At 49.9% G+C, this 55,313-nt stretch carries 63 protein-coding genes and 3 tRNA genes (2 of these 66 cut by a window edge); 16 read left to right on the forward strand and 50 right to left on the reverse strand.

What is annotated here, in order from left to right; all coding sequences use genetic code 11:
- The 9 genes from EDM56_RS02785 to EDM56_RS02825 form a co-directional block, all read right to left on the reverse strand.
- Nucleotides 1–310: the start of an ATP-binding protein gene (locus EDM56_RS02785; protein ID WP_246009235.1), read on the reverse strand. It extends 515 nt beyond the left edge of the window; the window shows 310 of its 825 coding nt (coding positions 1–310); the start codon lies at nucleotides 308–310; its stop codon lies beyond the left edge, outside the window.
- A 433-nt stretch (nucleotides 311–743) separates the two neighbouring features.
- Nucleotides 744–932: a hypothetical protein gene (locus EDM56_RS02790; protein ID WP_122916363.1), complete on the reverse strand. Its 189-nt coding sequence runs from the start codon at nucleotides 930–932 to the stop codon at nucleotides 744–746.
- A gap of 48 nt (nucleotides 933–980) precedes the next feature.
- On the reverse strand, nucleotides 981–1,835 hold the full coding sequence (locus EDM56_RS02795) for an ABC transporter permease (RefSeq protein WP_122916364.1): 855 nt from the start codon (nucleotides 1,833–1,835) through the stop codon (nucleotides 981–983).
- Complete coding sequence (locus EDM56_RS02800) at nucleotides 1,835–2,761, reverse strand: ABC transporter ATP-binding protein (protein ID WP_122916365.1); 927 nt, start codon at nucleotides 2,759–2,761, stop codon at nucleotides 1,835–1,837. The genes EDM56_RS02795 and EDM56_RS02800 overlap by 1 nt, the downstream gene beginning before the upstream one ends.
- Before the next feature lies 1 nt (nucleotide 2,762).
- Nucleotides 2,763–5,015: a hypothetical protein gene (locus tag EDM56_RS02805; protein WP_122916366.1), complete on the reverse strand. Its 2,253-nt coding sequence runs from the start codon at nucleotides 5,013–5,015 to the stop codon at nucleotides 2,763–2,765.
- A 61-nt stretch (nucleotides 5,016–5,076) separates the two neighbouring features.
- Entirely contained in the window at nucleotides 5,077–6,141 is a 1,065-nt protein-coding gene (locus EDM56_RS02810; RefSeq protein ID WP_183192266.1) for a TolB family protein, read from the reverse strand.
- Nucleotides 6,131–6,709, reverse strand: a complete 579-nt coding sequence (locus tag EDM56_RS02815; RefSeq protein WP_122916368.1) for an RNA polymerase sigma factor — start codon at nucleotides 6,707–6,709, stop codon at nucleotides 6,131–6,133. Before EDM56_RS02815 ends, EDM56_RS02810 begins: the two co-directional genes overlap by 11 nt.
- A 152-nt stretch (nucleotides 6,710–6,861) precedes the next feature.
- The gene (locus EDM56_RS02820) at nucleotides 6,862–8,007 is read right to left on the reverse strand and encodes a trans-sulfuration enzyme family protein (protein WP_122916369.1); all 1,146 of its coding nucleotides are present in this window, start codon (nucleotides 8,005–8,007) and stop codon (nucleotides 6,862–6,864) included.
- A 25-nt stretch (nucleotides 8,008–8,032) separates the two neighbouring features.
- Nucleotides 8,033–8,416, reverse strand: a complete 384-nt coding sequence (locus EDM56_RS02825; protein WP_122916370.1) for a RidA family protein — start codon at nucleotides 8,414–8,416, stop codon at nucleotides 8,033–8,035.
- Between the two features lie 254 nt (nucleotides 8,417–8,670).
- On the opposite strand from EDM56_RS02825, the gene EDM56_RS02830 reads away from it, so the two are divergent.
- Together EDM56_RS02830 and EDM56_RS02835 are read left to right on the forward strand one after the other, a co-directional pair.
- Nucleotides 8,671–9,366, forward strand: a complete 696-nt coding sequence (locus EDM56_RS02830) for a peptidylprolyl isomerase (RefSeq protein WP_122916371.1) — start codon at nucleotides 8,671–8,673, stop codon at nucleotides 9,364–9,366.
- A 228-nt stretch (nucleotides 9,367–9,594) separates the two neighbouring features.
- Nucleotides 9,595–10,272: a cell wall hydrolase gene (locus EDM56_RS02835; protein ID WP_122916372.1), complete on the forward strand. Its 678-nt coding sequence runs from the start codon at nucleotides 9,595–9,597 to the stop codon at nucleotides 10,270–10,272.
- A 253-nt stretch (nucleotides 10,273–10,525) separates the two neighbouring features.
- On the opposite strand, the gene EDM56_RS02840 is transcribed toward EDM56_RS02835, so the two are convergent.
- Nucleotides 10,526–11,293 (reverse strand): SDR family NAD(P)-dependent oxidoreductase, encoded by a 768-nt coding sequence (locus tag EDM56_RS02840; protein ID WP_122916373.1) that lies wholly within the window; start codon nucleotides 11,291–11,293, stop codon nucleotides 10,526–10,528.
- A 156-nt stretch (nucleotides 11,294–11,449) separates the two neighbouring features.
- On the opposite strand from EDM56_RS02840, the gene EDM56_RS02845 reads away from it, so the two are divergent.
- From EDM56_RS02845 to EDM56_RS02855, 3 genes are all read left to right on the forward strand, one after another.
- Nucleotides 11,450–11,752, forward strand: coding sequence for a YfhH family protein (locus EDM56_RS02845; protein ID WP_122916374.1), 303 nt, complete (start codon nucleotides 11,450–11,452; stop codon nucleotides 11,750–11,752).
- Between the two features lie 93 nt (nucleotides 11,753–11,845).
- On the forward strand, nucleotides 11,846–12,844 hold the full coding sequence (locus EDM56_RS02850) for a DUF2515 family protein (protein WP_122916375.1): 999 nt from the start codon (nucleotides 11,846–11,848) through the stop codon (nucleotides 12,842–12,844).
- A 22-nt stretch (nucleotides 12,845–12,866) separates the two neighbouring features.
- Complete coding sequence (locus tag EDM56_RS02855; RefSeq protein ID WP_122916376.1) at nucleotides 12,867–13,808, forward strand: prenyltransferase/squalene oxidase repeat-containing protein; 942 nt, start codon at nucleotides 12,867–12,869, stop codon at nucleotides 13,806–13,808.
- Here the strand turns inward: EDM56_RS02855 and EDM56_RS31320 are convergent.
- Genes EDM56_RS31320 through EDM56_RS02865 form a run of 3 tightly spaced genes read right to left on the reverse strand, consistent with a single transcriptional unit; the run spans nucleotide 13,788 to nucleotide 15,703 of the window.
- Nucleotides 13,788–13,949, reverse strand: a complete 162-nt coding sequence (locus EDM56_RS31320) for a hypothetical protein (RefSeq protein WP_183192267.1) — start codon at nucleotides 13,947–13,949, stop codon at nucleotides 13,788–13,790. The two genes, EDM56_RS02855 and EDM56_RS31320, sit on opposite strands and share 21 nt — an antisense overlap.
- 51 nt (nucleotides 13,950–14,000) lie before the next feature.
- Nucleotides 14,001–14,609, reverse strand: a complete 609-nt coding sequence (locus tag EDM56_RS02860) for a DUF1444 family protein (protein ID WP_246009236.1) — start codon at nucleotides 14,607–14,609, stop codon at nucleotides 14,001–14,003.
- 11 nt (nucleotides 14,610–14,620) lie between these two features.
- Nucleotides 14,621–15,703, reverse strand: coding sequence for a DUF3900 domain-containing protein (locus EDM56_RS02865; protein WP_122916377.1), 1,083 nt, complete (start codon nucleotides 15,701–15,703; stop codon nucleotides 14,621–14,623).
- 131 nt (nucleotides 15,704–15,834) lie between these two features.
- Here EDM56_RS02865 and EDM56_RS02870 point away from each other — a divergent pair, with 131 nt between their 5' ends.
- The gene (locus tag EDM56_RS02870; protein ID WP_122916378.1) at nucleotides 15,835–16,665 is read left to right on the forward strand and encodes a serine/threonine protein kinase; all 831 of its coding nucleotides are present in this window, start codon (nucleotides 15,835–15,837) and stop codon (nucleotides 16,663–16,665) included.
- A 21-nt stretch (nucleotides 16,666–16,686) separates the two neighbouring features.
- On the opposite strand, the gene EDM56_RS31325 is transcribed toward EDM56_RS02870, so the two are convergent.
- The 3 genes from EDM56_RS31325 to EDM56_RS31330 form a co-directional block, all read right to left on the reverse strand.
- Complete coding sequence (locus EDM56_RS31325) at nucleotides 16,687–16,842, reverse strand: hypothetical protein (RefSeq protein WP_183192268.1); 156 nt, start codon at nucleotides 16,840–16,842, stop codon at nucleotides 16,687–16,689.
- 55 nt (nucleotides 16,843–16,897) lie between these two features.
- The gene (locus EDM56_RS02875) at nucleotides 16,898–18,082 is read right to left on the reverse strand and encodes a DEAD/DEAH box helicase (RefSeq protein WP_122916379.1); all 1,185 of its coding nucleotides are present in this window, start codon (nucleotides 18,080–18,082) and stop codon (nucleotides 16,898–16,900) included.
- Nucleotides 18,083–18,202: 120 nt separating this feature from the next.
- Complete coding sequence (locus EDM56_RS31330) at nucleotides 18,203–18,343, reverse strand: hypothetical protein (protein ID WP_183192269.1); 141 nt, start codon at nucleotides 18,341–18,343, stop codon at nucleotides 18,203–18,205.
- A 157-nt stretch (nucleotides 18,344–18,500) separates the two neighbouring features.
- Between EDM56_RS31330 and EDM56_RS02880 the strand changes: the two genes are divergently transcribed.
- The gene (locus tag EDM56_RS02880; RefSeq protein ID WP_122916380.1) at nucleotides 18,501–19,580 is read left to right on the forward strand and encodes a phosphodiester glycosidase family protein; all 1,080 of its coding nucleotides are present in this window, start codon (nucleotides 18,501–18,503) and stop codon (nucleotides 19,578–19,580) included.
- Between the two features lie 136 nt (nucleotides 19,581–19,716).
- Here EDM56_RS02880 and EDM56_RS02885 read toward each other — a convergent pair whose 3' ends face one another.
- Complete coding sequence (locus EDM56_RS02885) at nucleotides 19,717–21,288, reverse strand: ABC-F family ATP-binding cassette domain-containing protein (RefSeq protein WP_122916381.1); 1,572 nt, start codon at nucleotides 21,286–21,288, stop codon at nucleotides 19,717–19,719.
- A gap of 89 nt (nucleotides 21,289–21,377) precedes the next feature.
- Nucleotides 21,378–22,061, reverse strand: coding sequence for a hypothetical protein (locus EDM56_RS02890; RefSeq protein ID WP_122916382.1), 684 nt, complete (start codon nucleotides 22,059–22,061; stop codon nucleotides 21,378–21,380).
- A gap of 140 nt (nucleotides 22,062–22,201) precedes the next feature.
- Here EDM56_RS02890 and EDM56_RS02895 point away from each other — a divergent pair, with 140 nt between their 5' ends.
- Nucleotides 22,202–22,351: a small acid-soluble spore protein P gene (locus tag EDM56_RS02895; protein ID WP_122916383.1), complete on the forward strand. Its 150-nt coding sequence runs from the start codon at nucleotides 22,202–22,204 to the stop codon at nucleotides 22,349–22,351.
- 81 nt (nucleotides 22,352–22,432) lie between these two features.
- On the forward strand, nucleotides 22,433–23,188 hold the full coding sequence (locus EDM56_RS02900) for a hypothetical protein (RefSeq protein ID WP_122916384.1): 756 nt from the start codon (nucleotides 22,433–22,435) through the stop codon (nucleotides 23,186–23,188).
- Between the two features lie 84 nt (nucleotides 23,189–23,272).
- Here EDM56_RS02900 and EDM56_RS02905 read toward each other — a convergent pair whose 3' ends face one another.
- The 5 genes from EDM56_RS02905 to pdhA form a co-directional block, all read right to left on the reverse strand.
- A complete protein-coding gene (locus EDM56_RS02905) occupies nucleotides 23,273–23,686 on the reverse strand; it encodes a hypothetical protein (RefSeq protein WP_148040354.1) in 414 nt (137 codons plus the stop codon).
- A gap of 99 nt (nucleotides 23,687–23,785) precedes the next feature.
- Nucleotides 23,786–25,198, reverse strand: coding sequence for a dihydrolipoyl dehydrogenase (gene lpdA, locus EDM56_RS02910; RefSeq protein ID WP_122916386.1), 1,413 nt, complete (start codon nucleotides 25,196–25,198; stop codon nucleotides 23,786–23,788).
- Between the two features lie 6 nt (nucleotides 25,199–25,204).
- Nucleotides 25,205–26,587: a dihydrolipoamide acetyltransferase family protein gene (locus EDM56_RS02915; protein ID WP_122916387.1), complete on the reverse strand. Its 1,383-nt coding sequence runs from the start codon at nucleotides 26,585–26,587 to the stop codon at nucleotides 25,205–25,207.
- Between the two features lie 116 nt (nucleotides 26,588–26,703).
- Nucleotides 26,704–27,684, reverse strand: a complete 981-nt coding sequence (locus tag EDM56_RS02920; protein ID WP_122916388.1) for an alpha-ketoacid dehydrogenase subunit beta — start codon at nucleotides 27,682–27,684, stop codon at nucleotides 26,704–26,706.
- A gap of 3 nt (nucleotides 27,685–27,687) precedes the next feature.
- Nucleotides 27,688–28,773, reverse strand: a complete 1,086-nt coding sequence (gene pdhA, locus EDM56_RS02925; protein ID WP_122916389.1) for a pyruvate dehydrogenase (acetyl-transferring) E1 component subunit alpha — start codon at nucleotides 28,771–28,773, stop codon at nucleotides 27,688–27,690.
- Between the two features lie 221 nt (nucleotides 28,774–28,994).
- On the opposite strand from pdhA, the gene EDM56_RS02930 reads away from it, so the two are divergent.
- Nucleotides 28,995–29,723: an alpha/beta hydrolase gene (locus EDM56_RS02930; RefSeq protein ID WP_122916390.1), complete on the forward strand. Its 729-nt coding sequence runs from the start codon at nucleotides 28,995–28,997 to the stop codon at nucleotides 29,721–29,723.
- Nucleotides 29,724–29,747: 24 nt separating this feature from the next.
- On the opposite strand, the gene EDM56_RS02935 is transcribed toward EDM56_RS02930, so the two are convergent.
- The 14 genes from EDM56_RS02935 to EDM56_RS02995 form a co-directional block, all read right to left on the reverse strand.
- Nucleotides 29,748–29,942 (reverse strand): hypothetical protein, encoded by a 195-nt coding sequence (locus EDM56_RS02935; protein WP_122916391.1) that lies wholly within the window; start codon nucleotides 29,940–29,942, stop codon nucleotides 29,748–29,750.
- 166 nt (nucleotides 29,943–30,108) lie between these two features.
- On the reverse strand, nucleotides 30,109–30,387 hold the full coding sequence (locus tag EDM56_RS02940) for a EutN/CcmL family microcompartment protein (protein WP_122916392.1): 279 nt from the start codon (nucleotides 30,385–30,387) through the stop codon (nucleotides 30,109–30,111).
- A gap of 5 nt (nucleotides 30,388–30,392) precedes the next feature.
- On the reverse strand, nucleotides 30,393–31,199 hold the full coding sequence (locus EDM56_RS02945; protein WP_122916711.1) for a hypothetical protein: 807 nt from the start codon (nucleotides 31,197–31,199) through the stop codon (nucleotides 30,393–30,395).
- Nucleotides 31,200–31,204: 5 nt separating this feature from the next.
- Entirely contained in the window at nucleotides 31,205–31,990 is a 786-nt protein-coding gene (gene pduL / locus EDM56_RS02950; RefSeq protein ID WP_122916393.1) for a phosphate propanoyltransferase, read from the reverse strand.
- 11 nt (nucleotides 31,991–32,001) lie between these two features.
- Nucleotides 32,002–32,289, reverse strand: a complete 288-nt coding sequence (locus EDM56_RS02955) for a BMC domain-containing protein (RefSeq protein WP_122916394.1) — start codon at nucleotides 32,287–32,289, stop codon at nucleotides 32,002–32,004.
- 46 nt (nucleotides 32,290–32,335) lie between these two features.
- Nucleotides 32,336–33,814 (reverse strand): acetaldehyde dehydrogenase (acetylating), encoded by a 1,479-nt coding sequence (locus tag EDM56_RS02960; RefSeq protein ID WP_122916395.1) that lies wholly within the window; start codon nucleotides 33,812–33,814, stop codon nucleotides 32,336–32,338.
- The gene (locus EDM56_RS02965; protein WP_246009237.1) at nucleotides 33,811–34,200 is read right to left on the reverse strand and encodes a BMC domain-containing protein; all 390 of its coding nucleotides are present in this window, start codon (nucleotides 34,198–34,200) and stop codon (nucleotides 33,811–33,813) included. The genes EDM56_RS02960 and EDM56_RS02965 overlap by 4 nt, the downstream gene beginning before the upstream one ends.
- A 41-nt stretch (nucleotides 34,201–34,241) precedes the next feature.
- Nucleotides 34,242–35,027: a DeoR/GlpR family DNA-binding transcription regulator gene (locus EDM56_RS02970; RefSeq protein WP_122916396.1), complete on the reverse strand. Its 786-nt coding sequence runs from the start codon at nucleotides 35,025–35,027 to the stop codon at nucleotides 34,242–34,244.
- 25 nt (nucleotides 35,028–35,052) lie between these two features.
- Nucleotides 35,053–36,219, reverse strand: coding sequence for a saccharopine dehydrogenase family protein (locus tag EDM56_RS02975; RefSeq protein WP_122916397.1), 1,167 nt, complete (start codon nucleotides 36,217–36,219; stop codon nucleotides 35,053–35,055).
- 115 nt (nucleotides 36,220–36,334) lie between these two features.
- A complete protein-coding gene (gene phnW, locus EDM56_RS02980) occupies nucleotides 36,335–37,456 on the reverse strand; it encodes a 2-aminoethylphosphonate--pyruvate transaminase (RefSeq protein WP_122916398.1) in 1,122 nt (373 codons plus the stop codon).
- A gap of 2 nt (nucleotides 37,457–37,458) precedes the next feature.
- On the reverse strand, nucleotides 37,459–38,253 hold the full coding sequence (phnX, locus tag EDM56_RS02985; protein ID WP_122916399.1) for a phosphonoacetaldehyde hydrolase: 795 nt from the start codon (nucleotides 38,251–38,253) through the stop codon (nucleotides 37,459–37,461).
- Nucleotides 38,254–38,269: 16 nt separating this feature from the next.
- Nucleotides 38,270–39,976, reverse strand: a complete 1,707-nt coding sequence (locus EDM56_RS31335) for a putative 2-aminoethylphosphonate ABC transporter permease subunit (RefSeq protein WP_183192271.1) — start codon at nucleotides 39,974–39,976, stop codon at nucleotides 38,270–38,272.
- 15 nt (nucleotides 39,977–39,991) lie between these two features.
- A complete protein-coding gene (locus EDM56_RS31340) occupies nucleotides 39,992–41,044 on the reverse strand; it encodes a putative 2-aminoethylphosphonate ABC transporter ATP-binding protein (RefSeq protein WP_183192272.1) in 1,053 nt (350 codons plus the stop codon).
- Nucleotides 41,045–41,091: 47 nt separating this feature from the next.
- On the reverse strand, nucleotides 41,092–42,165 hold the full coding sequence (locus tag EDM56_RS02995; RefSeq protein WP_122916400.1) for a putative 2-aminoethylphosphonate ABC transporter substrate-binding protein: 1,074 nt from the start codon (nucleotides 42,163–42,165) through the stop codon (nucleotides 41,092–41,094).
- A gap of 274 nt (nucleotides 42,166–42,439) precedes the next feature.
- On the opposite strand from EDM56_RS02995, the gene EDM56_RS03000 reads away from it, so the two are divergent.
- On the forward strand, nucleotides 42,440–42,985 hold the full coding sequence (locus EDM56_RS03000) for an MgtC/SapB family protein (protein ID WP_122916401.1): 546 nt from the start codon (nucleotides 42,440–42,442) through the stop codon (nucleotides 42,983–42,985).
- A gap of 77 nt (nucleotides 42,986–43,062) precedes the next feature.
- On the opposite strand, the gene EDM56_RS03005 is transcribed toward EDM56_RS03000, so the two are convergent.
- The 4 genes from EDM56_RS03005 to EDM56_RS03020 all read right to left on the reverse strand — a co-directional run bounded on the left by EDM56_RS03005 (nucleotide 43,063) and on the right by EDM56_RS03020 (nucleotide 44,607).
- Nucleotides 43,063–44,175 (reverse strand): aminopeptidase, encoded by a 1,113-nt coding sequence (locus tag EDM56_RS03005; RefSeq protein WP_122916402.1) that lies wholly within the window; start codon nucleotides 44,173–44,175, stop codon nucleotides 43,063–43,065.
- Between the two features lie 162 nt (nucleotides 44,176–44,337).
- Nucleotides 44,338–44,424: transfer RNA gene (locus tag EDM56_RS03010), tRNA-Leu, on the reverse strand.
- 5 nt (nucleotides 44,425–44,429) lie between these two features.
- Nucleotides 44,430–44,505 (reverse strand) — tRNA-Thr (locus tag EDM56_RS03015).
- Between the two features lie 9 nt (nucleotides 44,506–44,514).
- A tRNA-Ser gene (locus tag EDM56_RS03020) sits at nucleotides 44,515–44,607 on the reverse strand.
- Between the two features lie 141 nt (nucleotides 44,608–44,748).
- Here EDM56_RS03020 and EDM56_RS31345 point away from each other — a divergent pair.
- Nucleotides 44,749–44,886, forward strand: coding sequence for a hypothetical protein (locus tag EDM56_RS31345; RefSeq protein WP_183192273.1), 138 nt, complete (start codon nucleotides 44,749–44,751; stop codon nucleotides 44,884–44,886).
- Here EDM56_RS31345 and EDM56_RS03025 read toward each other — a convergent pair.
- Nucleotides 44,877–45,647: a class I SAM-dependent methyltransferase gene (locus tag EDM56_RS03025; protein WP_183192274.1), complete on the reverse strand. Its 771-nt coding sequence runs from the start codon at nucleotides 45,645–45,647 to the stop codon at nucleotides 44,877–44,879. The genes EDM56_RS31345 and EDM56_RS03025 overlap by 10 nt on opposite strands.
- A gap of 119 nt (nucleotides 45,648–45,766) precedes the next feature.
- On the opposite strand from EDM56_RS03025, the gene EDM56_RS03030 reads away from it, so the two are divergent.
- Nucleotides 45,767–46,069, forward strand: a complete 303-nt coding sequence (locus EDM56_RS03030) for a HesB/IscA family protein (RefSeq protein ID WP_122916404.1) — start codon at nucleotides 45,767–45,769, stop codon at nucleotides 46,067–46,069.
- Nucleotides 46,070–46,113: 44 nt separating this feature from the next.
- On the opposite strand, the gene EDM56_RS03035 is transcribed toward EDM56_RS03030, so the two are convergent.
- From EDM56_RS03035 to yneA, 3 genes are all read right to left on the reverse strand, one after another.
- A complete protein-coding gene (locus EDM56_RS03035; RefSeq protein ID WP_122916405.1) occupies nucleotides 46,114–48,378 on the reverse strand; it encodes a HelD family protein in 2,265 nt (754 codons plus the stop codon).
- A 104-nt stretch (nucleotides 48,379–48,482) separates the two neighbouring features.
- Nucleotides 48,483–48,680: a DUF896 domain-containing protein gene (locus tag EDM56_RS03040; protein WP_122916406.1), complete on the reverse strand. Its 198-nt coding sequence runs from the start codon at nucleotides 48,678–48,680 to the stop codon at nucleotides 48,483–48,485.
- 95 nt (nucleotides 48,681–48,775) lie between these two features.
- On the reverse strand, nucleotides 48,776–49,129 hold the full coding sequence (yneA, locus tag EDM56_RS03045) for a cell division suppressor protein YneA (RefSeq protein ID WP_122916407.1): 354 nt from the start codon (nucleotides 49,127–49,129) through the stop codon (nucleotides 48,776–48,778).
- Nucleotides 49,130–49,281: 152 nt separating this feature from the next.
- Between yneA and lexA the strand changes: the two genes are divergently transcribed.
- Nucleotides 49,282–49,905 carry a transcriptional repressor LexA gene (lexA, locus tag EDM56_RS03050; RefSeq protein ID WP_122916408.1) on the forward strand — a complete coding sequence of 208 codons (624 nt, stop codon included), beginning with the start codon at nucleotides 49,282–49,284 and terminating at the stop codon, nucleotides 49,903–49,905.
- Between the two features lie 79 nt (nucleotides 49,906–49,984).
- Here lexA and EDM56_RS03055 read toward each other — a convergent pair whose 3' ends face one another.
- Entirely contained in the window at nucleotides 49,985–50,470 is a 486-nt protein-coding gene (locus tag EDM56_RS03055) for a DUF456 domain-containing protein (RefSeq protein ID WP_122916409.1), read from the reverse strand.
- Between the two features lie 298 nt (nucleotides 50,471–50,768).
- On the opposite strand from EDM56_RS03055, the gene EDM56_RS03060 reads away from it, so the two are divergent.
- Nucleotides 50,769–51,164: a MerR family transcriptional regulator gene (locus EDM56_RS03060; RefSeq protein ID WP_122916410.1), complete on the forward strand. Its 396-nt coding sequence runs from the start codon at nucleotides 50,769–50,771 to the stop codon at nucleotides 51,162–51,164.
- On the forward strand, nucleotides 51,161–51,922 hold the full coding sequence (locus EDM56_RS03065; protein WP_122916411.1) for an SDR family oxidoreductase: 762 nt from the start codon (nucleotides 51,161–51,163) through the stop codon (nucleotides 51,920–51,922). Before EDM56_RS03060 ends, EDM56_RS03065 begins: the two co-directional genes overlap by 4 nt.
- A gap of 63 nt (nucleotides 51,923–51,985) precedes the next feature.
- Here EDM56_RS03065 and EDM56_RS03070 read toward each other — a convergent pair whose 3' ends face one another.
- The 4 genes from EDM56_RS03070 to EDM56_RS03085 all read right to left on the reverse strand — a co-directional run.
- A complete protein-coding gene (locus tag EDM56_RS03070) occupies nucleotides 51,986–53,194 on the reverse strand; it encodes a macrolide family glycosyltransferase (RefSeq protein ID WP_122916412.1) in 1,209 nt (402 codons plus the stop codon).
- A 127-nt stretch (nucleotides 53,195–53,321) separates the two neighbouring features.
- Nucleotides 53,322–54,656, reverse strand: a complete 1,335-nt coding sequence (gene glnA / locus EDM56_RS03075) for a type I glutamate--ammonia ligase (RefSeq protein WP_122916413.1) — start codon at nucleotides 54,654–54,656, stop codon at nucleotides 53,322–53,324.
- 32 nt (nucleotides 54,657–54,688) lie between these two features.
- Nucleotides 54,689–55,093, reverse strand: coding sequence for a MerR family transcriptional regulator (locus tag EDM56_RS03080; RefSeq protein ID WP_122916414.1), 405 nt, complete (start codon nucleotides 55,091–55,093; stop codon nucleotides 54,689–54,691).
- Between the two features lie 191 nt (nucleotides 55,094–55,284).
- Nucleotides 55,285–55,313: the 3' portion of a methionine gamma-lyase family protein gene (locus EDM56_RS03085; RefSeq protein WP_122916415.1), read on the reverse strand. Its footprint extends 1,243 nt past the window's final position; the window shows 29 of its 1,272 coding nt (coding positions 1,244–1,272); its start codon lies beyond the right edge, outside the window; it ends in the stop codon at nucleotides 55,285–55,287.

A 55,313-nucleotide genomic window follows, 5' to 3' on the forward strand; every position in this document is an offset into this window, starting at 1 on the left:
ACATGATCGTAAAATAGTCTTCATTTTTCGTTGCATTGGCTTGCATGAGCTGTAAAAATCCCTTAATGGAGGTGAGGGGATTGCGAATCTCATGAGCAACGCCTGCCGCGAGCTGTCCGATCATCGAAAGCATTTCAGACTTACGGACCATTTCTTCCGTTTTTTTGCGCTGTTTTGCGGTCGTCGTCTGCTCGATAAGCTCGCAATGCGTTTCGAGATCAAACACACGCTGTCGTAAAAATCGTACTTCTTCTTCCAAAGCCATCACGCTTTGGCTTGCCGGGTTTTCTGTAAGAATGACGTTACTCACAAGTTCGTTCCTCCACCTTTCTGGTACTTGCCGCCCTCAGCGTAAAAGCGCCGAATAATCGATTCAATCGACTTTTTCACCGAAAGAACGACAATTTACGCATAAAAAATAGCATCACGTAGATGCTTTGCGAAAGGGATATGCACTCTTGCTGACCGATGTCGAATTCGAACAGGTAGCGTAACGATTCCAATCATTATTTATTCCGGACATGCTGGCCATCTCTATCCCTCCTGAAATAGGACTCCTACGCAAATGGATAATAATCAGAAAAAAAGCTTGTTTCTCATTAAAATAGTATATCCAATAAAATTTGTCAATATTTTACTTTTGATTGCGTTCCATTTTGTAAGAAAAAGGAAATCATTGACAATAATCGTTTGCCCATGTAAAAAGGCAACCGCAAGTTGCTCCTTGCCGTTGCCTTAATTTTTTACATTTCGTCAATTTCTTCCAGTACTCCTTTTTCCATCAAAAAATCATCCTGCGCTTGCAAAATGAGCATGATTTCTTCACGACCCACTTTTTTACCCGCTGCCTCCAATTTGTTCTCGATGAAACGCAGCAGCTCCTCGAAATCGAGAATCTGCACTTCTTGGTTTCCGTATTCTTTGTTGGACACAATAAGCTCCCCCTAAATGTTTTACGATTCCCTTATTTTACACAATCGCTAGGCTTTCTTCCAACCCCATCTTTGCTTACGATTCGGCCGCAGCAAATAGCCGCTAACCAAGATCAAACCGATTGACAAAGCCACGTACACGATCGAAAACGCGGCCCAAGGCGGCATCGGAAAATCGGTCATAGGTCCGATCGTTTCGCCAAACAGCTCGCCCATGACGACAACAGGATTCAGCATCGCCAACACTTTCAAGACAGGGAGCTGCCATACCTCCTCAAACGGATATTGCGACGGCATTATCTCCCTCAGCAAGTTTCCGATGAAGAGCAGCAGCAAGCCGGTTCCGACGACGAAAAAGAATGCGATCCCGTATGAAGTAATGGTACTGACCCCAGTACGCTTGATACAAGTCGAGCAAAACAGACCCAGCGAACCGAAAAACAAAATATTGACGCCGAAAAATAGCACGAGCGTCGCTAACTGCTGCGGTGACATGCCGCCGTATAAAAACACGAAGCTGTAAAGCGGCAAGGACGACAAAACCAACACGGAAATAAAGGCAAGCGAGGTGACCAGCTTGCTCCAAATGATGGATAGTGGCGACAGCTGGGTGGTCAGCAGGACATGGAGCGTCTGCCGCTCACGCTCCCCACTGATCGTCCCTGCCGACAACGCGGGCGCAATGAAGCAAATCATGCCGTACTGCAGCCCTGCGATCAAAATGAACCATTCCCGATTTTCGCCAGGCACCAAGCTTTTGTCTAGTTGTTCCACGTACATGAAGCCGAGCAGAATCGCGCCCATCACGAACAAATAGATGCCGAGAATCCAAAAGCTTTTTTTCGATCGGAACCGTTCGCGCATCTCTTTGACGATCAACGGATTGCTGAAAAAGCCTTTCATCAGCTCCCCACTCCTTCCGTGATGGCCAGAAAGACATCCTCCAAGTTTTCTTTCGATTCGCCAAAAAACGTGACCTGGATGCCAGCCTGCACCAATGCGGTGAGCAGCTGCGCCTTATCCAGCTCCGTTCCCGTGAATTGAAAACGAAAATGATCGTTCTTGTTGTCCAGCCGCTTAACATAGTTCGAATCCGCCAATATGCGCTGTGTCTGCGCCGTATCACCGATTACCTTGACCATCATGACCGCGATGCCCCGCTGTGTCAGACTAACCTCGTCCACAGAACCACACGCGATGAGCCGCCCTTTCTCGATAACCCCAATTTCGTCGCACAGCTCCGCGAGTTCTGGGAGAATGTGCGAGCTGATCAGGATCGTTTTGCCCATCTGGCGCAGCTGCTTCAAGATTTCTCGCATCTCAATGCGGGCGCGCGGGTCGAGGCCGGACGCCGGCTCATCCAAAATCAGCACATCAGGGCTGTGCACCAGGCAGCGCGCAAGTCCGAGCCGCTGTTTCATCCCCCGCGACAGCGAGTCAACATATGCATCCGCTTTGTTCGACAAATTCACCAATTCAAGCAGGTCGCCGATCAGACGCTTCCGCTGCCCGATTGGGATATGGTACGCGCCGGCGTAAAAATCAAGATACTCGGTCGCTTTCAAATTGTCATACACCCCAAAAAAGTCAGGCATATAACCAAGAGACTGCCGAACTCTGCGCGGCTCCTTCGCAACGTCATAGCCAGCCACATACGCCTTGCCTTCCGTCGGCGTAAGCAAGGTGGAAAGGATCATCATCGTGGTTGATTTTCCTGCACCATTCGGGCCGATGAAGCCGAACACCTTTCCTTTGTCGATCGTTAGATTCAAATCGCGCAAGGCTTCCAGCTTCCCGTATCGTTTCGTCAAATGTTCGGTGCGAATCATGTCAGTTTTCAACCCCTTCCACTTGGAAAAATGGCTCTGGCATCGAGAGCGGCGAATTGGTGTCATTGCTGAAGCGGATCAACAACTTGCCCTCAATCGTCAAATAATCGCTCAGCTGCTGTTCAAGCGAGAGCGGCTTTTCTTTGTTGAGCTCTTCCCATTTCCCGGCTTTCGCTCGGTAAATTTCTTTTTTGAACGGGTGATATACGCTTTGATCAAACGGAATTTGCACTTTTTTCGGTGTAAACGGCGCACGGTTTACCGCCAATGTAAATGTCACACTGCCTTTTTCCATCACCCACAATCCGTCGCGATAGTTTACATTGCCCGTAACTTTTGTGTCGTCGATTGGCAGGGTTCCATATGGATAGATGATTCGCCCGGAGCTTGCCGGCAGCAACGTCACTTTTTCTTGGAAAACGTTCCAGTAATGCGCGCGGTGCGGCTTCTCCATTTCCATCACTGGGATCGCCGCCTGATTGATGCCGATCAGGCGGATTCCAATCTGCCCACTGTTAGCAATCGCATCTTTCAATTCGTTAATCCGCTCTTCGTCCGTTCGTTTCCGCTGATCCCGTTCCGCTGAAAAATCTTGCTTTGACAAATAGTTGTTCGAAAGTAATGCATCGACCTGCTTCGTTTCGCCCGGCTTCGCGGCGCCAAGGTCGATACGCTGCCGGCCAAGTTCAATATACAGTTCATCCATCGGATAGGTTGTATGATTGGAAACCGTACCTTTGATGCGATTCTGCTCGATGGTCAGCTTGCTCGCAAATGAGCCGATACCTGTTTTGACACCCATTGCCGTTGCTTGGCGAATGGACAGGTACGGGACGTTATCATACCGGAGTACCTTGTTATCACTGTGATCTGCCTCCATGCTGCCACTTGCGGCCATGCCCCCATTGCGATGATTGCTGACCGGAACCGTTTGGAAGCTCGGCAAGGAACGTACCTCAAACGTTCCCCCTGACACAGCTAAAAAGGAAGAGGCCGTCTGGACTTCCGCCAATTCGTCATCCGCGATGTTGATCGTATTGACATGAAAAGCTGTATCTGCAGAAACGATAAACGGGCGTCCCACCACATAGACCCCCACCGTAAGCAATACAGCCGAAATTGGAATAATTCCCCATGCCCACTCGCGGCGATCCAGTTTTTTCAACCCCCAATACAGGCAAGGGGCCAGAACGATCAAATAGATTGACCAGATCAAAATGATCGTGCCAACCCACGGGGTTTTTACATCTGGTATATTTTGACTCAAGCGCAGCAACGTACTATCGACCGCAAACTGGGAATTGGATCGGTCGAATCTTTCCACGACCTTGTACTTGCTAAAAATGGCACGCCATAAGTCCCTGTTGTATTGCCAAGAGGCAAAAGGCTCAGCCCCGATATCATAGTTGGCGAACAAAAGCAGCCCAGCGCCCGATTCACGGCTGATGAACAACGGCTTGCGTGGATCATAGACCGGAAGCGAGTCTACCGAAAGAGCCGACTTGCCGCTGAGTGCACGGATTTCATCCAACTGGGTCTGTTTCGCTGGTGCACCAGTGCCGACGCCAAGCTCGGAAGCAAAAGCGGGAAGAACACCGCTGCCATTCTCTCCCGCATACAAGATCAGCACGCCTCCGCGCTTCACCCATTCTTTCAGAACGACGATCTGGTTTGCGGACAATGTCGCATTCGGCAAATTACCGACAGCCAGCACATCGATATTTTTATACAGCCATGACTCATCCGGCAGCAATTCCGGCTTCAACCGTTCGACCGCATAACGGCGCTGGTTTTCTTCGATATTCGAACCAGCCAAAAAGTGAAACGTGTTGGAACCGCCATCCAAGACGGCCACCACGTTGCCGTCCGCGTAACGGACTTGCGGCAATTCTTTTTTTCCTACCTCTTTCCCCTCTTTTTTTACCCGCAAGAAGCCGGGATTCATCTGCTGCAGCGATTCGCCTGGAACCGTGAATGCCAATTGCTTCGTTTCGCCCGCGCCGATTTGCATGGACTGGGACAGGACAGCCGTACCGTGACGCGCACCTTCTTTTTCTCCTAATTCGATCTGTCCCGCGAACGCCTCCCCATGATTGGTCATCGTCACGATGATTTGCGTCCATTGGGAATACTTCACGATGCCGCCAAGCGCAAGATCTACGGACAGTTCGACCTGATTCTCCGCTTTTGCGGTTGAAACAGGCAGCACTGTGATGATAATGAGCGCGACCAGCATCCATTTCCAAATCCTCAACCCTCTCTCCCCCTTCGCGTCTGTAGACGCGGCCTTAAGCCTAGCTCGTGCGGTCGAGCCCTTATTTTTTTACTAAAAGTGCGGTTTGCGCCTGCTGACCACCGTGTTTTTGAACGATGCCGTACTCTCCGTTTTGGGTCCACGTGGTGCTAACGAGTCCGTTTCGGTAAGCATCCGGCAGGTAGATGTGGCTTTTCGATTCTTTCAGCGTACCCGCCTCCAGTTTATATTCCGCAAGCGTTCCTTCGTTCGTTGTGAAGGTCAATCGATCAGCCGATTGCCAGGACGGGAAACGTCCTTTTGCCAATCGCTGGATCGAGCCTGACATCATGTCCATCACCGAGACGCTGTCGCCATATACAAAGCTGATCCGCCTGCCGTCCGGTGACCAGGAGGGCTGGCTCCCTTCCGTCAGCTTTTTGACATCCGACGCGATCGTGCTGGCCAGCCAAATTTCGTCCAGACCTCGCTCCATCCGGGTGAACGCTACCATCAAATTGTCGGGGGACCAGCTGAGACCTGCTAGTCCTCTATTTTTAATCTCGAACAGCAGTCTGCTGCTCGCTTGCGCCGTATCTTTTTTTATCGTTACCAGCCATATGCGGGAGGCGTCGCTCGCCAGCTCGATGGCTGCCATTTGCTCATCATTATTGGCATACGTAAGAGATTGATAAGTTCCAGAAGTAGATGGCAGCTTCAGCGTCACGATATTTTGATCCTGGTCTGCCTGTTTGCCAGGCAAAACCGAAAGTGCTCCAGACTGTGTTACCCATGCGATTTGCTCTCCTGAAGCTGAGACGGAAACCCCGCGGACGTCAGCAGGCAAAACCAGCTCTTCCGCCAAATAACGGGCGGTATCGTTTGTCCCAAACCAGAGGACGCAAGCGAGCGCGAGCGCAAATAAACCGCCAGTGATCCACCAGACTCGCCGTTTGCGCCGCGGCATCACTGCTCCAGCCGTTTGCATCTCCATTTGCTGCATCCGCTCCAAAAGCTTTCGCCGCAAATCTTCCTTCAGCTCGTAATTGACCGGAACCGTTTTGCGCAGTCTTTTCAAATGGGTGAGGAGCTGGGAAATCGTAGGGTCGAGCTGCTCATCTGCCTGTACATGATCATCAAATCTCATGACGTTTCCCCCTCCCATACAGTTTTTGCAACTGCAGCAGCCCGCGGTGTGAAATCATTTTGACGCTGGATTCCGTGCGCCCCAGCACTTCTGCGACCTGACTGATTTTAAGATCGCCAAAGTAACGGAGCGTTAGCACGTCCCGCTGGTCTTGATTAAGCTTTTCCATCCGTTCCTTCAGCAGCTGAATTTCTTCATTGGTCAAAGCTTGAACTTCCGGCTGCCAGGTCATATCAATCTCGCCGAATAACAAATCGTCTTGTTCCGTAGGAATTTCCTTTTTCTTGCGCACAAAATCGACGTACGTATTATGTGCAATTCGAAAAATCCACGAAGCGAACGGACTTGTTCGGCTGTATTGGTCAAATTTCTCCAACGCTTTTAAAAATACGGTCGTCGTCAAATCGTCAGCGTCCCACGAATGATTGACTCTGCACCGTAAATATCGGTTCACTCGGTCAAAAAACTCATCATAAAGTTCCGTAAAGTCACGCGACTCATAATAGACCGTCTTATTATCAGTAGGGGATACGACCTCGTCTTCGCCCTGCTTGATCGCCATGCCCATCCCTCTTCCTCCACCCTCGCCGTTTTTCTACCTTCTTTGACGTGCCGTCATTGGAAAAAGTCACATCTTGACGAAGAATTTGGCGAAAATGGTTCACTACATGTTGTTTGCCCCGTTCCGTCAGCAGCTGCCGGAGAACGGGGCCAGATTTGCTACACGAGCGCTTGGTTCAACTCGTTAATGATGTCCTCGCTTGCTTCGATTCCTACCGATAGGCGGACCAAGCCTTGCGTGATCCCGGTCGACAAACGCTGCTCTTCGGTCAGTGCACGATGGGACGTCGTCACCGGATGGGAGACTGTCGTTTCCACCCCTGCAAGGGAAGGAGACAAGGTAATCCAGCGCAAGCGGCGATAAAAATCGTATACCTTTTCCTCATCACTCACACAAAACGAGACCATGGCACCGCGCTTATGCCTGTGAAAAAACTGCACGTCTTCCTCACGAGGATAAAAAACGCGGCTCACTGACGGATGACTTTCTAAAAAATGTGCGACAGCTGCCGCATTCTCACATTGCCGTTCCATCCGCAGCGCCAACGTTTTGATCCCGCGGGCACCCAACCATGCTTCAAAGGGACTTAAGGAGGCTCCGTACGTGCTGATGATTTCACGCGCCCGTTCCACATATTCTACTTTTCCCGTGAGGACGCCCGCCGTCACATCGCTATGGCCTCCGATATATTTGGTGGCGCTATGGACGACAAGGTCAGCGCCCAATCGTGCGGGCTGGACCAAATAAGGCGTCGCAAATGTGTTATCAATCATCGTAATCAAACCAAACCGCATGGCTTCCTTGATCCAGTGTGGCATGTCCGCCACGGTCAGCAGCGGATTGGTGATCGACTCCATGTAAAATAAACGAGTATTCGGCGTGATCGCGTCATCCAGCGACTTGCTCTTCGTCAAGTCGATCAAAGCGAGTTCGATTCCAAGGCGCGCCAGCTCGTTATGTAACAGTGCGTACGTGCCGCCGTAAATCTCATGTGAGGCGAGAATCCGTTCGCCAGGCTTCACGACGGCGAGCACGCCCGCCATGATCGCTCCCATACCTGAAGCTGCAGCCACTCCCCGTTCCGCTTGCTCAAGCGAAGCGACCGCTTCTGCGAGCTCTACCTGATTTGGATTGCCGTTGCGTGTGTACAAATAATTTCGTCCACCTGCATAAAAGTCTTCCACTTCTTCAAGCCCCGGAAAGGAAAAGACGGATGTTTGGTAAATCGGTGTCGCTTTCGCTTTTTCGTGTTCCAGATGCGAATGATGAAAATGAACGGTTTTTGTCTCGAAACGCTCTGCCATCTTACCAACTCCCTTACGTCGTTCTTTATTCAACCTGCGCTTCACATTCGATTTCAACCAAAAGCTGCGGATCAATCAGCGCCTTCACTTCCACCATCGTCGCTACCGGCTGTATCTCGCGGAAAAATTCGCCATGCGCCTTTCCGATCTCTTCCCATTGGGAAATGTCTGTAACGAACATTCTCGTACGAATGACATGTGACAAATCCGCTCCGAGTTCGTGCAGCGCTTTTTCAATGGTTTGCAGAATGAATTTGGTTTGCTCATACGGGTCACCGACGCCGACTACCTGTCCATCTTTCATCGCGGTCGTCCCTGCGACCTCAATGCGATTGCCGACCCGAATCGCCCGGCAATAGCCGACGACCGGCTCCCAAGGAGAACCGGTAAACACTTGCTTTTTCTCCATAAAACGCCACACCTCTTATTGTGCAATTTTTCCCTTCCCCCATTATACGGAAAATTCATAGCGATCAGCTAGATGAATGTAAGACCGATTTCAAGAGCAAACTAGCACCATCTTTACCTGTTCTTGTACGATCTTCGACAGCATTCGCTCAATCTCTCATAAATTCCACCGTTCTCCCACAATTTGACCACAATTATCGTTTTATTATATTGTTAGTGATTGAGTAGCAAAAAAGATTGAAAGGAATGAACTTGATGAAACGCTTTATACTTACACTTGGCACGATGGTTCTCTCCCTCGCGCTGTTGGCTGGATGCAGCTCGACCGCTGCCCCTGATGCAAATGACCCAGCGAATACGGCGGGTGGTCAACAACAGCAGCAGCCAACACCTCCACTCAAGCATGACGTACCGAAAGGGAAATATACAAAATATCCGGATATGGTCATCAACAAGGATAAAAAGTATACCGCTACGGTCACGACTTCTCTCGGCGATTTCCAAATTGAACTGTTCGCCAAAGATGCACCGAAAACGGTTAACAACTTCGTCTTCTTGGCAAAAGACCATTTCTTTGACGGCATCACTTTCCATCGCGTGATTAAAGACTTCATGGTGCAAACAGGTGACCCGCAAGGAACCGGGATGGGTGGTCCTGGCTACCAATTCGAAGATGAGTTGAACAACGGCCATGCCTATGAAGAAGGCGTCGTGGCGATGGCCAACGCTGGCCCTAACACGAACGGCAGCCAGTTTTTCATCGGCTCTGGTCCTGACGTGAAAAACTTGAAGCACGATCCGGCTTACACCATTTTCGGCAAAGTGATTAAAGGACAAGATATCATCACCAAAATCGCTTCCGTCCCAGTAAAAGCGAACCCGATCACAGGTCAAAAAGAAACTCCTGTAACACCACCGGTGATCAAATCGATCAAAATTGAAGAAAAATAATTATCCAAAAGGCGGCTGCATGCAGTCGCCTTTTTTCTTTGATTTCCAGGCAAATTACCGTAATCTTCATACCGAACAAAAGCATATAATCCTTTCCACTATTTCTCTTAGTTATATTTACCGATTGATTTTGGCGCAACTACTCCGGTAAACTGGTCCATGACTCATTCGCTTAGAGCAGCTTAGAGCAGCGATAAAAGCGAGACTAGCGAAAAGGAGTGAAGTCATTTGAATCGATTCACCATTACGAAGCGTCGATACGCGATTTTGGCGACGCTGGTCGTATTGCTCACACTGGTTTGGCTGGTCACACCGACCGAAGCACAGGCACCTTTGGCAGCAGCACCACAAGTGAAAAAAATCACGAATACAGCTGAGCTGCAAAAGGACATAGAAAACATGGGGTTCTTTCAAGGGGAGACGGACATCAAGGGCAAGAGCGCAGCATTGACTCCTGTCAAAACCGTCGCAGCAGTACCACCAAAACAGCAAAATGCGCCGAAGGGCGAGGCTGATAAAGGGAGCGCAAAACAAGGAAAGCGGGAGTCTTTCAACCCGACGGAACTTGATTTGCTATCCCGTTTAATTTATATGGAGAGTCGTGGAGAACCGTATAAAGGAAAAGTAGCAGTTGGGGCTGTCGCATTGAATCGCGTGGAGTCCAAACATTTCCCCAAAACGCTAAAAGGGGTCATTATGGCGCCAGGAGCATTTTCTGTCGTCCATCATGGCAAACTGGCGAACCGGACGAATGAAGAATCAAGACAAGCGGCCATGGATGCGCTGCGTGGCGTGGATCCGACCAATGGCGCGCTGTATTTTTATAATCCACGAATTGCAGAGGACCATTGGATCTTCTCTCGTCCGACCGCAATCAAGATCGGCCATCACGTTTTCGCTTATTGATTTATGTAATTTTATTTTTATTTAACCCCCTTTTTAGAATTGCTTGGTATTATCATATTGCAAGCAACACTCAACGCTTTGAGAAAGCGTCTGAACTTCTACCCGTATCAACGTGGTAAGGATATGCAAGTCAAATCGAGTCATCTTGACTATGTTTACCGCGCTGAACGAGACTCTTTCTCAAAACCCCCAATACTTGGCCTTCTACTGTTTGAGTCACAGTAGAAGGCATTTTTTTTTTGCTTTCGTAGGCTTAGAATCCGTAGATCGACATCCCGCCATCCACTGCCAGCGTTTGTCCGGACACATACGCCGCCGCATCTGAGGACAGGAAGATAGCCGGGCCGATCAAATCTTCCAGCTCCCCTACCCGCTCAGCTGGCGTCCGACTGATGATTTCGTTGTAGTAGGCTGGATCGTTCAGCAGTTTTTCCGTCAATGCCGTGCGGAAATACCATGGCGCAATTGCGTTCACCGTTACATTGAATTTGCTCCATTCGAGCGCCAGCACTTTTGTCATATGGATGACGCCACCTTTGCTCGCCCCGTACGCAACCCCTGTACGCAACGCGACCAGACCACCTACCGAGGCGATGTTGACGATACGTCCATACCGCTGCTCGCACATGACCTTCCCTGCCGCTTGCGCCATAAAAAAAGTTCCCTTCAAATCAAGATCGGTTACGCGATCCCACTCTTCTTCCGTCACCTCCAACGCTTTTGTGCGGATGTTCATCCCTGCGTTGTTAATGAGAATATGCAGCCCACCCAGCTCACGCAGCGTTTCTTCCACAATGTGCTCGCTTGCTCCTTGCTCTGTCAAGTCAGCAGCAATCGGCAGCGCTTTGCCTCCTTTTTGCTCAATCTCGGCGACCAACGTGTCAAGATCGCTCGCAGTTCGCGCGACAACTGCCACCTGCGCCCCTGCCTCGGCCAGTCCGACTGCCAGCGCTCGTCCGATTCCTTTTCCGGCCCCGGTAACAATCGCTGTTTTTCCTGTTAAATTAAAACGATTGTGCATAGTTACAGCTCCTTCCAAAATCGTAATTCATTCTCTCTTACCATATCATGTTTTTCGCATGAATGAGAATGAAGAATTGTCCGGCTTCGCGCGTCATCACCCGATCTATGGTACAATGAGGCAACCGGAACCAACAAGATCAGGAGGCAATGGAACATGCGTTTAATGAGTCAAATGACACTTGCGGAGCTCCAGGAGGAAATGGAGCGACTGCGAACGGAAGCGGAAGCGAAAAAAAAGGCTGGCGATCTGGTCGGCTTTGGCATACTTGAGCAAAAGTACTTTATGGCGAAATCGTACTATATCGGAACCGGGGAGTTCCGCATCGGAAAAGCGTACCGTGTGCACAATCACGATGAACCGTTCACGATCCAGTATTTTAACGGCGTGTTTGCTTGGGGCACATTCCCTGGAGTGACCGAACCGACCGGTTTCCCAATCGGCATGCTGGAAGACTGAAACGATATCTTCACATTTTGCATGAGTAGTGCGCACACTACATACACTAGGCAAAAGTGTGGAACGTTTTTGTCGCAAAGGAGTTGTCTTTTCATGCAACCCACAATATGCACGGGTGCGGATATTCTCGCCGACATCCGTCACGCTATTGCTCTTGCCAACCGCAACAATATAACACGTACAGAAGCGTACTTGCGCTTTTATCTCGACCACCCGGAGATCGAATGGGCCTTGCTGGCTCACCTCGTCTCGCGCAACGGCGGATGGAATATGACCGATCTCAAAGGCGATTGGCTGCCCCTTTTATTGGACGAACAAGAAAGGGGCGCTTTTTTTCATTTTATGGAGCGTTGTAACTGGCTGATTTTCCACGATGCGTACGCCCAACTACTTCTTTATGCCACGATGAAGCAGCAAGGTGACGATTTGACCGAACTTCTGGTCCCTCTCGGCATCTCGCACTTTATGACCGACATTTGGCGCGAGTTTTTGCATACTCGTGATTCGGTCCGCTTGACACATGGCTTGATCATCAATGAACAGCAATACATCGAGCAGCGCGTCGTACAAAAACCGTTTTACCGCAAGGAGGTGCTCGACACCCTCCCCTTCCATCTGCAATCATGGCTTTCCTTCAATCATCTGCTGTTTCCGTATCACACTTCACAATGGGAAAAAGAGCCGCGTCTCTGCGGCATCACGGTGCACCGTTTCGCTTCGCTGGAACAGCGCATCCGTATTGGAAAAAGCGCTTATCACATGCTGCGCGCAAATGCGAACCGGTTCCGTCAAATCGTCGGATGGGCAAAAGGAACCCCGCATACCGGCTCACGGGCAGATTATTGGCCTGGACGTTTTACCCCTTCGTCGGTTCGTGCGCAAACAAGCTCCTACAGTCCGACATTGGCTGATGCTTGGAAGGACACTTCGCATGCGCCGGCAGACGGTGTCGACTGGTACCGCGATCGTAAATGGCAGGATTTGCTTGGCGATGAAATAGAGCTATTGCCTGAACTCACGGATCAGGAATACGGTCGCTCACTTCAGCTGATGCGTGCAGCGATCGCTTTGCTGCACCCATTTTCCAGCTAACAGGTAAGGAGGACGATGAAGTTTGACGATTGAGAGCCAAATCGACTACATCCTTTCATGCCAGCTTCCTACCGGTACGTTCCGGTTAGGGAGCCTGGACGCTCGAATCAATCCGTACTTTACGAATCTGGCCTTGCTCCCCCTCGTGGAATTGGGCGAATGCGATTGCGCAAAACAGCAGTTGGATTGGTATGTAGGTCATCTCAATGCGGATAGCTATGTCAATGATTACGTGTGGCAGGATGGTACAGAAGTCGATACGGGAAAAGCAGACAGCGAGGACAGCTACCCGGCTACATTTTTTTTTCTGGCACTTGCTTATGTCGATGCGACGGACGATTTCGAGTGGGCATACGAAACCCGTGAAAAGCTGTACCGCATCCTGGATGGTTTGATCGCCTTGCAGCAACAAGATGGGCTTACATGGGCAAAACGTTCGTGGAAAGTCAAATATTTGATGGATAACTGCGAGGTTGTACAAGGACTATATGCTGCGGAAAAGCTGTTTGCGGCAATCGACGAGAATCGCGGCGCGCTACAGGCTCGCCAAGCGGCAGAACGGTGTGCAGACGGGATCAACTCGATGTATAGCGAAAAAAAAGATGCATACGCCGTGTATGACCGTCATTTTCCTAATTGGCGCAAATGGTATCCGGATGCGACAAGTCAAGCGTTTCCGGTGTTATCCGGCATGCTCGATCCGGATTCGGACATTGCACTGTCATTGTATCAGCGGCTGATCGAACATTTTCCTCGCTTTGAATGGTTTGAAACGGGGGATCTGTATCCGTGGATGTCGATGGGCGAATGGGCGTGCGTGATGGGAGATGCCAAACGGGCAGCGGAGATGACCATCGCCGCTGAACGGCTTTATATACATGGCCCGCGCCACCCGTATTGGCTCATCCAAGATGCTGCCGGCTACATCCGCATCAAAACGATGCTAGGGGCGACGCAGATTTAGCTTTTCCACGATGCTAACAAACATTTTGTACGTGGCATTCATCTCTTCGTTCGGCTTCAACGATTTTTTATATCGGTTAAAATCCTCATACAGCTCATCCATACATTCTTCGAGCAATTCTTTTTCCGGTTTGGTCAACATTTGTTATACACTCCTTGCTTTTTTATGTCCGCACATAAACCGTGCGTAGATTCAAACGATCAGGAACATCTCCAATTCGCCCTTCTCATACAAAAACGGGATCGGGCAAATCGGCGTATCCCCTTTTGAGGCGAAATCCATCGTCAGGCGAGCCAACAGCTGTGCACCTTTTTCATCCGCGAGATCCGCGATGATCAGCACATCTTGATGCGGGATGGCAACGCCCAAATGGGGGCCTTTTTTTTGAGCTACGTGGCTTTCCAAAAGATCGTCCAATAATATGCGGCTGGCCGCGTAGCCATCGGGAGGGCTGATAAAGGTGATGTGATTGCCGCCCAACTCTTGGGTACGGCTTTTCATCGGCAAGGCCCGCAGATTGTCCATGGCAAGCTGATTCAACATATCCTCGCTCAAACCCGCCTCTGTCAACATGGCATGGCTGATCAAAAAATACCCTTTTCCCACATCGCATACATACAGGATGATCGTCTCAGCGGTATGAGGACGGGAAACGATCGTTGGCGCCTCTTTCGCCCCGTCCAAAAACGAACGATGGCGAATGATCGGAAACACGCGAGCTTCCTGCCCTGTCAGAGAACGAGACACTTTGTCCCCGCGCTCACCTGTTACGTTCGGCTTCCCTTCCTGTCGGTCAGTCACAGTATTCCCTCCTACCACGGCGGAGTATCATCATGCTGCTGCCGCGGACGTTTTAGCTGTTGCAAAATGTCTTCCATTTCTTTCGGCTTTAAAAATTCGACTGGCGACATGCCCTTCTCAAAGGTGAGCGTCTCGCCTTCCAGCACGACCACATAGCTGCCGTTTACCTTGCCGATATGGACACGCACCCCATAATCGGCCAAAAGCGACCGCACCTGGATATGGTCGAGCTTGAACTTTAGCTCGACTTCCGGCTGTGCGTCCGTAATGATTTGCGCAGCCTCCAGCACGGTCTCATGATCCCACCGCTCAGCCAGCTCGCGCTTGGGGCTCGCCGCCATCAGCTCGATCGCCTCTTCTTCCTGCCTGCGCTCATCCGTCTCCTCCGGGTGATTCATCTCGATATGCTGTCGTGCGAGCGATATCACTTCCTGTGAGACAATCTCCATCACGGTCTGCGGATAATCGATGTATTTCAAAAACTCTTCAAAATAGCGTGCATGGGAGAATTGATGGATTTTCACATGGTACGAATCAACCATCCCTTCCTCCAGCAGCAGCGGAAACATGATCGATTTCATATTTTTCGCATTGATCGCCATTTGCACATTGTTGATCAAGCTCTTTTCATCCGTTATCACTGCTGTTTTTTGCTCAAAATCGCATTTCAATAAAAACAGGAAGTGATCGTCAAAGCGCTCCAGTCTTGTTTTCACCACGATAAGAACGCCGCCCCGCACCTGTGGCGTGCGCAGATACGATTGAAGCATCTCCCGACAGTGTTGATTGACGGCATCGCTTGTCGTTGCGTTCAACAATTGCATAAATTGTGCAAAGTTGGGATTCGAATCAAGCGCATGGCCTTCAACGATGACGAATTGGCCGATTTTTGTCGGACTGCTCTCTGATTTCGGATTGGTTTCGACCTTGCGCTTTGCAATCCTCGTGAACTCGCCGTCCAAAAAAGAACGGAGCTCACTTGAGCGGTATTCGTCCCCGGTCAGGAGCTTTTGCATCCGAATCTGCTTGACGGAAGCGTCGTCCTCCGAAGCCTCCAGAACGGTAAAATGAAGCCATTCAATCTCAAAATTCATCTATCTCGACTCCTGCCTGCTACTAAACTCGCAGAATCGATTATAGCAGAGCCATGAGTGCAGTAAAACATTTGATTTGATAGAATAACGGAAGAAAGCGAACCGATCGATCGGAGAAAGGAGCAGAACCCATGTGGCAAACGGTCAAACGATGGATCGATGACAATTGGACCAACCGTCCTCACAAGCCAGGCACCGTCATCGCCAATTATTTGATTGACGAGGTGTTGGGCAGCGGCAGCTATGGAATCGCCTACCTCGCCCGTCACACCGGCACCGGGCAAAGCGTTGTCATGAAACAAGTGAAACCGAGCTTGCGCGGCTCGCCAAAGGGAGAGGCGATGCAGGCGTATGAGGCACGGGTTTTGCAATCGTTGTCCCATCCAGCTTTTCCCCGATTTCTCGACCATTTCACCTGGCAGCGTCAGCATTATTTGATAATGTCACACATGCGCGGGGAAACGCTAGAAACGCTGCTTTTCGAACGCAGCGCTGGCTTCACGGAGCGCGAAGCGGTCACGATGGTCAAGCGTATCGCGATGCTTGTCTTGCACTTGCACGAGAGACGAATTATCCATCGCGATGTGCGCATCCCGAACGTTTTGCTTGACGGTGACCGGTTGCAGCTGATCGATTTTGGCCTGGCTCGGTTTCTCGGAGACACTCCTGCCTACAGCGCTGATTCGCTCGACGACTATCCTGCGGAAAAACAGCTCAAACGTGCCGTCCACCCGCATAGCGATTTGTACGCACTGGGGCATTTTCTGCTGTTTTTGCTGTACTCCACCTATGAGGTAAAGGAAGGACAGGAGGAAAAGAGCTGGGAAGAGGAGCTTTCCTTATCTCCAGCGGTACGCGCTATCCTGCGCCGTCTCTTACAGCATGATCCACCTTATCAAAACATCGAGGAGTTAATTGACGCGCTGACGCTCTATTTACAGGGAAAAACGGTATCCTTTTGACGAGATACCGTTTCGGTTTCACTATTCGCAGATCGGTTGGTTTTTGGCTTGCTCGATTTTGGTTGCGAGCTCGCCCGCCTCACGGCTCAGCGTGCGCTTCTCCTGGCTTGACAGTTCCTCGCCGCCAACCTCCCCGTTTACGAGCACTTGTTCCTCATATAACCGGTCTTTCCGCATCGAAACGCTCCTTTCCCACCGTACAAATAAGTGTCAGAGCCTTACGCTCCTCTACCTACTTTGTTCGAAAGGGGCGTTTCTTATGTACGGTCGCCTGTTTTGGCGGCCGCGGGTCTTTCAATTCACCGAACGCCATTTCCTTTTCCACGATAGGAATCCCTGTTTTCTTGGAAAACTTCTCAATGATGAATCGCTCCTGCGGGGCGATGACCGAAAAGACTAGCCCGGCAGCCCCCATTCGGCCCGTTCGTCCGCTGCGGTGGACATAGGCGTCGGCATCCATTGCCGGCTCAAAATGGACGACGCATTCGACACCTTGGATATCCAATCCTCGGGCTGCGACATCGGTCGCAATCAGTACAGGAAATGCCTGCTTGCGGAAGTCCGTGAGCGTGCGGCTGCGATCCTCTTTGCTCGTGTCGCGATGGATCAAACGGCATTCCAGATGGTGGTACGCAAGCTTAGACTGGATTTCCTCGACTTTTTCCAACGTATTCACGAAGACGATCGTTGATTTTGCATTCACCAGACGAATCAGGCGGCGAAGCGTATCGGCCCGTTTGCGCGGCTCGCTGACCAAATAAAAATGGAGCACACTATATTTCGAATCCGGCCCGCTCGCTTGAATCAGTACCGGTTCTTTTTGCATCATCGATTTGATCGTCTCCACAACGACTGACGGGAGCGTGGCCGAGAAAAAGACACGCTGCGTATCGCGCATCACCCGCTTGCTGATTTGCTGTACGGCACGAGAAAAGCCCGAATCCAGCATCCGATCCGCTTCATCCACAACGAGCGTGCGGACCATGTGGACTTTGACTTTCCGCTGTTCCAGCAGTTCAATGAGTCGTCCCGGCGTCGCCACCAGGATCGATGGATTTTTTTTCAAACGGTCCAGCTGGCGCTTCACATCAACACCGCCGATGACGGAAGCCGCACCCAAGCCGAGCGCTCCTGCGTAAAGCTCTGCTTCCTTCGTAATCTGCATCACAAGCTCATGTGTCGGAGCAAGGATCAGTGCCTGGATTTCTTTGATGCTCGGATCAAGCTTCTCGCAAATCGGCAGCAAGTACGCCAATGTCTTGCCGGAGCCGGTTGGCGCTTCGGCAATGACGTCATTCCCGTCGAGAACGGCAGGGATGGCATTGGCTTGGATCGGGGTCGCTTCGATAAATTTGCGTTCAGCCAATTTATGTAATAATGGTTCGATTGTCAATAGTGACGAAAACGTTTGTGACACTGGTTGTCCTCCTACAGCATGGCATATCAACGGTTAGCTTACCATGTTTTGCCCGCAAAAGAAACCTTGCCCCACAATGAGCAAGGCGAAATCCATGATGGACTCCGCCGCTAAGCGCCTCTATTGATTCGTATCCAAACGCGTCTCAGTTCTCTCCTGCTTGTCATGACGGTCTTTTTCCGTACGCTGGTTGTTTGTTCCAGGCGGATTTTTGCGGTATTCCTCAACTTGGTTCTGGAATTCCTTGTCAAACTCTCTCACCTGCTCATCACCTCCTGCGCAGTATTCTCCCCTATTTTCCCTTTCTCATGCCGATGACCACCTCCTTTGATCACTGAAACTTTTTATCCGCTCATTCGTCAAAATAGATAGAGCAAAAAGTTTTTGATTGTGAAGAGGAGAGGACTCAAAAGCAAATATGACGCCAACACTCACTCGTACAGAACGACCGAAACGGTCGAAACGCCGGCGCTCCAATGTGATCCGCCTTCTACTGCGAAGCACTGCAATCTTATTCGTTATCGTTTTTGGCATGGCGCTGGGGAGCACGATTTTTCTCTTTACAACAGATGCTGGCGAAGAACTACGCGAATGGGCAGCAGGTACATTGCTCACGACACAGCATGACTATTGGGCGAAATATACGTTTCTCCCGGCTGCCAAGCTGGCAGAATTGAAAAACCAGATCCAAAATCCAACCGTCGTCAATTCCGCTCCTGTGGTAGCGATGCCACCTGAAATCGAAGCGGAGGAAAAGGCAAAGGAAGAAACGATTCCTGAAACAAAACCGCGAGAGCTGGTGGAAGTCGAGGATATCAACGTCAAGAGATCAGGTTATTTTTTCAAAGGAAAGATCATGTCGATCTCTGACCCGAATCGCGTGCACCTCGTCATGACCGATCGCAAGGATGGGCGCGGCGATCTGCTGGATGAATTTACGAAAAAGACCAATGCGATTGGGATCGTCAATGCGAGCGGCTTCAGCGACCCGGATGGATACGGGAGGGGATCAAAAGCATTCGGCCTCGTCATTCATGACGGCAAGATTTTGCAAAACTACAATGCAAAAGGTGGCGAAACCGCGCTCGCCCTGCTCTATGATGGCCGACTTGTCACCGGCAACTATACGGCAAAAGAGTTGATTGAGATGGGCGCGCGCGATGCCATGAGCTTCCGCCCGCAGCTGATCGTCAACGGCAAAAACATGTTTGCCGATCAAGCCGCAAAAAGCTGGGGCATTCAGCCGCGCACCGCTGTCGGGCAAAAGGCAGATGGCACCATCCTGTTCGTCGTGATCGACGGCCGCCAACCCGACCACTCCATCGGCGCCACGATGAAAGACCTCGCAGACCTTTTACAGGAGCGCGGTGTCGTCAACGCGATGGCAATGGACGGCGGTTCCAGCTCGATGATGCTGCACAATGGCGACGCCATTACCAAAACCTCATGTCCGTATTACCGCGGACGCTACCTGCCGAACGCATGGGCGGTGTTTTAACCAAGAAGGAACGTGGCTACAAACAGCCGCGTTCCTTTTTTTCTTGTGCAATTATCTTATTTAAATGAAGAAACACAGCAAAGCTGCTAACTCGCTCTGCTGTGTTTGTAATTGGCGTTTGCCTGTGAAACGCGCTTTAGGCGCGGATCGTCTCTTTTTCTTGCTGCTGAGCCCATTCTTCCACGTTCCAAACTTTCGTGACCCAGCTCTCATAAAATTCAGGTTCATGGCAGACGAGCAAGACAGTGCCTTTGAATTCCCGCAGCGCCCGCTGCAGTTCTTCCTTGGCGACGACATCCAAGTGGTTTGTCGGCTCATCGAACAGCAGGAAGTTGCTTTCGCGTTGCAGCAATTTGCAGAGGCGTACCTTCGCCTGCTCGCCCCCGGACAATGCGGCCATCGAACGGTTGATGTGCTCGTTCTTCAGTCCGCAGCGAGCCAAGGCACCGCGCACCTCATGGTTGTTCATATGCGGGAACTCGTTCCACACTTCATCGAGGGCGGTGACCGGCTTCGGTTTCACTTCCTGCTCGAAATAGGCCGGATAAAGGAAGTCTCCACGCTCCAGCTTACCGCCGAGCGGCTTCACGGCGCCCAGAATGGTCTTCAGCAAGGTCGATTTCCCGACCCCGTTCATCCCCACGATCGCAACCTTATCGCCGCGCTCAAGGCTCATGGAGAGCTTTGGCATCAAAGGATGCGAGTACCCGATCTCCAAATTTTCCGCCTCGAACACATAACGGCCGCTTGCACGCGATTCTTTGAACTGGAAGACAGGCTTCGCCGCTGTTTCCGGCTTATCCATCCGGTCAATTTTGTCCAGCTGCTTCTGACGGCTCTTGGCCCGGCCGCTGGTGGAAGCGCGCGCCTTGTTGCGAGCAATAAAGTCTTCCATCTTGTTGATTTCGTCCTGCTGCTTCTCGAATGCGTCCATATGCTGTGTGCGCTTCATTTCCGATTGCGCCAGGAACGATTCATAGTCACCTGTATAGCGCGTCAGCTTGGTGAACTCCAGATGATAGATCACGTTCACCACTTCATTCATGAAGGACGTGTCATGGGAGATCAGGACGAACGCGTACGGGTATTCTTTCAGGTAGTTTTTCAGCCAAACGATATGCTCTTCATCCAAATAGTTCGTCGGCTCGTCAAGCAGTAGCACAGTCGGCTTTTCCAAAAGCAGTTTCGCTAGCAATACTTTCGTCCGTTGTCCACCAGACAAAGCTGAGACGTCGCGATCCAGCCCGATGGCAGACAATCCAAGCGCGTTCGCGATCTCGTCCACCTTTGCGTCGATCAAATAAAAGCCGCTTGTCTCCAAGCGATCTTGGTTTTCACCCATTCGCTCCAGCAAGGCTTCCAGTTCTTCTGGAGTCGCGTCAGCCATTTGCTCGGCGATTTGCATATTTTCCTGCTCCAGTTCCAAGAGCGGCAAAAACGCATCTTTCAGCACGTCCCGAATGTTTTTGCCCGCTTGCAGCTTGGTATGCTGATCCAAATAGCCATATTCGATCTTGGGCATCCACTCGATCTTCCCCGAATCCGGGATTTGCTGACGGGTGATGATGCTCATCATCGTGGATTTGCCTGTTCCATTTGCCCCAACCAGGCCTACGTGCTCACCTGGCTGCAGACGAAACGACACATCTTTGAACAATGTGCGGTCTGCGAACCCGTGATTCAGATTTTCAACGATTAAGACACTCATGAAGTTCCTCCCCAATTCTTGCGCATATCCCTTTATTTTAGTAGATTCTGCTCAAAAAGAAAATGAGCTTTTTCAACCTTTCAAACCCGTTATTGCTTCGGTTTTTCCTGCGTCGTTTTTTGAGCCTTTTCCTCATCGCCCAATTCTTTGATCACTTTTTCATGCTCGGCCAAATCGGACGGGTTGTCCGCATACAGCAGATCGTATTTGGTGATCAGTGCCTCCACCTTTGCTTCCTCATTTTTCATGACCAGCATGACGATGTGGTGAGCGAAATCGTAGTATTCCAGACCGTTATCATTGCCGCGGTTTGGCTCCCCGTACACTTTTTTCACGTCGTCGAGGGTCAGTTTGCCTCCCTTCTCTTTTTTGGCCAATTCATCACGGGAAAAAACGACCCGTGAGGCGACAAGCGTCTTGTTTTTGTCATTGGTGAAAAAGAGTAGCGACGGCTTCGCCGCTTTTTTACCCGTTGCAACATCGATACCGAAAACGCCTGCGTATTCGGCAATCGGTTTGCTATTCGCACCACCGTTTGCCAGGTTGCTGCGGAACGGCGTTTCGTACAGACCTGCTTTACTCGGCTTACCATATGCTTTTTCAACGTCGACAAAGTTTGTTTTGCCCACGATCAAGCTGGGATTTATTGTTAACTCTTTAGTCAAATCAACCGATGGTGCAGGTTGGCTGGCGGCTGTATCCCCATTTTGGCAGCCGGCTGCGACGAGCAGCAAGCTCGCAGTCATTACCGCTGCAATCGTTTTTTTCCACATGCGATTTTTCTCTCCTCTCAAACTATACCTTTGTAAGAATACCAATTTTCCGCGCAAAGCACATCCCTGTTTTTCATGGAAAGCCTTGCGCATAGGATGCCGATTTCAATCCATACTAGTTCCTAAAGGAGCTGGTACAAATGGACTATGGAAAGCAACTCGACGAAAATCCGCATCAAACGTATAATAACGAATTTGAGCCGATCGAACAAACCGGCGAACCGATCCCCGGAAGCAAAAAAGTCAAGCAAGCAAACCATTCGCGTCAAATCCAGACCAGAGAAGGCTAGGGGGTTCTCCCTAGCCTATTGAATTGTCCCAATTTCCTTCGTAGAATGAAAGAAGCCTGTCCTCCAGAGAGGAGAAATGCAATGATTTCCATTCAGTTTTCTGTAAAAGACGATCTACGTCGCTTCGCCACCTCGACGATCTCCCCCTTGTACGAGATGGCTGCAAGCATCCATGCGCTAACGCTTTCCACTCCTAAGGAGCATCATCTCGCCTGGCTCAAAGAAACCCGTGACCTGCTCATTCGCGAACAACTGGAAGAAGAGTGGCTGTATTTCGCGCCTGTTTTTTCCGAAGTTGTGCCTGACATTTTGTCTCTGCCCTACATCGAGCGTTTTGTGACGATGGAAGAACTGTTTGAACATTTGGTCCATTTGTCACCACTTGAGTTCGCCCGTTCTGTATTGGCAGCCTTGCGTCAGGAAAACCGCCGGAACAAAGAGCTGATCTATCCGGTCGAACTGGATCTCAAGAAAGACCCGGACTTGGTCAAGAGCCGGCTCACGTTGTTTGTCTCTTCCTATTGGCACATCGTGTTTGAGCCCCAGTGGTCAGACATCGTACCACGGCTGTCGCGCGAGGTGGAGACGATCAACGCTTGTTTGCACAGCAATCGGCTTGGCGATTATCTCTCCTCGATCTCCAGTCAGATGGAGTATGATGAAGTCAGTCGGTCGATCTTGATCGCAGATGTCGAGGAAGTCTCGGCTTCCAATCCCATCCGCTCGATCGTCCTTCACCCGAGCTGGTTCGCGAGCAAGCCAGTAGAGTTTTCCAAGCAGCAAAACAAGATTCATATTATTTATCGTATTTCGCCATTAGATGCTGACTGCGAATAGTAGCAACAAGCTAACAAGTATACAAAAAAAACCTTGGAACCCAAGCACAGGTGTCCAAGGTCTTTTTGTTCAAAACGGGCACGCTTACCCTGCTACCTTAAATACAACCATGATGATGACAGCCAGACAGGAGAGCAGGCTGAAGGTAAACAGCTTTTGTGCTGCAGCAGTGTAGGACTCTCCGTTTTGCGCTTGCTGTTTCACGGTTTTTGCCGCTTTTGTTGCGATGCCGGCGAATGCGAGGATCGCCAAGAAAATCACCAATACTGTCAAAAGCCAGGTCGTGAAATGAAAGCCGTAGCGAGCGAAACCGGTAATAAGCGAAACGATCAGCACATATTGCGGAATGCGCAGCAATGTCGACGCAGTACCCGCACGTTTTACAGCCTCTTTTTTTCCGCTATTTTTGATTTTCATCGCTGTGAAAGGCACGATCAGCGCACAGATGATGACAACGAGTGCGGCTGTATCATGCAAAATACCCCAGATACCCATCATTACAACCCCTTTTTTAAAGCGTTACCATGATTATAGCGTGTCTGGTAGTACAACAAAAGAAGGGGAGGCCCCCTTCTTTTGTCTATTTTTTAAACTTTATTATTTATTTAATACGTGGATAGGGTGACCAAGTGCCAGCTCCGCTGCTTCCATGGTCAGCTCACCCAATGTCGGATGCGCATGGATGGTCAGCTCGATATCTTCGAGCGTCGCGCCCATTTCGATCGCCAATCCGATCTCTGCAATGATGTTGGAAGCTTCTGCACCGACGATTTGCGCGCCGAGCACAAGACCTGTCGCTTTGTCAGCAATCAGCTTCACGAAGCCTTCACCTGCATTGACGGACAGCGCGCGGCCGTTTGCTGCAAACGGGAAGCGGCCGACAACGTAATTGAGCCCTTTGTCTTTTGCTTCTTTTTCGCTGATTCCTACGCTCGCGATCTCCGGATCGGAGAATACAACTGCTGGGATCGCTTTGTAGTCGACTTTAGCCGCATGACCTGCGATCGCTTCAGCTGCTACTTTCCCTTCGTAGCTGGCTTTGTGCGCGAGTGCAGGACCTGCCACGATGTCACCGATCGCATATACGTTCGGGATGCTCGTTTGGCCTTTTTCGTCTACTTCAATGAGTCCGCGATCGGTCAGCTTCATACCGATGTCGCGTACGCCCAGCTCATCCGTGTTCGGACGGCGGCCGACTGTGACCAGCACGTATTCTGCTTCAACAGAAGTCGCTTCGCCTTTTACTTCCGCTTTCACGTTCACGCCGTTTTCGGTCTCTTCCATGCCTTGTGCCAATGCCTTGGTATGGATCGTCACGCCGAGTTTTTTCAAGCGGCGTTCTACCAGACGGATCATTTCCGGTTCAAAGCCTGGCAGGATTTGATCGGAGCCTTCGAGGATGGTTACTTGGGTACCGAAACGGGCAAATACGCTGCCCAGCTCGATGCCGATATAGCCACCGCCGATGACGACCATGCTTTTCGGAATTTCGTTCAATGCCAACGCTTCTGTCGAGGACAGCACGCGTTTGCCGAACGGGAATGCCGGCAGCTCGATCGGACGGGAACCCGTCGCGATGATGCAATGGTTGAATTTGTAGCGGTTCACGTCATAGCCGTGGAACACGCGCACTTCATTCTCGGAAACGAACAGGGCTTCCCCTGGAATCACTTGAATTTTGTTGCCTTTGAACAGCCCTGCTACGCCGCCTGTCAGTTGTTTCACGATGCCAGCTTTCCATTCTTGGACTTTGGCAAAGTCAACTTTTACGTTTTCCATGGTGATCCCCATGGATTCGGTATGCTTCGCATGATCGTATGTGTGGGATGCATGAATCATCGCTTTGGATGGAATGCATCCTACGTTCAGGCATACGCCGCCCAATTCTGCTTTTTCAACAACCGCCACGGTTTTGCCCAGCTGTGCCGCGCGAATCGCAGCCACGTATCCGCCAGGACCTGCACCGATGACGAGAACGTCCACTTCAGTGGTAAACTCTCCTACTACCATGATTCTTTATCCCTCCATGATCAGCAGCGTCGGATTTTCCAGGAGCTGCTTGATATAGTTGACAAAGCGTTGCGCCGGTTCGCCATCGACCAGACGGTGGTCAAAGCTGAGCGACAGATGAAGGATCGGAGCTACCGTGATTTCACCGTTTTTCACAACCGGTTTTTCGCTGATGCGGCCTACGCCCAAAATCGCAACTTCCGGATGGTTGATGATCGGCGTGAAGAACATACCGCCAGCCGAACCGATATTGGTGATGCTGAACGTGGAGCCTTTCAGCTCATCTGCAGTCGCTTTGCGGTCGCGCGCTTTTACCGCCAGCTCGCTGATTTCGGACGCGATGGCAAACATCGATTTGTGGTCAGCGCCTTTCACGACAGGAACGAGCAGACCCTCATCGGTGGATGCTGCGATACCGATGTTGTAGTATTTTTTATAGATGATTTCTTGTTTGTCATCATCGATGGAAGCATTCAGCTCAGGGAATTTTTTCAGCCCCGCAACAACTGCTTTTACGATGAAAGGCAAGTATGTCAGCTTGATGCCTTGTGCTTCTGCCAAGCCTTTCGCTTCTTTGCGCAGCGCAACCAAACCGGTCGCGTCCACTTCATCGAAGATAGTAACGTGTGGAGCGGTGTAAGCCGATTTGACCATTGCCTTGCTGATTGCTTTGCGCATGCCTTTGAGCGGTACGCGCTCTTCGAGACCGCCAGCTGCCGCAACAACTTGCGGAGCTGCTGCTGGAGCAGTTGCCGCAGCTTGTGGAGTTTCTGCAGCTACCGGAGCTACTGCTTCTACTGCCACGGCTTGCGGAGCATTCGTTGGTGCTGCCGCAGTTGCGCCGCCAGCAACGAAACGATCAACGTCGTCGCGCGTGATGCGGCCCAGTTTGCCTGTGCCAGGGATCACTGCCAATTCAACGCCTTTTTCACGCGCATATTTGCGAACGGATGGCGTAGCCAATGTATATTCACGTGCAACCGGTGCTGCTGCGACCGCTACTGCTGGTGCAGAAGCTGCTGCAGGTGTATCCAGCGGTTGGCTTGCGTTTTGATTGATTTGTGCGCCGATGTCGCAGCCTGGCTCGATGCCAGCTGGCTCAGCTGCTGCCTCTCCATGACCATGCACAGGCAGATTCGGAATTTCGCCTTCTGCTTCAAAGACAACCAAAACGTCGCCTACTACGCAAACAACGCCTTCGTCCACTTTCAGTTCAAGTATTTTCCCTTTTACGGGAGATGGAATTTCAACGACCGCTTTATCATTTTGCACTTCCAAAATGACTTGGTCCTCTTCCACCGCATCGCCTGGCTTCACATGCCACTTGACGATTTCTCCTTCGTGAATCCCCTCGCCGATATCCGGCAGTCTAAATTCAAAACGACTCACTGTCATTCCCTCCTAATTCGCGCTTTGTATCCGAGCAAGTCCTATCGTTGGGACCTTAAATTCCGAAAAGAAGGCGAAAACCACAAATGTTGTTTTTCGCCTCACTCTACTTTTACTTAAAAATCAAGAACTTGTGTCAGCGCGTCAATCACACGCTTCACGTCTGGCAGCCATGCATCTTCCGCTTGCGCAAAAGGATAAACGGTATCTGGTGAAGTCACGCGCAAAACAGGAGCTTCCAGGTGAAGGATCGCTTTTTCATTGATTTGTGCAATGACTTCAGCTGCAACACCGGAGGAGCGCTGTGCTTCTTGCACCACGATCGCACGGTTTGTCTTTTTCACGGATGCCAGAACTGTATCCATGTCCAATGGGTTGATCGTGCGCAGGTCGATGACCTCGACTTTTGTACCGCGAGCTTTTTCGATTTCTTCAGCAGCTTTCAGGCTGGTGTGTACCATTGCGCCGTAAGTGACGATGGTAACGTCGCTGCCTTCTTTTACAACGTTTGCTTTGCCGATTGGAATCGAGTAGTCACCCTCTGGCACTTCACCGCGGAAGGAACGGTACAGTTTCATATGCTCCAGGAAGATAACTGGATCGTTGTCACGGATTGCCGAAATCAGCAAGCCTTTTGCATCATAAGGAGTGGAAGGAATGACCACTTTTACGCCTGGTGTTTGCAGGAACAAGCCCTCGAGCGAGTCAGCATGCAGCTCAGGTGTTTTTACGCCGCCACCAAATGGGGAACGGAAAGTGATTGGGGACGTGAAACGTCCGCCGGAACGATAACGCATGCGCGCCGCTTGTGAAGCAACTGCGTCAAACGTCTCGAATACGAAACCGAAAAATTGGATTTCCGCTACAGGACGGAATCCGTTGACAGCAAGACCGACTGCCAAGCCGCCGATACCGGATTCAGCCAGCGGTGTATCGAACACGCGTTTTTCGCCGAATTCTTTTTGCAGGCCTTCGGTTGCGCGGAATACACCGCCGTTGTTCCCTACGTCTTCACCGAATACGAGAACTTTCTCGTCACGGGCAAGCTCAACGCGCATTGCGTCCGTGATTGCTTGAACCATCGTCATTTGTGCCATGGCTTATTTCGACTCCTTTGCCAGATATTCTGCCTTTTGTTCTTCCAGCGAAGGTGGCAGCGTTTCGAACATGACATCGATCAATTCGGATACTTTCATCTTTGGTGTTTCGTCCGCTTTTTTGATTGCGTCTGCAACCGCTTGTTTTGCTTCTTCAATAACAGCTTCTTCGTCTTTTTCGGACCAGAGGCCTTTGTTTTCGAGGAATTTGCGGAAACGAATCAATGGATCGCGCAGCTCCCACTCGGATTGCTCTTCACCTGTACGGTAGCGAGTTGGGTCGTCACCAGCCATTGTGTGCGGGCCATAGCGGTATGTCAGCGCTTCGATCAAAGTAGCGCCTTCGCCGTTGATACCGCGCTCTTTTGCGTCTTGCGTTGTTTTGATAACTGCCAGAACGTCCATACCGTCGATTTGTGCGCTAGCGATACCAGCCGCTTTCGCTTTGATCGCGATGCTTTCGGATGCCGTTTGCTTCGAGAATGGTACGGAAATCGCGTAACCGTTGTTTTGCGAGAAGAAGATGACCGGCAGCTTGTAAACGCCAGCATAGTTCATCCCTTCATAGAAATCACCTTGGGAGGTCGCGCCGTCACCAAAGTAGTTGATCGCTACTTGTTTTTCGCCGCGCAGTTTGTAGCCCATGGCAACGCCTGTCGCTTGGGTACATTGTGCAGCGATAATGATTTGCGGCATTAAAACGTTTACATCTTGTGGGATTTGTCCACCATGGATGTGTCCGCGGGAATACAGGAACGCTTGATACAAAGGCAAACCATGCCATACCATTTGCGGGATGTCGCGGTAGCTTGGCAGGACGAAGTCTTTTTTATCCAATGCGAACTCAGAACCGATCATTGTCGCTTCTTGACCTGCAACAGGAGCGTAGAAGCCCAGGCGTCCTTGGCGGTTCAAGCTGATCGCGCGTTGGTCCCATACGCGGGTAAAGACCATGCGGCGCATAACTTCGCGCAATTGGTCATCGGAAAGATTAGGCATCAGGTCAGGACGAACGACAGTACCGTCCGGTGCTAAAATTTGCAATGGTGTATTGTTGCCGGTTTGTTCTACAGCAGTTGAAACACTCATTGAATTCACCTCTTACTTAGTAATGGAATAGCGGAGGACTCACGCTAGGGTTGAGTCTGTTTCATAACACCCTGTTATACCTCAGAAACAGTTCTGTTACATCGTGTTACAACACTGATATTACAGGGTTTATTTCTTTTCTGTTCTGCTATATCATAATTTCTGTATCAGTTTTTTTCAAGTGCTTTTTTCCACTTTGTGCGTTTGTGAGGGATGAAACGATGTCGGATTATACAAAACGAACGATTGTAAAAGAAGAAGTGCCGAGTCAACATTTGCAAGGTACACGCTCGGTAAAAGTGTACTTACCTCCGGGCTATAATGAGCTTGTTTCCTATCCGGTTGTGTACTGCCAAGACGGCAGCGATTTCTTCACAATGGGCCGAATTGCCACCATCGCCACTGAATTGATTTTGGCAGAAGGCATGGAACCGTTTTTAATCGTGGGCGTATCGGTCGAGCGCAGCAAGCGCACCAGCGAATATTCGGCAACTGGTGCGCGCAATGAAGCGTACAAACGTTTTTTCGCTGAGGAGCTAATCCCCTTTATCGAAAGCCGTTATCCAGTGCAAAACCGAAAACGCGTCATCGCTGGTGATTCGCTCGGAGGAACGGTCAGCCTGCATTTGGCCCTGGACTATCCGGACCTGTTCCCACACGTACTTGCACTCTCCGGTGCCTTCCTGCAGCCTACGCTTGAGGCGCTTTGTTTAGAGTCTGACTTGTCCTGGCTCAACTTGTGGATGATCGTTGGACTGGAAGAGACAAGCGTCGAGACTCATATGGGCGACATCGATTTCGTCCATTGGAACAGACTTGCCAAAGACGCATTCGAACAAAAGAATGCCAGGCTCCATTACTGTGAAAAGCCTGGTGTTCACACGTGGGGATTTTGGCAAAAGGAGCTGCCGGACGGATTGCGCCATTTCTTCCCGACCGTTGGACTGTAGGCAGAACGAAACAGCTCTCGTGATTCAATCGAAGCCGTTGATTTCTCGGATGTCGGCATAGTTATAACGCCGCCCATCGGTGAGGGTAATCCCGTTTATGCCGGCATGCTCGATTTCGCCCGCCACTTGGTCTTCGTCGGAGAGCACGATCGTGACGATCTTGCTTTCCTCTGCCTGTAGGCTTTGACGTAACTTCGCTTTATCATTTGCGCTGAGCATCTAATTCCTCCTTGGTGAAGTCGATTTTTTGCATAGAAATAGTATTTCATCAAACAGAAATGAATAAACGGGAGATGTTCCCTTCCCTCGCGTATCGGCCGCGCAAAAAATGAAAAGACCTCATCAGCGTCCACTTGAACGCCGCGAGGTCTTTTAGCCTTGTGCTTTATGAAGTTTCTACTATCATTTCGTATGAATCGACAATACCGACGACAACGGCGTCCACCGGCGTCACCTTCTGGTCAAACAGGATGCGCGCCGGACTTCCCTGTGCGACGATCACACGCTCTCCGACGCCTGCTCCGATTCGGTCAGCAGCGACCACAACATTGTTTATCGCCCGATCGTTCGCATCAAAGGGCTGCACTAGCAAGAGCTTCAAATTTTCCATACCCGTTTCTTTTTGCGTAGACCAGACACTGCCGATCACTTTTCCCATAAACATCCGGCTCACCCTTTGTCTTTGATCTGCAGCGTAATGCCCTTCTCTTTCATCGCATCGTAGGCGAGCGGTGCAATGATCGTGCCCGAATCCACCCAAATCGTCCCACCAGCCACGCCTGTGCAGCGATTAATCCAATCAGCCGTCAGCAGCTTGCCTTCGAAAAGATGGTCAGCATCCTCCGTAGCAAACTCCTCCATTCCGGCTGTTTCCGTGTGAGCCTTCGTTTTCAGCTTGCGCACCGCATAATCAGCCAGCGATCGTTGTGGGGCGAAATCGACACCTAGCGCCTTCATACATTCCACGTGGCGTGCGAACAGCTCACGGTACGACTTTGGCAGTTCCACCGTTTGCAAGGTGCGGCGGTCAGCCCTTTTGATCCCTGCCACGTCCTCACCAACAATGACCGGCTTATCCAGCACAAGCGCAGCGAACGCAATTTCCGCTTTGATTGTCCCCTTTAATCCGGATGCAATCCGCGCTGCATTGTCCAGATCGATCTCTGGGATGATGATCGCATCGTACTCTTTCGGCAATTCCAGCGGCGCTGGCGCATATTCGTCCATGGCGATCACTTTGCCTGCACCGCCGCATTCAACTCGGCTCATGCCGAGCCACGATGAGGTTTCCCCGTCCAAAAAGAGCATATCATAGCAGATCTGCTGATTGGCAAGCGTGATGAATAGATCGTGATGTGCCTCATGTGCGGTGCTGTCACAAAAGATAAACAGGACACGCTGTTTGACTTTTTCTTCGATATGCACGGATTGAAGCATTTCTTTGGCTAACGATTCGATCAGTGCCCGTATGTCCACCGCCATCACCTCGCTAACCCGCGGGTCAACCGTCCGTTGACGCCCGCAACGGATACCGTGTCACCCGTTCGCAAATTCGCAGCATTGGCCTCGTCGAGATCAATATGAAAATCGAGCCGATATTGAGGACTGACGCGCACGGCCACCTCAGGGAACAAAACCGGGCGTTCCCCACCCGTGAGTAGCATGAGGTGATCGCCGTGCTGCACGCCGAATGTCGATGCGTCATCGGTTGACATGTGCACATGGCATTTCGCAATGATCACGCCTTGCTCCAATACGACGCACCCTTTAGGACCGATGACCGCTACGCCCGGTGTCCCATCGATAGCGCCGGAGAGGCGGACGGGTGGATGGATGCCGAGTGTAAACCCGTCGGTGCGTGAAATTTCTACTTGTGTCGCTCCGCGTGAAGGACCTAGGATGCGAACGTTCGAAATCGTCCCTTTTGCTCCTACCAATGTCACTTGTTCGTTTGCGGCAAATTGTCCTGGTTGCGACAGCGGGCGCAGTTGCGTCAGCATATACCCTTGGCCGAAGAGCTGCTCCACATGCTCTTGGCTCAAATGAATGTGCCTGTTCGACACGCCCGCTACGATGGACAGACTTTGTTCCGCAAAATTGCACTCCTCCGAAACTCCTTTCTGCTCGAGCGGTTTCACCGAAATCCCTCTCCCTTTTAAAAAGTCAGCCGCCGCCGGAGTCAGTTTCTCTTCTTTTGCAAGTGGAAAGGGGTTGGGTATGCCCCTTTTCCACATGGCCCGCAGCGTCCCTTCAGTAATCACCGCCATCGGCAGTCATCCTAGCCTTCCAGCTTGGGCAAGATCAATTCAATGTCTGAATGAGGACGTGGGATCACATGAACCGAGACGAGCTCTCCCACTTTTTCTGCCGCAGCCGCACCCGAATCAGTTGCCGCTTTCACTGCACCCACATCCCCTCGCACCATGACGGTCACCAACCCACCGCCAACGTGCACTTTGCCAATTAGATGGACGTTCGCTGCCTTGACCATCGCATCCGCCGCTTCAATTGCACCTACCAACCCTTTCGTTTCCACCATACCGAGTGCTCCCATTTCTCCTGCCATTTTTACTTCCTCCCTCACTATTTTTCATGTATTGTTCGTTACCGATTTAGCCTTTCAGCTCCACAAGTACGGAGCGAATCAGCTCTTTTAACTCATCTTTGCTGAATAGCTGTGCTGATTGTGCGTGGGAAACCGCCTCTGTGACCACTTGCTCTGTAGCCACTTGCGGAACTTCCATTTCTTTTATGCCGTAAGCGACACGCTTTGTATTGAACAAATGTTGCGGCCCGATGTTATCGGACGTGATATTGCCACCTAACGCTCCACAGCCGAGGGTCAGCGACGGAAGAATACCCGTAGTTGCGCCAATTCCCCCAAAGGTAGTACCAGCGTTCACGACAATGCGGGAAGCAGGTTTATTTCGGCAAAACGACTCCACAACTGCTTCGGACTCCGCATGTATGCCGAGCGTGTGGCCAAGACCGCCAAACTGCAGCAACGTGGTGCACAGCTCTTCGGCCTCCTGCTGGTCTTTGGCTGTGTACATCGCGAGAACCGGGGCCAGCTTTTCGAACGAGAACGGATAGGTTTTACCGACGCCGTCCTCTTCCGCAATCAAAACTTTCGTGCCAGCCTCGACGATGATCCCTGCGATGTCCGCGATGGCTTGAGGCGATTTGCCAACCAGCGCGGCAGACAGTCCGCCATTTGAGACAAGAGAGTCACCCACCCGTTTCTTTTCATGATCATCCAAAAAAGCCGCCCCTTGCCGTTTGAATTCCGCGATCACTTTATGCCGGATCCTTTGATCAACGATGAGAGCCTGCTCGGAAGCGCAGATCGTCCCATTGTCGAAAGTTTTGCTTTGGATAATGCGACGAACTGCAGCTGGAATGTCTGCGCTTTCGTGCAAATATACCGGAACATTGCCGGGTCCCACTCCATAAGCAGGCTTGCCAGAGGAATACGCCGCCTTGACCATTTGTGCGCCGCCTGTTGCTAATATCAGTCTTGTGATCCGATGGCTCATCAGCTCGTTGGTCGCTGCCAATGTCGGTTTTTCCACGCAGCCGATCGCCCCTTTTGGTGCACCGGCCCTTTCTGCCGCAGCCTGCATAACTCGCGCCGCCTCTAACGTGCAACGCGCAGCATTCGGATGTGGACTGAAAACGATGGCATTGCCCGCCTTGAGCGCGATCAGCGCCTTGTAAATCACCGTAGAGGTCGGATTCGTCGACGGAATGATCGCCGCAATGACACCAAATGGCTGTGCAATCTCCCACACTTTTTTATGGGCGTCCTTATGAATCGTGCCGACTGTTTTCATCTCTTTGATCGCGGCATACACATCGCGAGCCGCAAACATGTTTTTGGCGGTTTTATCGGGCACATTGCCAAATCCCGTCTCTTCCACCGCAAGTGCGGCCAGTCGCGCGGCCGCTTCCCCCGCCGCTTGCGCCATGCTCTTCACAATGGAGTCGATCTGTTCCTGGCTATACAATGCCAGCTCGCGCGCCGCGGCATCTGCTTGGTCCAACGCATCGCGCACCTCTTGAATTGATTGCAGATCCGTATCAATCATCACGCTTCATCTTCACCTCGTTTCTCTTGTCCTGTTGCCTCCAGCAATGGCGGCTGCGGTTTTTTCTTCGCCTGTGCCTGTTTGCTTGCGACAGTTGGGGCTGATTTACTCTCCAGCCGTTTGATCAGTTGCTGGACGCTCTGATCCGGGCGGGCGATCACGTGCGAATGGCGCAAACGCCCCACCCGCATCGCCGCAGCCTCACCTGTCGCGACAGCTGCCTGTACGGCAGCGACGTCGCCGATGATGTAGATCGTCACGATGCCCGCGTCTGCTTGCTGATACGTAATGATTTGCACATCGGCCGCCTTCGCAGCCGCATCGGCAGCTGCAATTAGAGCAGGAAATCCGATCGTCTCGATCATGCCCAATGCTTTTGCTTCACTCACTTCCGATCACCCTCACGCGATTTGCTGTTAGTTCCTTGCCGTTATTGCGCAACGATCCAATTGATGTCGCGGTCTTCCAGCTCCTGCTTCCAGTCCTTCGGGGCACACACGCCGCTGATGATGATGTCGATCTCTTTCAGGTCGCAAATTTTGTAAAACGTGCCCAAACCGATTTTCGATTGGTCTGTCATGACGATGCTCGTTTTGGCGTTATCGATGTACGTTTTCACAACCAACGCCTTCTCGACGTCATAGCTGGTGATGCCCTGCCGCATCGAGATGCCGTCGATGGACAGGAACGCTTTGTCGATATGAAAATTTTCAATCATGTTTACGGACAATGCACCTGACGTGCGCAAATGCTTGGGCTGGACCTTGCCGCCGATAAAGTATAGCTCGCCCGTCAAAAGCCCTTTGTTTTGATAGTCCATTAACAGCGAGAGCGCGGGAAAAGAACCAGTCAGGATCGTCACATTTTGCTTGTGGATCAAATACGGGATGATTTGCTGTGTCGTCGTCCCGTCATCGATAACGATCACGTCATTGTTTTGCACCAGGAGGGAAGCGGCCTGGCCAATAAGCTGCTTCTCCTCCGCATACAGCACTTCCCGTTTTAAGTGCGAGGGCTCTTCGCGATCGTAGTTGATTTTGATCGCGCCACCATAGACGCGTTTAAGCCGCTGCTCCCCCTCAAGCTCCTCCAAATACCGCCTAATTGTTTCGGACGATACTTGCAGCTTTTCAACCAGCTCATTCGTCCGTACTTTCCCGGCGAAATTTAAAATATTGAGAATGATTTCCTTGCGCTCTTCTCCGATCAATGACACGGATTCGCCCCCTTGCTTCGATCGGCTAGTCCGCGAGCTCTTGCACCTCTTCATGGATGAAAATCTGCCGCTTTTCCAGCTCCCGGAATACTACTGTTGGGTCGAACGCCTCTTCCGGCGTGATAACACCCGTCGCGTTCACTTGTCCGCGCGCGATCATTTCCGTCGCGATCGCCATCGGGATGCCGACATTGCGCGTGTAAGCCCGCAATCCTTCCCATCCCGGCTGTGAGCCATCGGAGCGCGGATGAGTGTGGTACAAGGAGTGCATCACGTTTTTGCCACCTCTCTTCCCCGTTACTTCCACATGTAAGGAATAGCCGTACAGCTCTGTCTCGCGGCCTTCCTTCGAGTTGTAGAGATAATCGGCGATGCAATCGAGCACACCGACCTCCTGACCGTTCACTGAGAATTTGTCATTGCGCATGAAACCCCAGTCGTACAGCGCTTTAACCAATTGCATATTTTTCATCGGCCACGTTCCGCGCACCTCGATCAGCTTGACACCTTTCTCGCTCAATGCTTTCGCAAGCGTCTTTGTCTCCGCATGCGGAATGATGTACTGCACGGTCTTACCGTATGGTTCAGGCAAGTTGATTTCGCGCGGGCGTGCAAAGGGCGGCACTTGGACGAATTCACCGTTTTCGAACACGATCCGTCCAGGCAAGTTCGGGTCATATTCATACGTGGTCGTCTCCGCGATGGATTTGGAAAATGCAATCGGCCGAAACGCACCGTGACTGACCCGTACTTCGTCAACCTCATCCAACTGATTCGCGGCATGCATCGCCATCATCTGCGTCACCCCTGGTGTCATGCCAAACCCAGGCAAGCATGTTTTGCCGTTTTTCCGAAAGATTGGATCGAACTCATCTTCAGCCCCGAATCCGTTCAAATTGATCCCGTGGCACCCGGCTTCCGCAATGCAAGCGGTTGACAACCCGTTCAAGGTGATCGTCGTTCCATCCATAACAATGTCGTAGCCGCGCATTTGATTAACCGTCGCTTCATGGTCCCTCACGTTGACTTTGACAAAATCGACCCGCGGATCATTCAATTGTTCGACCAGCTTGATGCCCACTTCTTCGTTGAAATCGCCAATCGTAATTTTCTCGAATTGGGAATGCAAGACGAGATCGAGCACGGATTCTCTGCAGATGTTGCCGGCACCACCCAAGCAAAACACTTTCATTTCGAATCCTCCCTTTTGGTTCAAGCATGTAACATGCACAGAAAAGTGAATTCATTGCACATACAACACATTGTTTGAGTTGTTTTTCCTTGGTTTATTTGGCAAAAAAACGCGGTTACAACCAGAACCGATTTCGTTCGATCGCTTTCACCAGTCGTTCCATATCTTCCGGAAAGACGTGGCCAATGTTTCCGATGCGGAACGTATCCGCTGCCGAAATTTTGCCAGGGTAGATGACGAAGCCTTCTTTTTTCAACCGTTCATAAAACCCCGCAAACGTAAAGGCACTCTCTTCTGGATAGTAAAAGGACGTAATGATTGGCGACTGATGATCGCGTGTAAGCAGTGTACGGAAACCGATTTGCTCCATCCCTTCGACCAGTGTGCGCTGACTTGTGAGGTAGCGATCAGCTCTCGCACTAACTCCGCCTTCTTCCTCAAGCTCCAGCATGGCTTGGTAAAAGGCACGCACCACATGCGTCGGGGACGTATAACGCCATTTTCCTTGTTGGTCTTCCATCGCCTGCCATTGGTCGACGAGATCGAGCGAAAGCGACCGCGCCTGCCCTTTGCATTTGATCAGTTCCTCCTCTTTTGCGAGCACAAAGCCGAAACCTGGTACACCCTGGATGCACTTGTTCGCGCTGCTGATGAGGAAATCGATTTGCAGTGCCGCGATGTCCATTTCCACACCGCCGAAGCTGCTCATGGCGTCCACGATAAAAACTTTTCCATACTCCTTGGCAATTTTGCCTACTTCTGCAATCGGGTTGAGCATACCGGTGGTTGTTTCGCAATGAACGACGGCAACGTGTGTAATCGATGGGTCGCTTTTCAGCAGCGTATCGAGTTTCTCCGGTTCGGCTGGCGAGATTTCCCCAAAGTCGAGCACGACATTAGCAATATTCAGTACATTCGCCATTTGCACGATTCGGTTTCCGTATGCGCCGTTGGTCAAGATGGCGAGCTTGCCGTCCCGCGGCACCACGGTTCCAATCACCGCTTCCACGGAAAAGCTGCCGCTCCCTTGCATCAGGACAGATGTGTAGCCTTCCGGGTTCTCTGCTGAGATTCCCACAAGCTTGTGGCGGATTGACTGAACTAGCTCGTTGTAATCCCGATCCCACGTGCACCAGTCACGCAGCATGGCAGCCTTTACACCTTTTGTGGTCGAAAGCGGTCCTGGCGTTAACAGTAAATACGGATTGTCCGGCAATGTGTTTTGATCAAATGTCATCGTTATCTCTCCCCCTGTGCGAGTCGCAAATTGATTTTAGGAATCACTTTGTCCAAATCGCCAATCGTGTCGATGATGTAATCCGCACCGGCAGCCTTGAACTTTTTGGCGACTGCCTCCATACGGTCCGCGAGCTCATCCGGGTCGCATACTGCCACTTCCTGCTCGTTCATCCCGAGCTCACTGCTACCTTTCAATATCCCGACGGACCAAGCACCAGCACTTACCCCCTCCTTGATGTCGCTTAATGTGTCGCCGACCTTGATGACATGCTTCATCGGATAGACTCCCAGGTTGATCGCGTTTTGATAGCACATCCACGGATACGGCCGCCCCTGCGGCATTTCTGTCGGCGTCACCATCGAGTCCGGTGCATAGCCGCGCTTTTTCGCTTCCGGCGCCACGACAGCCATCATCTCTTTCGTGTAACCGGTTGTCGAACCGATCTTGATCCCATCACGTCTCAATCTCTCGACCAGCTCCAGCACACCCGGAATCGGCGTACAATAGTTTTTCAGAATGGAGAAGAGCATCGGCTCGAAATCCGCGTACAGCATATCCACATCTTTTTCCGTCGGTGTCCTGCCATATTTCTCCTTCCATAGATTGGCGATGCGCTCCATTTTCAGCATCGTGTCAATGTGATCCCACTTTAAAAGTCCCATTGGTGCGCGTGCCTCTTCGTGCAGCACCTCGATGCCGCGTTTGCGAAACACTTCAATGAACACATCCAAGGGAGCGAAACAACCGTAATCGACGGTTGTTCCCGCCCAGTCAAAAATGACAGCTTTGATCATGATTTCCTCCCCTACCTTATCTGGTTTGCCATGCCTCGACACGCTTGCGCAATCGCTTGGTGACGAATTCGTAGACGATGCGGATCAAGATGTTCGTCAATACGATCAGCACGGACATCGCTGCGGCTGGCGCAACATCCCCGGCATCGTCCATATTGACGATCGCCACCGAGGCCAGCTTGAAATCGGCAGAATACAGGAAGACGACTGCCGAGATCGTGACCATCGAGTTGATGAAATAATAGACCGCAATTTCCAATATGGTTGGCAGCGACATCGGCACGGTCACGCGGAAAAACGTCTTGTAAAACGGGACCCCCATCGATTCGGAAGCCATCTCAAATTCACGGTCTAGTTTTTTCAAAGCCGATGTCGCGGAGATGAACGGTACAGCGTAAAAGTGAATGACATTCGCTAAAATGAGGATTGCGATTGTCCCATACATCCAGTTCAACGGATTATCCGGGTTGTTGAAGTAAAAAATGTAAGCCAAACCGATCACCAGTCCCGGCAATGCGAGCGGCAAAATGGAGAGAAAATAACCGATCATCCGCACACCCTTGAGATAGCGGGACTTCTCGATCAGGTAGGCATACAGGAATGTAATGATCGTACCTGCCACCGCCGAGTAAAAAGAGACGGTCAAGCTGTTCCAAAACGGCTCCAAACCTTCACCCGCAACGTTGGAAAAATCAAAGTGCATGAACGAGAGCGACAGGTCATAGGGCCATACTTTCACCATGGAAGCGAAGACAACGGTGATAAGCAGAATGAAGATTGCCGCTGAAATAACGGTGCAATAGGCGAAATACAAGTTGTCCCGCCACGATTGCGGCACGATTTTGTACGGCGTTGATTTGGCCGTGATGGCCGCGCTCTGTTTTCGTTCAACAATGCGGTCTACGATGAAGGCCAGGATGGCCGGCAGGATCAAAATGAGTCCAACGGTCGCGCCCATCGATAGATTTTGCTGTCCGATGACGTGCTTGTATACATCGGTTGCCAGCACATTGTACTGCCCGCCCACCACTTTCGGGGCGCCAAAATCCGTGAAGCTCATGCTAAAGCAGACGAAAACTGCGCTTACGAGCCCATACTTGACATTCGGTAACGTGACGGTCAAAAATTTGCGCGTTTTCCCAGCACCAAGCGTCTCGGCTGCTTCATATAAATTGTAGTCTGCGAACATCAGCGAGGCGGCGAGGATTAAATAGGCTTGCGGGAATGTATAGATGACCTCCGAGATGATGATCCCGACAGGACCGTACAGCTCGATCTGGATGCCATGCTCAAACAATCCGAAAAATCCTTTTGTAATCAGCCCCTGATTGCCGAACAAATAGGTGAGGGCGATCCCGTGCATCATCGTCGGTGAAAACAAGGGAAGGAGCGCCACATACCGGAAAAACACTTTCCCTTTCATGTTCGATCGCGTCAGTGCGTATGCGTACAAAAAGGCGAGCGAGACGGAAATCAGTGTCGTAACAACCGAGATGTACAGCGTGTTGGTAAACGAGAGCGAAAGCGCTGGGGTGGAGAAATAACGGATGAGATTGGTAAACCCGATATAGTTGCCCTGACTGTCCACGAACACTTTGCTGAACAAATCGCCCAATGGCAGCATCACGCTGATAAACAGGCTCACGACCATCGCGGCGATCAAAATCTTTTGGAGCCATTCATCCCGCCCCATTTTCTGACGGACGACTCTAGTCGAAAACATCGCATCACCCCCTCGTCACTTTGCCATTTTCGCTTGGTCAAACGAAATCAGGCGCTCCATCGGCAGTTCGAGCCAAACCGGTTTGTTTTTGGACAAACGCAGGCGTGTTGCTTGGTGCACGGGCAAATCAATCGTCATGAACGATTCTGCAAGTTCCCCCGCATCAGAGCGCAGCTGAAGCAGCACGCGATAGATCGAGCCTCTGAATTCCATGTCTCTGACAATCGCTCTGATCCCATACCCTTCGTCGTCGTTTTGCTGCTCCACAACGTGGACGTTTTCCGGACGGATCGCCAGCAGTCCATTTTGCTCCTGCTGCAGTCCGGCAAAGTGGTTCGGTTCAAAAAAATTGATCGCACCGATGAAATCAGCGACAAATGGCGAGTTTGGTCGATCATACACTTCCTGCGGTGACCCCACCTGCACGACTTCCGCATTGTTCATGACGACGATTTTGTCCGCCATCGTCAGCGCTTCGTCTTGATCGTGCGTGACCATGATCGTCGTGATCCCGATTTTTTCGTGCAGGTTACGGATTTCCCGCCGCAGCTTCAGCCGAACTTTGGCATCGAGCGCGGACAGCGGTTCGTCCAGCAGCAAGAAATCAGGTGACAGTGCGATCGCCCTCGCCAAGGCGATACGCTGCTGCTGTCCACCGGAGAGCTGGGATGGATACTTGTCACGAATGTGAGTCAAATCGATCAGCCCCAGCACTTCGCTTACTTTATCCGCAATCTCCTTTTTGGTCATTTTTTTTGCTTTCAGTCCGTAAGCGATGTTTTGGGCGGCGGTCAAATTCGGAAATAAGGCGTACGATTGGAACATCATGCCAAAGTTCCGTTTGGCCGGAGGCAAAGAGGTGATCTCTTTGCCATTGACCATGATCCGTCCGGTGTTCGGCTGTTCCAGTCCGGCGATGATCCGAAGCAGTGTCGTTTTGCCACAGCCGCTCGGCCCGAGCAAGCAGACAAATTCATTCTTCTCCATAGAGATGTTGATATTGTGTAACGCCGTAAACTTTCCAAATGTTTTGGAAATTCCTTGGATGGAGAAATATGACTGTCTCATGATTTTTTGACCTCCTCCTCTCTTGCGTTGGTGCGCATGACCTTCTTCTAGTTTTTTGGCTCGCTCTTGGTGCTGAAGCGCTTATCCCACTCAGCAAGCCATTTGTCACGCTCGGTCGCGCTCTTGTTCAGATCGTTCTTCATCAGCTGCTTCAAAGGATCGGCTGGATAGCCTTCCGGATAAACTTGATTAGGGTTTGCTACAGCCAGGATTGCGAAATTTTTGCCATACTCCTTCATAGCATCATCCGAGATGGCCCAATCGAGGAACGTTTTGGCCTCTGGCTTGATCTCTTTTTTCTTCACCAATGCGTTCGATTCCGGGTCCCAACCAGAGCCTTCTTTCGGGAAGACGACTTCTACCGGAGCACCTTTTTTCTTCTCCGTCACACCGCGATAGCCAAAGGAGATGCCGATCGGATACTCGCCCGCTGCAGCCATTTTCGCTGGCTTGGAGCCCGAGTGAGTATAGATGCCGATGTTATCATGCAGCTTGCTCATGTAATCCCAGCCTTGCTCTTCACCAAACAGCTGCAGGAAAGCGGCGATGGTGAAAAATCCAGTGCCGGATGACGAAGGATTCGGCATGACGATCAACCCTTTGTACTCGGGCTTGATCAAATCGGCGTAGGATTGCGGAATGGGAAGGTTGCGCTTCTCCAGCTCGACTTTGTTGACGACGAAAGCGGTTTCATATACATCGATCCCTACCCAATGCGCCGGCTCTTTATCATCTTTAAACTGTGGCGACACTCGCTCTACCCCTTTTGGTGAATAAGGTTCCAGCATGCCGTTATGGTCGGCGACCAACAAGCTGGAGGCGGAGACACCCCAGACCACGTCTGCTTGTGGATTATCTTTTTCCGCTAACAATTTTGCTGTGATGACACCCGTTGAATCGCGAACGATATTGACTTTGATATCGGCATTGGTCTTCTTGAACGATTCCAGATACGCTTTGATCTGATCGTCTTCCAATGCGGTATAGACCGTGATTTCTTTCGAACCGCCGGATTGCGAGGGATTTGTTTGTGACGTTTCCGTACTCTTGCCTCCGCCGCAACCGCTCAAAACCGTAATGGTCAAAGCAGTCAAAGCCAATGGATGCCACCATTTTTTCATCTTATTGCCCCCTTTTGGATGGAATTGCTTTTTTCTTTTTCCAAATTCGCTTGAATTCCCTTTGCTTCCTTCTCATTCCCTTTTGTTTCAGCAATCTCCTTGTTTTTTCTTGGTATTTTCCAAACCACACTCCATTCTTTATACAATTCCACAAAAAATCATTGTTTTTTGCTTTTTTTAGTTGATTTTACTTTGGTTGTGATTATTATATAATTAATTGAGCAAAAATTTCAAATATTTTTTATCTAAATTTTTAACAAAATGAGGTGTTGCCATGGAATACTTGACCCTGATGTATGAACAGCACGTGATCGCCAATTTGGAGATGTATTTACGGGTCTTGATCAGTGCGGTTCTCGGCCTGTTTATCGGCTGGGACCGATCGTTCCGGCACAAGCCTGCCGGGCTCAAAACGTATACGTACGTGTCGGTTGCATGCACCCTGATCACGCTTGTCTCCATTTATTCCGCCAAAGTGTATGCCATGCCGAACGTCGGGACGCAGATGGACCCAATGCGGCTTGCAGCTCAAATCGTGACAGGACTGGGCTTCCTCGGCGCCGGTGTCATTCTGAAGGACGGTCTGCAAGTGAAAGGTTTGACCTCGGCGGCGATGATCTTTTTTGCAGGCGGGGTTGGAATCGGGATTGGTGCAGGGTTTTATGGCATCGTCATTTTTTCCGTGCTGGTCACATTTTTGTGCGCGCGCTTCAGTTCCCGTTTTGAAGAAAAATCGCTTCGCCGAACCGCTGAGCATCCGCATGCTCACACGGCTCACGAAGCGTTTCACGAAACTCATTCCTATAAAGAGCATGGTTGATTGAGATGCGATGATGGGAGCTTGCAGTGATATGGGCATGAAAAAAAGGAGGGCTCATCCCCTCCTTTTTCCCATTTTCATCCTAGCAGTCGCTGCGGATTCAGCCCTTCCAAAGCGGCTGGAACAAACAGACCGTCCTTGCGTATCAACACATCGTCAAACCAGATTTCCCCACCGCCATACTCGGGACGCTGAATGGAGACCAAATCCCAGTGAACCCTGCTGCGATTGCCATTGTCGGCTTTTTCGTACGCCCTTCCCGGTGTCAAATGGAAGCTTCCCGCGATTTTTTCGTCGAACAGTGTATCACCCATCGGATGAAGAATTCCTGGGTGAAACCCGATGGCGAACTCGCCGATATAGCGAGCGCCCTCATCCGTGTCGAGAATGTTGTTCAGTTTTTCCGTATGGTTCGCTGTCGCCTCTACGATTTTTCCACCCTGGAACTGCAACTGAATATGCTCAAATGCATGGCCCTTGTACACGCTCCCGATGTTGTAGGAAATCGTGCCATTGATCGAGTCGCGCACTGGCGCCGTATACACCTCGCCATCGGGAATGTTGCGTTTTCCCGCCGCGATGACCGCTCCAATCCCTTTTATGGAAAAACTCACATCCGTACCCGGTCCGACGATTCGTACCCGATCGGTTCGCTGCATCCAATCGTATAAAGGTACAGCTGCATCGTGCATCCGTTTATAGTCAAACGCGCATACATCAAAGTAAAACTCTTCAAACTCCTCGGTTGGCATTTTCGCTTTTTGGGCCAATGCTGTGTTCGGGTAGTTAAGCCGCACACCCTTTACCCGATTATCAATGTGCTCAGCAATCGACTGAAACGCCGATACATAAAGTCGGTATTTCACCTCCGGCACGCGGCTAAGCTCGCTGTCGTTTTGCTCGCCATGAATCCCGATATAGCCATCCATCTCATTCCACATCTGTTCTTCCCATTGCGCAAGCTGATTGGCTTGCGTGGCGCTAACACCTTTCAACCATTCGCTTTGCAGTTGCTGCCGCTGAAGACGAACATAAGGAAAAGCTCCTTTTGCATACAGCTTGCGCACCAGTTCGCGAGCAAGCGGCTCCCCTTCGTCAGTCACCGCGATCATGATCCGTTCTTCCGGCTGCACATCCAGACTGTAGGAAACGATATTTTCTGCAATTTTTGCAAGACGGTGATCTTTCATGTTCATTCACTCCTCGTTCTTGTCGCTATCGATCGTAACAGCTCAAGATCAGAGGAAAATCAGAGGAAGTAAAAAAGTTTAACTAGTTAGCCATTCCTGACAATAATAAAAAAAGTCTCCACATTACTAATCCGTAATGCAAAGACTTTGATCTTTTATGTATGGTGCGGTCGAGAGGACTTGAACCTCCACGGTGTTGCCACCACTAGAACCTGAATCTAGCGCGTCTGCCAATTCCGCCACGACCGCAAACATGGTGCCGGCGATAGGACTTGAACCCACAACCCCCTGATTACAAGTCAGGTGCTCTACCAATTGAGCTACACCGGCAAATAGTTATGGCGGATGGGGTGGGATTTGAACCCACGAGACGAGTTACCCCCGTCTACACGATTTCCAATCGTGCTCCTTCGGCCACTCGGACACCCATCCAGCTTGTACAATTTCATCGCTCTTTCTTGGCGACAAGAATGAGTATACTACGAAAAGTTATCCAAAGCAATACCATTTTTAGACTTAATGAACATAGATTGTGAGCGGTTCGGGCATACTACTCCCAAAGGAGGGATTCCGATGGACCCGAACCGTCATCTGGATGAAACGGAATCAATGCTCGCAGATCTTTACGAGATGTACTATCCTCCACGCGACGAGGAAATGTATCACGAAATGGACTTGCTGAACTGGGTGGAGTGGAATGGCTATTTGTGACAAATAAACAGAAGCTCATTCCCTTGATCGATTGGCTGTCCAGCGTAACCACCGTATTCCGCTTCGATGGTGAAGCCGGCATCGCGCAGCAGCGTGCGGAGGTCATCCCCCTCATAATAACGCAAACGCAGCTTGTCGCGATGCTCCTTCACCGGCTTTTCCTTGTGTTGGATCCGGTAGATGAGATCGACCTCCAGTAAACGCAAAATCGGATCAAACGACTTGTTGAAGGAATGCCTCGTCATGATTTCACCCCCCGGCAGCATCGTCTCAAAATCAAGCTTCTCCTCTTTCGATTGCCACCAATCACCCATTGGTTTGCTAAGTCGAAACACATTGATCAGCAATCTCCCACCTACATGCAGATGACGGTAGCAAGTCTTCAAGCAGGATAGCGCTTCATCTTCGGTAGACAAGGCCTGGAAACTGCGGAACGCAGCGAAAATGAGCGAAAATTGTTGTCTGATGGAAAAGTCGCACATACTTTGCCTACTCACATGGATTCGTTGCTGTACATCAACAGGCAGCCCGTTTTTTTTCCGTTCCAATTCGGTAAGCATCGCTTCCGACAAATCGATGCCCCACACCTGGAACCCTTGCTGTGCAAGTGGCAGCAGTACTCTACCCGTACCGCATGCAAGCTCCAACACAGGGCCTTTTGCCTTTTCCGCCTGCTTTACGTAAAATGGAATGTCCATCGAAAATGGAATTCGCGGATCCCGATCATATAGAAATGCCGTGTTCTCATAGAGGTTCGCCACGCAATCTCCTCCCATTTGATCAAGTTTCTTCCACTGTATCACAGACAATCTATTTGCATGTCATTGTTTTTCTCTGGTAATATGATGAAGAGGTCAAGAACGTAAGGAGAAGATTCCCAATGAAATGTAAAATCACCCGCAACGCTGCAAAAAAAATTGCCGAAGTACTGGCTGAAGAAACCGATAAAGAATTAAAACTGCGCGTCTACATCACACACGCACACGGTGACCATGCCCATTACGGAATGGCACTGGACAAGCCTACTGACGATGACGTTGTAGTTTCGACCGATAAAGAAATCGATGTCATCTTGAAAAAAGGTGACGAGCTGCTCGACGGTGTCGTTATCGACTATCTCTACATGCCAGAAGAAGGCTTCGTCATCACCAACCCTGCCAAAGGAAATCATGGCGATCACTAATAAAAAAAAGCGGAAGAAGCATACAGCTTCAACCGCTTTTTTTGTTAGACTTCCTGTTCCGTCACCTGCTCCATATACACCTGTGCGGTTTGCAGCAATTCAGTCAATCCATTCTTGGCGCTTAACACAACCAGACGGTGGACTGGCCGAGTCATGGCGACGTAGAGCAGCTTAGCATCTTCTTCGTTTCGCCCGTAGTTTTCGGTGTCGGCGCCTACTAGGATAACCGCGTCAAACTGTAGCCCTTTTGTCATATAAGCAGGCATAACCACAATGCCCTCGGGGAACTCTGTATCCTTCGAGGAAAGCAAGACCGCTTCCGGCAAGCCAGCCTTGATTTGTTTGTGCAGCTTTTTGCACTGCTCCATAGACTTTGCTACGATCGCGATCGAGCGAAATCCTTCATCTGCAAGTTTAGTCGCATGCTGAATCACTGCGCCTGCCTCATCCGCTGCCTTCTCACTATGCTGATAAAGCGGTTTCGTGCCGTGGCGTAATACGGGTTTGGCCAAAAACAAATCAGGGATATCGATCTTTGCCAATACCTCATTGGCACACGTCATAATTTCTACGGTTGAGCGATAGCTTTGCTCGAGCTTATAAAACTGGACAGAGCTCCCTGCATATACACCCTTCATCAATTCATCCCAAGAATGTAAGCCACGGTAGGCATGAATTCCTTGGGCTATGTCACCGACGATGGTTACGGAATTGCGCTTGGTTGCAAGCGAGACGATCAAAATCTCGAGAGCGCTTAAATCTTGCGCCTCGTCCACCACTGCATGATCAAAACTGCCCGCCTGACTCATCCCTTCCAATGCATGCTGCAAATAAAGCAGCGGAGCCAAATCCTCCGTTTCAATCCGTTCTGCAGCAAAGATTTCAGCTGACGTCCTTGCTGTATCTGCCAAGACTTCTGCACGATTCTCCAGCTCAACGGGGGCGAATTTCTCCAGGAGCTCCTGACTTGCAAATAGCCCGGTATAAACCGAAAACACATCGAGTGTCGGCCAAGCGGCAAAATACTTATCGAGAATCGTGTCGATATTTTTTTCGAACTTGGCGAGTGCTTGCTTATCCAAATCCACTTTCAGTTCCCGTAGATGAGCGTACACCATCTTGTTTAGCTGCTGTTTGAGATGCTTGCGCAATTGGACAAGGCGCTCACGGAATGGCAGATTGGCATAATGCTCCATGAACAGCTTTTTGATCTCACTTCCATCGATCGCGAACACATGCTTCGTTCTGCTATATATGAAGCTTAAACGCTTGTAGTTGATTTGCGTCTCGATTAAGTCCGCCAAGTAGGCATCGAGCGTCGCTTTGCATGCGAGCGAGCCTTTCAAATGCATCCGATGACGCGCTTCCCGTCGTTGCGCTTCCCGGTTCTCTCCCTCTTCGAAGAAAAGCTGCAGCGGTTTGTTCGGATCGAGGATGCGCCAGCCTTTATTCATGAGCGGCTTCACCAGCTTAGCTGCCCAATCCATAAAGGTCGACTGCTGTACGTCTTCAACACCGAGCTCAGGGAGCACTTCCGATATGTATGTTAAAAAGAGTCGGTTCGGCGCGAACACCATGAACCGCTTTGAAGCGAGCGAATCTTGATAGTTATAAATTAAGTACGAGAGCCGATGCAGGGCGATCGTCGTCTTCCCGCTGCCTGCCACTCCTTGCACAAGAATCGGCCGGTCTTTTTCCGCACGGATGATGTCGTTTTGCTCCGATTGGATGGTAGCAACGATATCCTTCAAGCGGCTGTCATTGGTTTGGTCAAGGCTGGCCGACAAAAATTCGTCGATGTAGCCCTCATCAAGAAAATCGTCCGGATCGGACATTTCTCGATTGATCGTTTCCTTCACAGCTCCATCGTAAATGCCTGTGATCTTGCCTTCCTCAATCGCAAAGTTGCGCTTTAGCTTAACCTCGCCTCTGACGATTCCTTGTGGTGTTCGATAAAACGCGTCCTTGCTCTCGCCGCTATAATACAGGCTGGCAACCGGGGCACGCCAGTCGACAACGATCGAATCCATAGTATCGCTGCTAACTACGCCTCGTTTCCCGATATAGACGCTGTCCGTATCATACGTCTCGTCCTTCATAAAATCAACGCGGCCAAAATAAGGCTTCAAGCGCGATTGCGTAAGATAGGTCAACGTTTTCGCCAGGCCAGCGTTCACGATTTGCTTTACATAATCGTCAGTCGGATCTTTAATTTCTTCTGTGATCCAATCAACCTCTTTGTCGATCAGGTCGATTGTCTCATCCAATCGTTTCTGTTCCAATTCGTAAGCACTGTGCTTTGTTGTCATTCGCATACCCTCCCTTTTCGCCAGTCCGATCACGAGTAAAGCGAGTGGCCAAACTAGGTTTTACAGAGTGAAAAAAACATCCATTCGCAACGGCGTGGATGTCATTAATGCTTAAACTTATTCTCTTCTAGATCTTCTACATATTGAATGGAGTCAAGATTGGCTTTCAGCGAAGCTTTCATTGCATCGATGTATTTCCGTCTAAGCACTTGCTGCTCCGCTTTTTCGTCCTCAGTCAACCCAGAGCCTTTTGCCTTTTTGGCCAGTTCGTTAATGCGTTTAATTTCTGCGTCGGTAACCATAACTGCTCCTCCCTCACTATCGTGCTGACTAGCTATAATCAAACATCTATATATTATAGCAAGAGGCGGGAGCCAAACACAAGAGGGAAACTGTACTATTTCCAGTTGGTTGGTATTTTCAAAGTCTGCCCTTCATAGATGATGACATCCTTCATTTCGTTCAACGCCATAATTTGATCGATCAAGTCGTTTATTTCCAAACCGGTATCCGCGCGATAAGCAGAAGCGATCTCCCATAGGCTGTCTCCCTCCTGAACCGTAATCACCTTGACCGGAACTGACGTCGTTCCTTCTTCCGATGCGAACACGAAGCTTGTCAAAAAATAACTAAATAGCGCGATAAGTGCAAGAATAAAAAGGGCTTGTCCTCGTGTAATCGAAAGTTTGCTTCGCTTTGTCGTTGTTTCTTTATTCAAATGATGTGATGGTACATAAACATATCCTACCATAGTTACGACCCCCAAACAGATGTTCGATTTGTTCTGATATGATCATAATACGAACACATGTTCATGTCAAGAAAATTGTCGAACTTATGTTTGTCGAACAAGAATTCCCGTGTTATAATAGAGAAAAATGGTAAACGAATTGGGGTGTCAACGTGTCCAAGCTATCTAACCGTCAACAATCCATCATCGATTTTATTCGCAAGGAAGTAAAAGACAAAGGTTATCCGCCATCTGTTCGGGAAATCGGCGAGGCTGTCGGCCTTGCTTCCAGTTCTACCGTACACGGACATTTGGCTCGTTTGGAGAAAAAAGGACTTATTCGCAGAGACCCTACAAAACCGCGTGCAATCGAGCTTTTAAGCGATGAGGGGCGCGTTGCTGACGATTTCCCTGATTCTGTTGTTCGCGTTCCCGTTGTCGGAAAAGTGACAGCTGGTCTGCCTATCACCGCGATTGAAGATGTGGAAGACTACTTTCCTCTCCCAGAGAGCATCGTGACCTCGGACAAAGTATATATGCTGCGCGTATCTGGTGAGAGTATGATTGAAGCCGGGATTTTGGACGGGGATTATGTGATTGTTCGTCAGCAAAACGTAGCCAATAACGGCGATATCGTGGTAGCGATGACAGAAGAAGATGAAGCGACGGTGAAACGCTTCTTCAAGGAAAAAAATCACTTTCGACTTCAGCCTGAAAACGCCGCTCTCGAACCGATCATCTTGGACAGCGTTTCGATTTTGGGCAAGGTCATCGGCGTGTACCGGTTACTCCACTAAGTTACCTGAACGTTTCAAACAAAAAGGAAACGAACCCTTAAACGGATTCGTTTCCTTTTTTCATGCGCATGGTTCCGGTTTAGATAGCAAGGAAAAACCACACAATCATGACGATCTGCAAGAAGACTTTCATCACAGCGCTCCCCAAGAACGCGACGACCGAACCGACCCCCGCTTTGACCGCGTGTTCGAGTGGTTGCCGCTGCACGATCATCTCGACAATGATGACCAGCGCGAATGGAAACAAAATGATCCCAAACGGTGGAAACAAAACGGCCCCCAAAATGACCCCCACGATCGAGGCAAACTGCGACCACTTGGACCCGCCGTATTTTTTGACAAAATAAGCGTTCGTTAAAAAATCTGCTCCATACAATAAAATAGTCATGATTGCCATGCCCCACCAAAACGATGCTGGCAACCCTGCACCTGATCCTGCAATCGTGAACTGGTACAGCAGGAACCCCGCCCACAACAGCAGCATCTCCGGCAGCACCGGGAAAAAGACCGCAATTAAGCTGGCAGCAAACAGCGCTGCTACGATAATCCATAGGACAATGTCCATTTCCAATCCTCCTCGATCCAAAAACCACTTGCGTTACTCGTACTAGTATGTACGAATAAATGATCTTTCGGTTACATAAAACGATATGGCAGTTTTATTCGTAGCAGTAATCCTCTTTTTCCCCTACCCGAAACGTTTCAGACTAACGTTACTCCCCCACCGATTCTCGGTTTGAAAGCTTTTCGACCAAGCATCAAGAACGATGTCTTCCTGCTTCGTTTTTTCTGTTGACTTAAACCACGGTTTAAGTCGTATCCTATTCCTGTCGACAATGTAAGATCATTTTGGAGGTCTCCAAATGAAGTATTGTTCCATTAGCGAAGCTTCAGCCATATTCAATATTCCCGAATCGACGCTACGTTTTTATGAAAAAAAAGGACTATTACCACACATTGAACGTGACGAAGCTGGCAGGCGGTTATTTTCAGAAGATCAAATGTCGCTCCTTGAAACCGTTATTTGCTTAAAAAACACCCACATGCCCATAAGCGGGATTAAGCAATATATTGATTGGGTCGTGCAAGGAGATAACACAATTGAGCTCCGGCTTGAAATGATGAAGAATCACAAGCAAGCTGTACTAGCTGAAATATCGTTGATGACAGAGTCCTTAAAAGGGATTGACGTAAAAATTACCCGTTATGTAAAACGTACTCAGGAAAGAAAAAATAATCGAGAAGAGGAACGATCATGAAACTTTCAGGAAATACAATTCTTATTACTGGTGGAAGTTCTGGAATTGGATTCGCTTTTGCGGAGCGTTTTATCAAAGCAGGTAATCAAGTTATTGTTTGTGGGCGGCGTGAACAGGCACTTCAAAATGCGAAAGAAAAACTCCCCAGCCTTATTACTCGCATATGCAATTTAGATAGTGAATCCGAGCGTGTAGCATTGTTCGATTGGGTAACGGTCAACTATCCAGAAGTGAATGTGTTGGTTAACAATGCGGGAATCCAGCAACGCTTCAATGTAAGAAAAGCGGATGTGAGGAGTAATTGGAGTTATTTCAGAAAAGAAATCACAACCAACATCGAAGCACCTTTTCATCTCTCCATGCTGTTCGCTTCCTTTTTTGCAACAAAAGAAGAGGCGACGATCATTAACGTGACATCCGGGTTAGCTTTTACCCCTTTTGCGATTGCTCCGATTTATTCAGCAACGAAAGCGGCGCTTCATTCATTTACAATGAGCCTCAGACATCAACTATCCGATACGTCTGTAGAAGTCATAGAAGTTGCTCCCCCGGCAGTGAATACAGATTTAGGTGGAGCCGGGTTGCACACACATGGAGAACCATTAGATGATTTCGCAGATGGAATTTTCCAAGGATTAAAAGAAGGGAAAAAGGAAATTGGTTATGGCACTTCTGTGAATCGCTTACGGATGTCAAGGGATGAAGTCGACGAACACGTAGAAAATATGTATAAGGCAACGAAAAACACAATTGAATAGATGTTGCATTTGCATATAAAAAGAAACTCGCCTCAGTGTTGGCGAGTTTTTTTGCTTATCGTTTCAGTGTCCTATATGGTGTTGGCTTTTATATTCAAAAATCTCATCAACAGCTTTGCGATACCCACCCGATCGCAGAAAGGATTCCCCCATCTTTTCCGCAGCTTCTTTGAAAGAATGGTCTTGCAACACATGTTCTGCGGTTTCACGCAGTTGATATGCAGTCAAACTTTGCATTTGTAATGAAATGCCTGCTCCGATATTGGCAACTCTCTCGGCAATGACTGGCTGATCCGCGCTTTGTGGGAGTACAACGAGTGGAACTCCGTAATAAAGACCTTCATTGGTACTATTCATTCCGCCATGTGTAATAAATAATTTCGTATGTTTTAGTACTTCCGTTTGTGGAACATAGCTTTTTACAACGAAGTTTTTTGGAATATCCCCCAAATCAAAAATTTGAACTTTATTTCCAATCGACATGAGAATGGTATGCTCAGTGTTCTCAAATGCCCTAAAACAAAGCTTATAGAAATCAATCGATTGATTTACGATCGTCCCCAGTGAGATGTAAATCAGGCTTTTACCCTTGATTGCGGAAAAGTCGAAGGCTTCCTGCGTGAATCGTGAAGAGATGGAAGGACCTACAAATTTGTATGTTTGATCAAATGCTTCTCCAAATGGTTGAAACTCCCTCGTTATATACACGATCGTTTGTGGTGCAGGATTACAAAAAACTTCATAAGGAGACTGGATCTCCACATCATATTTTTCCTTCACCTTTTGCGTCAGGTTTTGATATTCATCTTGAATTGGTTTCAAGATATCAGCAGGAATTTTTTCAGTAAGCTGTTCTAGCATTTTATCGAATGATTCTTTTGACTGCGCAAACGAAGTACATGAACTAATGGCTGGAAGCTTCAAGATCTGGGCCAGTAACCGTCCACAACCAAACATGGAATCGTGAATGATGTAATCAAAATGCTCGCCTTTAATCTGTTCCAGTACGCTAGGTATGACGATATCTGCCGTAAGCAAAAGACCGTTGATTCTTTCGAGAAAATAATTTCTTCCACCTGAAATAAACGCTTTGATAAATTTTTGACCGTCAATTGTTCGTACAGTCGCTCCCGTCTTTTCCATACGCTCTCGAAAATCTTCTATCGTAACGTACACGACTTCTTCCCCACGCGCGATAAGTTCTTGCACCACCCCAATTGTTGGATTGACATGTCCCTCTGACCCACCATTAATAAATAATACGCGTGCCATATGTACCGCTCCTTTACTGTCCCAAGCCATTGCTCAATGCAAATAATGGAATAAAGTTTATCATAGCCATCCATGTAGCGCAAAAATAAAAACCCCTCGCACCAGATGGCACAAGGGGTCTCGCTCATTAATAAATGTTCATATATTGCTCGCGCTCCCAATCGTGTACGCGCGTGCGGAAAATATCCCATTCGATTTCTTTTGCTTCTACAAAGTGCAGCAGTGCATGTTCGCCCAGTGCTTCGCAGATGACTGGGTCTGCTTTCAGGCAGTCAACCGCTTCTTTCAAAGACGCTGGCAAGTTTTCGATGCCGCTTTCTTCGCGCTCTGCATCGGACATCACGTAGATGTTGCGGTCTACAGATGGTGGCAAAACGGTTTTGTTTTTGATTCCGTCCAAACCGGCTTTCAGCAAAACTGCCAATGCCAGGTATGGGTTTGCAGCTGGGTCCGGGTTGCGCACTTCGATACGAGTGGACAGACCGCGAGCTGCAGGAATACGCACCAATGGAGAACGGTTTTTCGCGGACCATGCTACATAACAAGGTGCTTCATAGCCTGGTACCAAGCGTTTGTAAGAGTTAACCAACGGGTTGGTGATCGCTGCGAAACCACGAGCATGCGCCAAGATCCCTGCGAGATAGTGACGAGCTGTCTCGCTCAAGCCCAATTCATCTTTCTCATCGTAGAACGCGTTTTCTTTACCGCGGAAGAGAGATTGGTTCGCGTGCATACCGGAACCTGCTACGCCATACATTGGTTTCGGCATGAATGTCGCATGCAGACCATGTTGGCGCGCGATTGTTTTAACTACGAGTTTAAAGGTGAGGATTTGGTCAGCAGCTTGTACCGCATCCGCATATTTGAAGTCGATTTCGTGTTGACCAGGTGCCACTTCATGGTGAGACGCCTCAATCTCCAGACCCATTTGCTCGAGGGCCAGTACGATGTCGCGGCGGCAGTTTTCGCCCAAGTCAAGCGGAGCGAAGTCGAAATAACCACCTTGGTCGTTAAAGTCAAGCGTCGGCTCACCTTTTTCGTTCATTTTGAACAAGAAGAACTCAGGCTCTGGTCCAACGTTGAAAGAAGTGAAGCCCATGTCTTTTGCTTCTTTCAGCACTTTTTTGAGGATTTGGCGCGGGTCGCCTTCAAATGGTGTACCGTCTGGATTGTTGATGTCACAGATCAGACGAGCAACTTTGCCGGATTCGGTTCCCCACGGGAACACAACCCACGTATCAAGATCTGGAGCAAGATACATATCGGATTCTTCGATACGAACAAAACCTTCGATGGAAGAACCGTCAAACATCATTTTGTTATCCAGCGCTTTAGGCAGTTGGGACAATGGGATTTCCACGTTTTTGATAATCCCCATCAGATCGGTGAATTGCAAACGAATGTACTTCACATTTTCTTCTTTTGCCAAGCGCAAAATATCTTCTTTTGTATACTTGCCCATTCTTTTTCTCTCCTCCTAGTGCTTTTGTTATCTTAGTGGAAGAACCGCGAAAGCTCCCCACGGATTAAAGATGTGTCATTTAGGCGGGACGGATTCATGATTTGCGTTTTTAACAGTTGACGCAATTCTTTGTCGGACATTTCCTTCCGTTTTGCCTCGGATTTTTCCGTAATAACCGTTTTCTCTACAGGCGGTTTCTGGATTAGCAGGACCTGTTTAATGCCAGCGATATTCAGGCCTTTTTCGATCAGCGCTTTGATTTCGAGCAGCTGATCAACGTCGTTAAAGGAAAAAAGACGTTGTTTACCTTCAGTACGTGCTGGTTGGATCAAGCCATTCTGTTCGTAGTATCGAATCTGTCGAGCCGTGAGTTCGGTTAACTTCATCACGATGCCAATCGGAAAGAGCGCCATATTTCTGCGGATCATATCACTCATATGAGTCTCCTCCTCTCGTAAACCGATTCATAACCCTATTGTATTCGCGTCAGCCTTCTCTGTCAATCACTGTTAGAAAAATTGACACGAACTCGTCAAACTTACGTGTAACGTACTACTCAATTGATATTCTCATATAAAAAAGCCGGCCTCTCCTGCGAGAAGAAACCGACTTTCCTATTCCTACAACTTTATTTCAATTCCAACAGCCCTTGCGCCA

The organism is Brevibacillus fluminis, assembly GCF_003710825.1.
Classification (GTDB): domain Bacteria; phylum Bacillota; class Bacilli; order Brevibacillales; family Brevibacillaceae; genus Brevibacillus_D; species Brevibacillus_D fluminis.

What these genes read in the sequence shown, in the direction of transcription:
- EDM56_RS02795 (WP_122916364.1), bottom strand. Translation starts at nt 1,835, where the DNA reads ATGAAAGGCTTTTTCAGCAATCCGTTGATCGTCAAAGAGATGCGCGAA.
- EDM56_RS02800 (WP_122916365.1), bottom strand. Translation starts at nt 2,761, where the DNA reads ATGATTCGCACCGAACATTTGACGAAACGATACGGGAAGCTGGAAGCC.
- EDM56_RS02810 (WP_183192266.1), bottom strand. Translation starts at nt 6,141, where the DNA reads ATGAGATTTGATGATCATGTACAGGCAGATGAGCAGCTCGACCCTACG.
- EDM56_RS02815 (WP_122916368.1), bottom strand. Translation starts at nt 6,709, where the DNA reads ATGGGCATGGCGATCAAGCAGGGCGAAGACGAGGTCGTATCCCCTACT.
- EDM56_RS02820 (WP_122916369.1), bottom strand. Translation starts at nt 8,007, where the DNA reads ATGGCAGAGCGTTTCGAGACAAAAACCGTTCATTTTCATCATTCGCAT.
- EDM56_RS02825 (WP_122916370.1), bottom strand. Translation starts at nt 8,416, where the DNA reads ATGGAGAAAAAGCAAGTGTTTACCGGTTCTCCTTGGGAGCCGGTCGTC.
- EDM56_RS02830 (WP_122916371.1), top strand. Translation starts at nt 8,671, where the DNA reads ATGAAACGCTTTATACTTACACTTGGCACGATGGTTCTCTCCCTCGCG.
- EDM56_RS02840 (WP_122916373.1), bottom strand. Translation starts at nt 11,293, where the DNA reads ATGCACAATCGTTTTAATTTAACAGGAAAAACAGCGATTGTTACCGGG.
- EDM56_RS02845 (WP_122916374.1), top strand. Translation starts at nt 11,450, where the DNA reads ATGCGTTTAATGAGTCAAATGACACTTGCGGAGCTCCAGGAGGAAATG.
- EDM56_RS02850 (WP_122916375.1), top strand. Translation starts at nt 11,846, where the DNA reads ATGCAACCCACAATATGCACGGGTGCGGATATTCTCGCCGACATCCGT.
- EDM56_RS31320 (WP_183192267.1), bottom strand. Translation starts at nt 13,949, where the DNA reads ATGTTGACCAAACCGGAAAAAGAATTGCTCGAAGAATGTATGGATGAG.
- EDM56_RS02865 (WP_122916377.1), bottom strand. Translation starts at nt 15,703, where the DNA reads ATGAATTTTGAGATTGAATGGCTTCATTTTACCGTTCTGGAGGCTTCG.
- EDM56_RS02870 (WP_122916378.1), top strand. Translation starts at nt 15,835, where the DNA reads ATGTGGCAAACGGTCAAACGATGGATCGATGACAATTGGACCAACCGT.
- EDM56_RS31325 (WP_183192268.1), bottom strand. Translation starts at nt 16,842, where the DNA reads ATGCGGAAAGACCGGTTATATGAGGAACAAGTGCTCGTAAACGGGGAG.
- EDM56_RS02880 (WP_122916380.1), top strand. Translation starts at nt 18,501, where the DNA reads ATGACGCCAACACTCACTCGTACAGAACGACCGAAACGGTCGAAACGC.
- EDM56_RS02885 (WP_122916381.1), bottom strand. Translation starts at nt 21,288, where the DNA reads ATGAGTGTCTTAATCGTTGAAAATCTGAATCACGGGTTCGCAGACCGC.
- EDM56_RS02890 (WP_122916382.1), bottom strand. Translation starts at nt 22,061, where the DNA reads ATGTGGAAAAAAACGATTGCAGCGGTAATGACTGCGAGCTTGCTGCTC.
- EDM56_RS02895 (WP_122916383.1), top strand. Translation starts at nt 22,202, where the DNA reads ATGGACTATGGAAAGCAACTCGACGAAAATCCGCATCAAACGTATAAT.
- EDM56_RS02900 (WP_122916384.1), top strand. Translation starts at nt 22,433, where the DNA reads ATGATTTCCATTCAGTTTTCTGTAAAAGACGATCTACGTCGCTTCGCC.
- EDM56_RS02905 (WP_148040354.1), bottom strand. Translation starts at nt 23,686, where the DNA reads ATGATGGGTATCTGGGGTATTTTGCATGATACAGCCGCACTCGTTGTC.
- lpdA (WP_122916386.1), bottom strand. Translation starts at nt 25,198, where the DNA reads ATGGTAGTAGGAGAGTTTACCACTGAAGTGGACGTTCTCGTCATCGGT.
- EDM56_RS02920 (WP_122916388.1), bottom strand. Translation starts at nt 27,684, where the DNA reads ATGGCACAAATGACGATGGTTCAAGCAATCACGGACGCAATGCGCGTT.
- pdhA (WP_122916389.1), bottom strand. Translation starts at nt 28,773, where the DNA reads ATGAGTGTTTCAACTGCTGTAGAACAAACCGGCAACAATACACCATTG.
- EDM56_RS02930 (WP_122916390.1), top strand. Translation starts at nt 28,995, where the DNA reads ATGTCGGATTATACAAAACGAACGATTGTAAAAGAAGAAGTGCCGAGT.
- EDM56_RS02935 (WP_122916391.1), bottom strand. Translation starts at nt 29,942, where the DNA reads ATGCTCAGCGCAAATGATAAAGCGAAGTTACGTCAAAGCCTACAGGCA.
- EDM56_RS02940 (WP_122916392.1), bottom strand. Translation starts at nt 30,387, where the DNA reads ATGTTTATGGGAAAAGTGATCGGCAGTGTCTGGTCTACGCAAAAAGAA.
- pduL (WP_122916393.1), bottom strand. Translation starts at nt 31,990, where the DNA reads ATGGCGGTGATTACTGAAGGGACGCTGCGGGCCATGTGGAAAAGGGGC.
- EDM56_RS02955 (WP_122916394.1), bottom strand. Translation starts at nt 32,289, where the DNA reads ATGGCAGGAGAAATGGGAGCACTCGGTATGGTGGAAACGAAAGGGTTG.
- EDM56_RS02975 (WP_122916397.1), bottom strand. Translation starts at nt 36,219, where the DNA reads ATGAAAGTGTTTTGCTTGGGTGGTGCCGGCAACATCTGCAGAGAATCC.
- phnW (WP_122916398.1), bottom strand. Translation starts at nt 37,456, where the DNA reads ATGACATTTGATCAAAACACATTGCCGGACAATCCGTATTTACTGTTA.
- phnX (WP_122916399.1), bottom strand. Translation starts at nt 38,253, where the DNA reads ATGATCAAAGCTGTCATTTTTGACTGGGCGGGAACAACCGTCGATTAC.
- EDM56_RS31335 (WP_183192271.1), bottom strand. Translation starts at nt 39,976, where the DNA reads ATGTTTTCGACTAGAGTCGTCCGTCAGAAAATGGGGCGGGATGAATGG.
- EDM56_RS31340 (WP_183192272.1), bottom strand. Translation starts at nt 41,044, where the DNA reads ATGAGACAGTCATATTTCTCCATCCAAGGAATTTCCAAAACATTTGGA.
- EDM56_RS02995 (WP_122916400.1), bottom strand. Translation starts at nt 42,165, where the DNA reads ATGAAAAAATGGTGGCATCCATTGGCTTTGACTGCTTTGACCATTACG.
- EDM56_RS03000 (WP_122916401.1), top strand. Translation starts at nt 42,440, where the DNA reads ATGGAATACTTGACCCTGATGTATGAACAGCACGTGATCGCCAATTTG.
- EDM56_RS03005 (WP_122916402.1), bottom strand. Translation starts at nt 44,175, where the DNA reads ATGAAAGATCACCGTCTTGCAAAAATTGCAGAAAATATCGTTTCCTAC.
- EDM56_RS31345 (WP_183192273.1), top strand. Translation starts at nt 44,749, where the DNA reads ATGGACCCGAACCGTCATCTGGATGAAACGGAATCAATGCTCGCAGAT.
- EDM56_RS03030 (WP_122916404.1), top strand. Translation starts at nt 45,767, where the DNA reads ATGAAATGTAAAATCACCCGCAACGCTGCAAAAAAAATTGCCGAAGTA.
- EDM56_RS03035 (WP_122916405.1), bottom strand. Translation starts at nt 48,378, where the DNA reads ATGACAACAAAGCACAGTGCTTACGAATTGGAACAGAAACGATTGGAT.
- EDM56_RS03040 (WP_122916406.1), bottom strand. Translation starts at nt 48,680, where the DNA reads ATGGTTACCGACGCAGAAATTAAACGCATTAACGAACTGGCCAAAAAG.
- yneA (WP_122916407.1), bottom strand. Translation starts at nt 49,129, where the DNA reads ATGGTAGGATATGTTTATGTACCATCACATCATTTGAATAAAGAAACA.
- EDM56_RS03055 (WP_122916409.1), bottom strand. Translation starts at nt 50,470, where the DNA reads ATGGACATTGTCCTATGGATTATCGTAGCAGCGCTGTTTGCTGCCAGC.
- EDM56_RS03060 (WP_122916410.1), top strand. Translation starts at nt 50,769, where the DNA reads ATGAAGTATTGTTCCATTAGCGAAGCTTCAGCCATATTCAATATTCCC.
- EDM56_RS03065 (WP_122916411.1), top strand. Translation starts at nt 51,161, where the DNA reads ATGAAACTTTCAGGAAATACAATTCTTATTACTGGTGGAAGTTCTGGA.
- EDM56_RS03070 (WP_122916412.1), bottom strand. Translation starts at nt 53,194, where the DNA reads ATGGCACGCGTATTATTTATTAATGGTGGGTCAGAGGGACATGTCAAT.
- glnA (WP_122916413.1), bottom strand. Translation starts at nt 54,656, where the DNA reads ATGGGCAAGTATACAAAAGAAGATATTTTGCGCTTGGCAAAAGAAGAA.
- EDM56_RS03080 (WP_122916414.1), bottom strand. Translation starts at nt 55,093, where the DNA reads ATGAGTGATATGATCCGCAGAAATATGGCGCTCTTTCCGATTGGCATC.